The 57671-nt window shown below is 68.4% G+C and carries 46 protein-coding genes and 1 tRNA gene (2 of these 47 cut by a window edge); 23 read left to right on the forward strand and 24 right to left on the reverse strand.

Annotated features, from left to right (window positions below; genetic code table 11):
- The 6 genes in view from ACXIZN_RS32105 to ACXIZN_RS32130 are tightly spaced (at most 34 nt apart) and all read left to right on the forward strand, a layout consistent with a single transcriptional unit that may run on beyond the window.
- On the forward strand, window positions 1-491 hold the 3' portion of the coding sequence (locus tag ACXIZN_RS32105) for an ESX secretion-associated protein EspG (RefSeq protein ID WP_457958791.1). It extends 361 nt beyond the left edge of the window; only the last 491 of its 852 coding nucleotides appear in the window; its start codon lies beyond the left edge, outside the window; it ends in the stop codon at window positions 489-491.
- Window positions 492-520: 29 nt separating this feature from the next.
- Window positions 521-931 (forward strand): hypothetical protein, encoded by a 411-nt coding sequence (locus ACXIZN_RS32110; protein ID WP_457958792.1) that lies wholly within the window; start codon window positions 521-523, stop codon window positions 929-931.
- A 12-nt stretch (window positions 932-943) separates the two neighbouring features.
- Window positions 944-2926: a WXG100 family type VII secretion target gene (locus ACXIZN_RS32115; protein ID WP_457958793.1), complete on the forward strand. Its 1983-nt coding sequence runs from the start codon at window positions 944-946 to the stop codon at window positions 2924-2926.
- Window positions 2923-3252: a type VII secretion target gene (locus tag ACXIZN_RS32120; protein WP_034309855.1), complete on the forward strand. Its 330-nt coding sequence runs from the start codon at window positions 2923-2925 to the stop codon at window positions 3250-3252. The genes ACXIZN_RS32115 and ACXIZN_RS32120 overlap by 4 nt, the downstream gene beginning before the upstream one ends.
- Window positions 3249-3761, forward strand: a complete 513-nt coding sequence (locus ACXIZN_RS32125) for a YbaB/EbfC family nucleoid-associated protein (protein ID WP_457958794.1) — start codon at window positions 3249-3251, stop codon at window positions 3759-3761. The genes ACXIZN_RS32120 and ACXIZN_RS32125 overlap by 4 nt, the downstream gene beginning before the upstream one ends.
- Before the next feature lie 34 nt (window positions 3762-3795).
- Window positions 3796-8751 (forward strand): RHS repeat-associated core domain-containing protein, encoded by a 4956-nt coding sequence (locus ACXIZN_RS32130; protein ID WP_457958795.1) that lies wholly within the window; start codon window positions 3796-3798, stop codon window positions 8749-8751.
- A 410-nt stretch (window positions 8752-9161) separates the two neighbouring features.
- Here the strand turns inward: ACXIZN_RS32130 and ACXIZN_RS32135 are convergent, their stop codons facing one another.
- The 3 genes from ACXIZN_RS32135 to ACXIZN_RS32145 all read right to left on the reverse strand — a co-directional run bounded on the left by ACXIZN_RS32135 (window position 9162) and on the right by ACXIZN_RS32145 (window position 12642).
- Complete coding sequence (locus tag ACXIZN_RS32135; protein ID WP_457958796.1) at window positions 9162-10337, reverse strand: diguanylate cyclase; 1176 nt, start codon at window positions 10335-10337, stop codon at window positions 9162-9164.
- A gap of 253 nt (window positions 10338-10590) precedes the next feature.
- On the reverse strand, window positions 10591-11853 hold the full coding sequence (locus ACXIZN_RS32140) for an MFS transporter (protein WP_457958797.1): 1263 nt from the start codon (window positions 11851-11853) through the stop codon (window positions 10591-10593).
- Between the two features lie 72 nt (window positions 11854-11925).
- The gene (locus ACXIZN_RS32145) at window positions 11926-12642 is read right to left on the reverse strand and encodes a CTP synthase C-terminal region-related (seleno)protein (RefSeq protein ID WP_457958798.1); all 717 of its coding nucleotides are present in this window, start codon (window positions 12640-12642) and stop codon (window positions 11926-11928) included.
- A 76-nt stretch (window positions 12643-12718) separates the two neighbouring features.
- Here ACXIZN_RS32145 and ACXIZN_RS32150 point away from each other — a divergent pair, with 76 nt between their 5' ends.
- The gene (locus ACXIZN_RS32150; protein ID WP_457958799.1) at window positions 12719-13567 is read left to right on the forward strand and encodes a LysR family transcriptional regulator; all 849 of its coding nucleotides are present in this window, start codon (window positions 12719-12721) and stop codon (window positions 13565-13567) included.
- On the opposite strand, the gene ACXIZN_RS32155 is transcribed toward ACXIZN_RS32150, so the two are convergent.
- Entirely contained in the window at window positions 13555-14223 is a 669-nt protein-coding gene (locus ACXIZN_RS32155; protein ID WP_457958800.1) for a hypothetical protein, read from the reverse strand. The two genes, ACXIZN_RS32150 and ACXIZN_RS32155, sit on opposite strands and share 13 nt — an antisense overlap.
- Before the next feature lie 96 nt (window positions 14224-14319).
- On the reverse strand, window positions 14320-15144 hold the full coding sequence (locus tag ACXIZN_RS32160; protein WP_192747531.1) for an SDR family NAD(P)-dependent oxidoreductase: 825 nt from the start codon (window positions 15142-15144) through the stop codon (window positions 14320-14322).
- Window positions 15145-15289: 145 nt separating this feature from the next.
- Here ACXIZN_RS32160 and ACXIZN_RS32165 point away from each other — a divergent pair, with 145 nt between their 5' ends.
- Together ACXIZN_RS32165 and ACXIZN_RS32170 are read left to right on the forward strand one after the other, a co-directional pair.
- The gene (locus tag ACXIZN_RS32165) at window positions 15290-16027 is read left to right on the forward strand and encodes a trypsin-like serine peptidase (protein WP_457958801.1); all 738 of its coding nucleotides are present in this window, start codon (window positions 15290-15292) and stop codon (window positions 16025-16027) included.
- A 7-nt stretch (window positions 16028-16034) separates the two neighbouring features.
- Window positions 16035-16253, forward strand: coding sequence for an RNA-binding S4 domain-containing protein (locus ACXIZN_RS32170; RefSeq protein ID WP_016330720.1), 219 nt, complete (start codon window positions 16035-16037; stop codon window positions 16251-16253).
- Between the two features lie 63 nt (window positions 16254-16316).
- Here ACXIZN_RS32170 and ACXIZN_RS32175 read toward each other — a convergent pair whose 3' ends face one another.
- A complete protein-coding gene (locus ACXIZN_RS32175) occupies window positions 16317-17261 on the reverse strand; it encodes an Ldh family oxidoreductase (protein ID WP_457958802.1) in 945 nt (314 codons plus the stop codon).
- A 113-nt stretch (window positions 17262-17374) separates the two neighbouring features.
- Here ACXIZN_RS32175 and ACXIZN_RS32180 point away from each other — a divergent pair, with 113 nt between their 5' ends.
- The 3 genes from ACXIZN_RS32180 (at window position 17375) to ACXIZN_RS32190 (ending at window position 18164) form a co-directional block, all read left to right on the forward strand.
- Window positions 17375-17662, forward strand: a complete 288-nt coding sequence (locus ACXIZN_RS32180; protein ID WP_034309927.1) for a DUF2277 domain-containing protein — start codon at window positions 17375-17377, stop codon at window positions 17660-17662.
- Between the two features lie 24 nt (window positions 17663-17686).
- Window positions 17687-18031, forward strand: a complete 345-nt coding sequence (locus ACXIZN_RS32185; RefSeq protein WP_457958803.1) for a DUF4190 domain-containing protein — start codon at window positions 17687-17689, stop codon at window positions 18029-18031.
- Between the two features lie 44 nt (window positions 18032-18075).
- A tRNA-Ser gene (locus ACXIZN_RS32190) sits at window positions 18076-18164 on the forward strand.
- 51 nt (window positions 18165-18215) lie between these two features.
- Here ACXIZN_RS32190 and ACXIZN_RS32195 read toward each other — a convergent pair.
- A complete protein-coding gene (locus ACXIZN_RS32195) occupies window positions 18216-19991 on the reverse strand; it encodes an RICIN domain-containing protein (RefSeq protein WP_457958804.1) in 1776 nt (591 codons plus the stop codon).
- A gap of 102 nt (window positions 19992-20093) precedes the next feature.
- Here ACXIZN_RS32195 and ACXIZN_RS32200 point away from each other — a divergent pair, with 102 nt between their 5' ends.
- Entirely contained in the window at window positions 20094-20501 is a 408-nt protein-coding gene (locus tag ACXIZN_RS32200) for a YciI family protein (RefSeq protein ID WP_457958805.1), read from the forward strand.
- Window positions 20502-20509: 8 nt separating this feature from the next.
- Window positions 20510-21652, forward strand: coding sequence for an RNA polymerase sigma factor (locus ACXIZN_RS32205; RefSeq protein WP_457960650.1), 1143 nt, complete (start codon window positions 20510-20512; stop codon window positions 21650-21652).
- On the opposite strand, the gene ACXIZN_RS32210 is transcribed toward ACXIZN_RS32205, so the two are convergent.
- On the reverse strand, window positions 21642-22145 hold the full coding sequence (locus tag ACXIZN_RS32210) for a MarR family winged helix-turn-helix transcriptional regulator (RefSeq protein WP_457958806.1): 504 nt from the start codon (window positions 22143-22145) through the stop codon (window positions 21642-21644). The two genes, ACXIZN_RS32205 and ACXIZN_RS32210, sit on opposite strands and share 11 nt — an antisense overlap.
- Window positions 22146-22683: 538 nt before the next feature.
- On the opposite strand from ACXIZN_RS32210, the gene ypfJ reads away from it, so the two are divergent.
- The gene (gene ypfJ / locus ACXIZN_RS32215; protein WP_457958807.1) at window positions 22684-23601 is read left to right on the forward strand and encodes a KPN_02809 family neutral zinc metallopeptidase; all 918 of its coding nucleotides are present in this window, start codon (window positions 22684-22686) and stop codon (window positions 23599-23601) included.
- Window positions 23602-23605: 4 nt separating this feature from the next.
- Here the strand turns inward: ypfJ and ACXIZN_RS32220 are convergent, their stop codons facing one another.
- From ACXIZN_RS32220 to ACXIZN_RS32230, 3 genes are all read right to left on the reverse strand, one after another.
- Window positions 23606-24187, reverse strand: coding sequence for a dihydrofolate reductase family protein (locus tag ACXIZN_RS32220; protein ID WP_457958808.1), 582 nt, complete (start codon window positions 24185-24187; stop codon window positions 23606-23608).
- A gap of 64 nt (window positions 24188-24251) precedes the next feature.
- Window positions 24252-25073: a helix-turn-helix domain-containing protein gene (locus ACXIZN_RS32225; RefSeq protein ID WP_457960651.1), complete on the reverse strand. Its 822-nt coding sequence runs from the start codon at window positions 25071-25073 to the stop codon at window positions 24252-24254.
- An 86-nt stretch (window positions 25074-25159) separates the two neighbouring features.
- A complete protein-coding gene (locus tag ACXIZN_RS32230) occupies window positions 25160-26701 on the reverse strand; it encodes a M28 family peptidase (protein WP_457958809.1) in 1542 nt (513 codons plus the stop codon).
- 80 nt (window positions 26702-26781) lie between these two features.
- Between ACXIZN_RS32230 and ACXIZN_RS32235 the strand changes: the two genes are divergently transcribed.
- On the forward strand, window positions 26782-27759 hold the full coding sequence (locus ACXIZN_RS32235) for an NAD(P)H-quinone oxidoreductase (RefSeq protein WP_257483725.1): 978 nt from the start codon (window positions 26782-26784) through the stop codon (window positions 27757-27759).
- Here ACXIZN_RS32235 and ACXIZN_RS32240 read toward each other — a convergent pair.
- Complete coding sequence (locus ACXIZN_RS32240; protein WP_457958810.1) at window positions 27756-28955, reverse strand: cysteine desulfurase-like protein; 1200 nt, start codon at window positions 28953-28955, stop codon at window positions 27756-27758. The genes ACXIZN_RS32235 and ACXIZN_RS32240 overlap by 4 nt on opposite strands.
- Window positions 28956-29089: 134 nt before the next feature.
- Here ACXIZN_RS32240 and ACXIZN_RS32245 point away from each other — a divergent pair, with 134 nt between their 5' ends.
- Window positions 29090-29698 carry a bacterial proteasome activator family protein gene (locus tag ACXIZN_RS32245; protein ID WP_257483724.1) on the forward strand — a complete coding sequence of 203 codons (609 nt, stop codon included), beginning with the start codon at window positions 29090-29092 and terminating at the stop codon, window positions 29696-29698.
- Here ACXIZN_RS32245 and ACXIZN_RS32250 read toward each other — a convergent pair.
- On the reverse strand, window positions 29695-30855 hold the full coding sequence (locus ACXIZN_RS32250; RefSeq protein WP_457958811.1) for an epoxide hydrolase family protein: 1161 nt from the start codon (window positions 30853-30855) through the stop codon (window positions 29695-29697). The two genes, ACXIZN_RS32245 and ACXIZN_RS32250, sit on opposite strands and share 4 nt — an antisense overlap.
- A 58-nt stretch (window positions 30856-30913) precedes the next feature.
- Window positions 30914-32155, reverse strand: coding sequence for a polysaccharide pyruvyl transferase family protein (locus ACXIZN_RS32255; protein ID WP_457958812.1), 1242 nt, complete (start codon window positions 32153-32155; stop codon window positions 30914-30916).
- Window positions 32156-32259: 104 nt separating this feature from the next.
- Here ACXIZN_RS32255 and wzm point away from each other — a divergent pair, with 104 nt between their 5' ends.
- The 4 genes from wzm (at window position 32260) to ACXIZN_RS32275 (ending at window position 36837) form a co-directional block, all read left to right on the forward strand.
- The gene (gene wzm, locus ACXIZN_RS32260; RefSeq protein ID WP_457960653.1) at window positions 32260-33213 is read left to right on the forward strand and encodes a galactan export ABC transporter permease subunit Wzm/RfbD; all 954 of its coding nucleotides are present in this window, start codon (window positions 32260-32262) and stop codon (window positions 33211-33213) included.
- A gap of 3 nt (window positions 33214-33216) precedes the next feature.
- Complete coding sequence (wzt, locus tag ACXIZN_RS32265) at window positions 33217-34041, forward strand: galactan export ABC transporter ATP-binding subunit Wzt/RfbE (protein ID WP_457958813.1); 825 nt, start codon at window positions 33217-33219, stop codon at window positions 34039-34041.
- Window positions 34038-34946 carry a galactofuranosyltransferase GlfT1 gene (gene glfT1, locus ACXIZN_RS32270; protein ID WP_457958814.1) on the forward strand — a complete coding sequence of 303 codons (909 nt, stop codon included), beginning with the start codon at window positions 34038-34040 and terminating at the stop codon, window positions 34944-34946. The genes wzt and glfT1 overlap by 4 nt, the downstream gene beginning before the upstream one ends.
- Before the next feature lie 307 nt (window positions 34947-35253).
- Window positions 35254-36837, forward strand: a complete 1584-nt coding sequence (locus ACXIZN_RS32275) for an arabinofuranosyltransferase (protein WP_457958815.1) — start codon at window positions 35254-35256, stop codon at window positions 36835-36837.
- 234 nt (window positions 36838-37071) lie between these two features.
- Here the strand turns inward: ACXIZN_RS32275 and ACXIZN_RS32280 are convergent, their stop codons facing one another.
- The 7 genes from ACXIZN_RS32280 to ACXIZN_RS32310 all read right to left on the reverse strand — a co-directional run bounded on the left by ACXIZN_RS32280 (window position 37072) and on the right by ACXIZN_RS32310 (window position 53093).
- Window positions 37072-39024, reverse strand: coding sequence for a tachylectin-related carbohydrate-binding protein (locus ACXIZN_RS32280; RefSeq protein WP_457958816.1), 1953 nt, complete (start codon window positions 39022-39024; stop codon window positions 37072-37074).
- On the reverse strand, window positions 39024-39545 hold the full coding sequence (locus tag ACXIZN_RS32285) for a hypothetical protein (protein WP_457958817.1): 522 nt from the start codon (window positions 39543-39545) through the stop codon (window positions 39024-39026). Before ACXIZN_RS32285 ends, ACXIZN_RS32280 begins: the two co-directional genes overlap by 1 nt.
- Window positions 39546-39557: 12 nt before the next feature.
- Window positions 39558-49238: a polymorphic toxin-type HINT domain-containing protein gene (locus tag ACXIZN_RS32290; RefSeq protein WP_457958818.1), complete on the reverse strand. Its 9681-nt coding sequence runs from the start codon at window positions 49236-49238 to the stop codon at window positions 39558-39560.
- Window positions 49239-49675: 437 nt separating this feature from the next.
- Complete coding sequence (locus ACXIZN_RS32295) at window positions 49676-51139, reverse strand: hypothetical protein (RefSeq protein WP_457958819.1); 1464 nt, start codon at window positions 51137-51139, stop codon at window positions 49676-49678.
- 12 nt (window positions 51140-51151) lie between these two features.
- Window positions 51152-51700 carry a DUF3558 family protein gene (locus ACXIZN_RS32300; RefSeq protein WP_457958820.1) on the reverse strand — a complete coding sequence of 183 codons (549 nt, stop codon included), beginning with the start codon at window positions 51698-51700 and terminating at the stop codon, window positions 51152-51154.
- Between the two features lie 6 nt (window positions 51701-51706).
- Entirely contained in the window at window positions 51707-52183 is a 477-nt protein-coding gene (locus ACXIZN_RS32305; RefSeq protein ID WP_457958821.1) for a hypothetical protein, read from the reverse strand.
- A gap of 145 nt (window positions 52184-52328) precedes the next feature.
- The gene (locus ACXIZN_RS32310; protein WP_457958822.1) at window positions 52329-53093 is read right to left on the reverse strand and encodes an ESX secretion-associated protein EspG; all 765 of its coding nucleotides are present in this window, start codon (window positions 53091-53093) and stop codon (window positions 52329-52331) included.
- A gap of 114 nt (window positions 53094-53207) precedes the next feature.
- Between ACXIZN_RS32310 and ACXIZN_RS32315 the strand changes: the two genes are divergently transcribed.
- Window positions 53208-53450, forward strand: a complete 243-nt coding sequence (locus tag ACXIZN_RS32315; protein WP_126732425.1) for a hypothetical protein — start codon at window positions 53208-53210, stop codon at window positions 53448-53450.
- Window positions 53451-53782: 332 nt separating this feature from the next.
- On the opposite strand, the gene ACXIZN_RS32320 is transcribed toward ACXIZN_RS32315, so the two are convergent.
- The 3 genes from ACXIZN_RS32320 to ACXIZN_RS32330 all read right to left on the reverse strand — a co-directional run bounded on the left by ACXIZN_RS32320 (window position 53783) and on the right by ACXIZN_RS32330 (window position 57387).
- Window positions 53783-54796 carry an acyl-CoA dehydrogenase family protein gene (locus ACXIZN_RS32320; protein WP_457958823.1) on the reverse strand — a complete coding sequence of 338 codons (1014 nt, stop codon included), beginning with the start codon at window positions 54794-54796 and terminating at the stop codon, window positions 53783-53785.
- Window positions 54797-54972: 176 nt separating this feature from the next.
- Window positions 54973-56898 carry a glycosyltransferase gene (locus tag ACXIZN_RS32325; protein ID WP_457958824.1) on the reverse strand — a complete coding sequence of 642 codons (1926 nt, stop codon included), beginning with the start codon at window positions 56896-56898 and terminating at the stop codon, window positions 54973-54975.
- A gap of 6 nt (window positions 56899-56904) precedes the next feature.
- Window positions 56905-57387, reverse strand: a complete 483-nt coding sequence (locus tag ACXIZN_RS32330; protein WP_192747497.1) for a GtrA family protein — start codon at window positions 57385-57387, stop codon at window positions 56905-56907.
- A 101-nt stretch (window positions 57388-57488) separates the two neighbouring features.
- On the opposite strand from ACXIZN_RS32330, the gene ACXIZN_RS32335 reads away from it, so the two are divergent.
- On the forward strand, window positions 57489-57671 hold the 5' end (the start) of the coding sequence (locus ACXIZN_RS32335) for an FAD-binding protein (RefSeq protein ID WP_457958825.1). Its footprint extends 1188 nt past the window's final position; only the first 183 of its 1371 coding nucleotides appear in the window; it begins with the start codon at window positions 57489-57491; its stop codon lies off the right edge, out of view.

Genomic DNA, 57671 nt, shown 5'->3' on the forward strand with positions numbered 1-57671 from the left:
TCTTCTCCGACGAAGAGCTGGTCGAGGTCCTCTCCGGGGTGCTGCCGCGGATGCGCCCCGCGTCGACCGGCCGCCGCACGATCGTGCAGAAGGAGGAGCGCGCCGTCTCCGCGATGGCCGCGCGCCGTCAGGCCGAAGCCGAGTTCGACGAGGAGGAGACCGACGCGTTCGGCAACCTCCAGTTCACCGGCGTCGTCCGCGCCCGGCCGGAGGCCCCGGCCCGGCGGTCCGACGAGAGTGACGTCGAGGTCTTGGAGAAGGTGCTGTCCGGCCCCCGTCTCGGCGGCGGGTACATCATCGTGAGCGGGATCGGCCGCCGCGGCGAACGGCTCCGGTCGACGCCGCTGAGCTGGCTCGACACCGAAGACGGCCGGTACCTGGTCCGGACCGAGACCGACGAAGCCTCCGGCGCCGTGATCGGTCACTACGACCCGGCGAGCCAGTCGGGCGTGGCGAACGCGATCCGGGACGCCATCGCTGACATCTACTGACCCTCTGAACCGGGCGAGAGGATCCTCCGTTGACCGAGGAAGCACAAGCACTGGAGCCGGTGATGGCGGCGCGCAAGGTCGCCTTCGCGAGTGCGCGGCTGAAGGAGATGGCCAAGCAGGGCAGCTTCGCCGTCGACGAGAGCACCGGTCAGGAGATGATCCGTTCACTCCAGGGAGTGATCGACAGTCTCGAAGAGCGCTGGAGCGCGCTCACCAAGCTGCAGAAGACGCCGCCGATGAGCTCCACCGCGACCGCGCGCTGGGTGTCCCAGCACATGCACGGCACCGCGACGGACGCACAGGGCCTGCTCACGCAGCTCGAAGCCGCGCGCGCCGAATTCCCGACCTACGTCGAGGCGATCGAACTCGCCAAGCGGAACTACCGGGAACGCGACGAAGAGAACCAGCGCACCTTGAAGCGGATCGACACCGAGATCTAAGAGGAGAGACCCGTGACGGAATCCGCGGAGAAGACCGCGAAGGTCTCCGATCCCGCTTCCGAGGACTACAACCCGGACGACCCGTTCTACGACGTCACGGCCGATTCGTCGTCGGCCTATTACGTCGGGCCGCTGGCGGACGAGGCCGCGTCCGGCGACGAGATCCGGGCCGGGGCCTCGGCCGGGACGGACCTCCTGTTCAACATCCTCGGCTGGGGCGACACCGCCCTCAACGGCTTCAAGGACATCTTCACGCAGAAGATGTACGAGGGGCAGCTGGAGAAGGCGCGCGAAGGTCTCGACAAGAACCTGGAGATCCGCCAGCCCGGCGAGCCGCCGTCCACGGTCTGGGCCAACGCCACCCACGAGCAGATGCAGGCCGCGATCGCGGACAACGCGGATCCGGCCGCGGTCGCCGAGACCTCCGAAGAGTGGGTCCGGGCGGGCAACGACCTGGCCACGCACCAGCGCAACCTGGCGAAGGCGATCAACGCGAGCACGGCCAACTGGGAGGGTGAGGGCGGCGACGCGGCCCGCGAACACCTCGCCGGTGTCGGCAAATGGCTCGGCGCGACCGCGAACGGCGCGACGCTGGCCGGACGGCAGCAGCAGATCCACTCGCAGACCCTCAACGAGACGCAGAAGCTGATGGCGGCGAATCCGCCGGTGGCGTTCAGCGTGCAGGAGGCCAACGCCAACCTGCAGAAGATCACCGACCCGCACGTGTACATGGCGCAGCTCGGGAAGGATCTCTCGACCTTCAAGAAGCAGCAGGACGCGCGGGACCAGGCCGCGAAGGTGATGACCGACTTCGACAGCACGGTCGGCTCGGCGATCGCCACCCCGGCGTTCCCCGCCCCGCCGAAGCTGCCGACGATGCAGGCGACCAGGCAGTTGCAGGGCACGCCCATCGGCGGTGGCGCGGGTTCGCCCGCCGGCACGCTTCGCGACCGGATGGCGGCCGAAGGTACCGAGGTCACCCCCTTCGACGCGGCCACGGAACGTACGCGCCCGGACGGCCTCGTCGCTTCGATGGACGGCACGCCGGTGGGTGGGGCCGGTGGCCCCGGCGGCGTGTCGCCGTTCAACTCGCCGACCGGCGGACCGGGCGGCGGACCCGGCGGACCCGGCGGCGGTCCTGGCGGCTTCCCCGGTGGTGGCGGCCCGGGTAGTGGTGGTCCCGGCTCCAGCCCGGTCATGCCCAACATCGGCGTCCCGAACGGGCCGGCGGGCGGCGAGACCTACAAACCCGCGGCGTCGACGAGCCCCCATCTCCCGAACATGCCCAAGATCGACGACAGCACGCGCACCACGGGCTACACCCCGCCGTCCGTGACGCCGCCGTCGTTCACCCCGCCGAACATCCCCATCCCGGAGAGCGGCGGCCCCCGGCCCGGTGGCGGTCTTCCGTTCACCCCGCCCAACATCCCCATTCCGAACGGCCCCAACAGCGGCGGGCCGAGGCCGGTCATGCCGAACATCCCGCCGATACCGCGTCCCGGCGGGATCGGCGAGCGGCTCACCGGTCCCTCGTTCCCGGACGGCAACTCCTACAAGGGCACGCCGTACAACGCGCCGAAGCTCGGCATGCCGAACCTGCCGAACATCCCCGGCGGTGGTGGCACCGGCGGTACCAGCGGCTTCGGCGGTGGTGGCGGCGGCGGTACCGGCGCCGGTGGCGCGGGTGCCGGCGGTGTCGGCGGCGCCGGCCGGGCGACGGGCTCGCTCGGTATGGGCGGTGCCTTCGGCGCGGGCGCGATGGACGCCGACGGGGCCGCGGCCCGTGCGGCGGGCTCCGGCGGCAAGCCGGGTACACCCGGCGGCATGGCCCCGATGGGCGGCATGGCCCCCGCCGCGGGCAAGGGACAGGGCCAGGAGGACAAGGAGCACAAGGTCGCCGACTACGTCGAGTCCGACGACCCGTCCTTCTTCGCCCCCGACGAGGTCGTGGCACCGCCGGTGATCGGCGACTGGAAGAACAAGGACTGGAAGTGACAGCTTCGTTCGAGGTCGATCCGGACGACCTGACCGCGCACGCGAGCCATCTCGAAGGGCTCGTCGACCGGCTGAACACCGCGCACGGCGCGACCGGTTCGGCGATGTCTTCGGACGCGTACGGCCTGCTGTGCGCGTTCCTGCCGCCGATCGTCAACCCGGCGGGCGAACGCGCGGCGGAGACGATCAAGGCCGCCGCGGAAGGCATCCAGTCCACGGCGGACAACGTCCGCACCGCGGCCAAGTCCTATGTAGACGGTGACAAGACCAACGCGGAACCGTTCAAGGCGGACTTCAAGGCCCTGGACATCGGAGGAAAGCAGTGACCGGCGGGAACGAGCTCGGCGAGCTCATGCTGGACCCCGACGAGGCCCAGCGCAAAATGGACCGATGGGCCGCGGGGCTGGAAGAGAAGGCCCAGCGTTACGCGGCCGCGCAGGAGCGGACGGAGCAGCTGCGGCTGACCGCGACCAGCTCCGACGGCGCCGTCAAGATCACCGTCGGGGCCGACGGCGGCGTGACGGACATCGAGTTCGGGAACAAGGCCAGGACGTATCCGCTGGAGGAACTGTCGCGGCAGATCCTCCAGACCATGCACCAGGCCCAGTCCGGGATCGCGAACCAGGTCGCCGAGGTCATGCAGGAATCGCTCGGCGACGAGGACCAGGAGACCAGGGCGCTGATGATCGGCACCCTGCGCAGCCGCTTCCCCGAGATGGAAGAGGAAGAGTCCCCGGACCCGCCCGCTCCCCCCGCGCCGTCCGCCGACACGCCGCCCGCGCCTCGCGACAAGCGTCACGAAGCGCCGGACGACGAGGAAAATTCGCCCTGGTGAGTTCCTCGTCCCTTGAAACACCGGAAAGGTCGTCGTGGGTAACCCGCTTGTCGCCGAGGTAAAGGACTCGACGAAGGCGTACACCGGCTCGTCACTGCTCGAGTCGGCGTTCGAACTGAAATCGGCCATCGAAAGCGGCGACTGGGCCTCGGTGGCGCTGGGCGCGGTCGGGACCGCGCTCGACGCGCTGTCGATGGCGATGGATCCCTTCGGCGCGATCCTCGCGAACGGTGTCGGCTGGCTGATGGAGCACGTCGGCCCGCTCAAGGAGGCGCTCGACGCGCTCACCGGCAACGCCGACGAGATCGCCGCGAACGCCGAGACCTGGATGAACATCGCGACCGAACTCGGCGACGTCGGCGCGGATCTGGCCGGGATGGTCTCCGCCGATCTGCAGAGCTGGACGGGGGTTTCGGCCGACGCTTACCGCGCGCAGGCCAAAGACACGGTCACGCTGCTGGAGTCGGCGAAGGCCGGTTGCGAGGGCGCCTCCAGCGGAGTGAAGACGGCGGGCGAGGTCGTCGCGGCCATCCGCGCGCTGGTGCGCGACATCATCGCCGAGCTGATCGGACATCTGATCAGCTGGGCGCTCCAGGTGCTGTTCACCCTCGGGATCGGGCTGACCTGGGTGGTCCCGCAGGTGGTCAACGCCGTGGCGAAGACCGCGAGCAAGATCGCGAACCTGACGAAGAAGACCGTCAAGGCGCTCCAGGCGCTGATGCCACTGCTGAAGCGTGCGGACGACTTGTTCGACAGCGCGGCGAAGGCACTGAAGAAGCTCCAGCCGGGCAAGGGCGCGCCCGCGCCGAAGCCGAACAAGCTGGACGAGGGCACGACGCCCAAGAGCAGCCCCGACGGCGGGGGTACTTCACCGTCCGGCGCGGGGCCAGGCAAGAGCGATCCGCCGCCGGTGAAATCGGATCCGCCGCCTCCGCCAAAGAACGAGACGACGGACGGGCCGACCACGCCGTCCGGCTCTCCGCCTCCGCCGCCGAAGGACCGCGGCGCCCCGAAACCCGAGACGAACAACCGGATCAAGGACAACGAAACCACCCCGGGGGACCGCGTCCCGCCCAAGGACCGCGGTGGCTGCGGCGACCCGATCGACGTCGCCACCGGCTCGATGATGCTGACGCAGGACGACGTCGTGTTCGCCGGCGTCCTCCCGCTGACCGTTTCGCGGACGCATCTCTCGTCGTACCGCCTCGGCCGGTTCTTCGGCGCGTCGTGGGCGTCCACTGTGGACCAGCGGATCGAGATCGAAGACGACGGCCTGCATCTCGCACTCGCCGACGGAACACTTCTTTCGTACCCTGTCCCGGTTTCCGGCCCTGTCCTCCCGGAATTCGGGCAGCGGCTCCCCTTGTCCAAAGTGGACGACGGCTACGCGGTGACCACTCCGGACGGGATGCTGCTCTTCTCCGGCCCCGGGGACACCCTTCCCCTGCGCGCGATCGTGGACGGCGACGGCCACCGGATCTCCGTGCATTACGACGACAACGGCGTCCCCCGGGAGCTGGAGCATTCCGCGGGCTACCGTCTGCTCGTCGAGTCGAAGGGCGGGCTCATCACCGCCCTTCGGCTTCCTGGAGCGGAAACCGCGCTGCGGAACTACCGGTACGACGAGCGTCGCCGCCTGGTCGAAATCACCGACGTCGCCGGGCAGCCCCTGCGGTTCACCTATGACGCCGAAGGCCGGATCGTGCGCTGGGAGGACGTCAACGGGCGCTGGTACGGATACGGCTTCGACTCCGAAGGCCGCGTCGTGCGGGCGCAGGGCACCGGCGGCTTCCTCGACGTCGACATCGAGTACGACCGGGAGAACCTGGTCACCTCGGTCACGAACTCGCTCGGGCACGTCACCCGGTATCAGCTCGACGAACTGCACAGGATCGTCGCGGAGACCGACCCGCTGGGCAACACCACGCGGTACGAGATCGACCGCTTCGGCAAGCTGCTCAGCCGCACCGACGCACTGGGCCGCACCACGCGGTGGGAAATGGACGACGACGGGAACGTCGTCACCGTGCTACAGCCCGACGGCGGCCGCGCGCTCGCCGAGTACGCCGCGCCCGGCCGCTGGACCAGCCGGACCGGGCCGGACGGCGCGGTCTGGCGGCGCGAGTACGACGAGCGGGGAAAGCTCGTGCGTGCCACGGATCCGACCGGCGCCGTCACCACCTACGGCTACGACAGCGCGGGCAACGTCGCGGTCGTGACCGACGCGCTCGGCGGCGTCACCCTGATCGAGTCGAACGCGGCGGGCCTGCCGGTCGCCGTCACCGACCCGCTCGGCGCGGTCACGCGGTACACCTACGACGAGTTCGGGCAGACCACCTCGGTCACCGATCCGCTCGGCGGTGTCACCCGGACGAAGTGGGACGGTTTCGGTGAGATCGCCGAGCAGATCGACCCAGACGGCTCGGTGTGGCGCTGGAATCGCACCACGGCGGGTTCGGCCGACGAAGCCGTGGACGCCCGCGGGCTCGCGGTGCGCACCGAATACTCGCAATTCGACCTGCCCACCGCCGAAATCGGCCCGGACGGCGATCGACTGTCCTATGTGTACGACACCGAGCTGCGGCTGGTGTCGGTCACCAACGAACACGGTCTCGTCTGGCGCTACGACTACGACCCGGCCGGAAACCTGGTGGGCGAGACCGATTTCAACGGCCGCACCACCCGCTACGGCTACGACGCCGCGGGACAACTGGTGTCGCGCACCAACAGTCTCGGCCAGACGGTCGTCATCGAACGCGACGCGCTCGGCCGTGTCGTCGGCCGCCGGGCGGGCGACGACGTCGCGACGTTCACCTACGACGGCGCCGACCGGATGACCTCGGCGCGCAACGCGCATTCCGAAGTCACCATCGCCTACGACGCGCTGGGCCGGATCGTTTCGGAAGCGCTCAACGGCCGTGCCGTCCTGTCGGAATACGACGCCATCGGCCGTCGCGTCGCGCGGCGCACACCGTCGGGCGCCGAGTCGTTCTTCGCCTACGACGCGGCGAGCCGCCCCGTCGCGCTGCGGACGGCCGGGCGCACCCTGCGTTTCGAGTACGACCCGGCAGGCCGGGAATTGTCGCGCCGGCTCGAAGGCACGCCGATCGAGCTGCGCCAGAGCTGGGACGCCGCCGACCGGCTGACCTCCCAGACCGTGTCCACCGGCCGGGGTGTCGTGCAGCACCGCGAGTACGGCTACCTGCGGGACGGACTCGTCTCGTCGATCTCGGATGCGCTGTCCGGACCGCGGTCGCTGCGGGTCGACCGGGCGGGCCGTGTGGTCGACGTCCAGGGGCAGGGCTGGCGGGAAGGCTACGGCTACAACCTCGCGGGCGCGATCACGCAGGCGGGCTGGCCGGGCGCGGATCCGGCCGTCGGACCGCGGCGCTACCAGGGCACCCTGATGACCGGCGCCGGATCGACGTCGTACCTGCACGACACCGAAGGCCGCACGATCGCGCGCCGCGAACCCGGCCGTGCCTGGACCTACCAGTGGAACTCCGACGACCGGCTGACCGGCGTCGTCACCCCCGACGGTGAGCGCTGGCTTTACCACTACGACGCGCTCGGACGGCGGATCGCCAAGCAGCACCTCGACGTCCACGGCCGGATCCTCGAACAGATCGACTTCACCTGGGACGGCACGAACCTCGCCGAGGAGATCCGCGGCGGGACCGCCGTCGTCTGGGACCTGGAGCCGGGCACGGAACGGCCGATCACGCAGATCGAACGGGTTCCCGGACAGAACGCCCGGTTCCACGCCATCGTCACCGACCTCGTCGGATCGCCGAGCGAACTGCTCGACGAGTCGGGCGACGTCGCCTGGCATCTGCACACGTCGTTGTGGGGCAAGGTGCTTTCGCCGCCGGGGCGGGCGTACACGCCGCTGCGCTTCCCCGGCCAGTACCACGACCCGGAAACCGGGCTGCACTACAACTTCAAGCGCTACTACGACCCGGGCACCGGGCGGTACCTCTCGCACGACCCGCTCGGCCTCGAACCGGCGTCGGACTCGCTGGCCTACGTCGGCAACCCGACGGACATGATCGACCCGCTCGGCCTGGCGCCGACGAGGCCGAAGACGGGCGCCTGCGGCAAGGGCTCCCGCGGGGGTGGCGGCAAGACGAAGTCGCCGGGCAACCGGGTCACCAAGCCGAAGCCGGCGCCAGGGCCGAAGAAGCCGCGGCGCCCACCGCAGAGTTACCTCGACGGCACGCACGGCGCGAAGAACCGTGAGCAGAACCGGCTCACGGCGAAGTACGACAACGAACTCAAGGCCGACGGGCGGGAGAAGGTCTCCGGGCAGTCCCACGAGTCCGAGCACCCGATCCCCTACGAGGCGATCGGCCGCGGCAGTGGCGGCGCGCGGGGTTCGAGCCACGACCAGAAGGACCTGGAAAACCACGCCTGGGCGTATCAGGAGGCCAAACCCGCGCACAAGTCGCATATCGGTACCGGCAACAAGGGCGACCAGGACCTGACGGAAGGTTCGGCGAACCCGAGCGGCTTCAAGAACAGCCAGGAGTACCGCGACTCCGAGCGCAACGCGCTGGAAGGCGGCGACCCGAACACCGCGATCCAGCTCAACCAGCTCGACTACGCGTTCCGGGACGGGTTCAAGAACACCGACGGCACCCTCGACGGCAAGATCGCGGACGACTCGTACCACAAGATGATCGACGACGCGCACGCCAGCGGCAAGGGCCTCACCTACTCGACCGGCCCCGGTACGACCGCGACCACGCCGCCGCTGTCCAGCCACGACGTCAAGGAACTGCACATGACCCGGGACACCATCCGGGACGGGGACTGGCCCGAGGAGATGAAGCGGCAGAACCGCGAGACCTACGAGCAGGAAGTCGACCGGATCCACGACAGCTACCCGGAGCCGAGCGCGGCCGACCGGGCGAAGTACCAGACCGGCGAGGGCGGCTGGGGCGACCTGGATTACGGCAAGAAGGACCCGGACGCGATGGACGTCGACTGACGCGTTCAGTCCTCTGGATACGGTATTAGGAGGGGTAAGCCGGATGTTGCGTCTTGCCTGCCGGGGAGCGGCCAGTCGAGCTGATCGTGTCCGCACTGTCCACAAGGGACACCAGGGGCGTACCCGATGCCCGATTTGGGCGCTTCGTGCGAGGTCACCGCACCCTGCCGGTCCGTGAAGGCCTTCCGCCTGTCGAACACGTCGCGAAAGCCACTTTCGGGACATCAGGCGTCCCGAAAGTGGCTTTCGCGACACGGGCGCCTGCGGTGAGGTGGTCGGCGCGAGTGAGTGGCCGGGGTGAAGGCTCCCTTCACCCCACCACCGACCCCGCCCCGGATCACGACACCTTTGACTCACCTCTCAATAGTTGCCCTCGCAACTACCGCATCCAGAGAACGAAACGCGGGTCGTCAGGCGGCGGCGAGGGCGACGACTCGGTTCCGCCCGCTGTTCTTCGCCTGGTAGAGCGCGGAGTCGGCGACGTGCAGCAGCCGTTCCAGCACGGTCCCGCCGGACGGGTAGACCGCGGCGCCGATCGACACCGAAAGCCCCCGCACGACGCCCGGCCCCGAAGCGGTCGCGACCTCGACTTCGAGCGCCATCACCGCCCGCCGCACGCGCTCGGCCACGGGGAGCACGTCGGTCTCCGTCGCACCGGGAAGCAGCACGACGAACTCCTCCCCACCGAAGCGGCCGACGGAGTCGTAGTCGCGTACGTGCTCGGAGATCGTCTTCGCGACGGCCTTGAGCACGACATCGCCGGCGAGATGCCCGTAGACGTCGTTGACCTGCTTGAAATGGTCGAGATCGAGCATCAGCACACCGAGTTTGCGGTTCGCCCTGGCCGCCGACGTGAGCTCCCGCTCGCTCAGCGCGTGCCACGCGTGCGCGTTCAGGACGCCGGTCTTGCCGTCGATGTTCGCCGCGATCTCCAACTGCCGCACCAGCACGCTGCGGTGCAGCACCAGCACCGGCAGCAGGACGAACGGCACGAGCGCGGGCGCGTGCACGATGCCCAGCGCGGTCGAGGTCCCGAGTACCAGCGTGGTGATCTCGAGCAGGTTGTCGTCACCGGTGCCGAACAGCGCGCGCAGCGCCCTGGCCCCGGTGTGCAGATACACCGAGAGCGCCACGACGAACGCGTTGACCACGGTGAACACGGCCGCCGCCTCGACGATCTTCAGCGAGCCGGCGAACCCGACGGGCAGCCCGTTCCACCCGGAGACGATCGCTCCCGAAGCCAGGCAGGAGATCACGATCGCCGCCGCGCAGTACACCACGCGATACGCCGGGCGGTGGCTCATCCCCCGCCACACCCGGAGCCAAAGATGCAGGTAGATGAGCAGTCCGAGGGCCAATGCGAGCCCCTGCGGCAGGACGAGCACCCCCGCGAACGTCCACACCGAAGTCATGTTGATATGCGGCCGGTCACAAAGCGTGCGCCGTAACCGTTCCACCGAACGCGAAAGCTCGGCCTGCAGGACCGCCAAGCCGAGCAGTGATCCAAATCGGACGAATTCCGTGGTCTCGTAGTCCGACCGGAGCAGGGCGACTACCGCGACTGCCGCCGCAAGTCCTTCCACCACAAGGAAAACCGCGGGAACACCGCGTGGTCCGGACCATAACTCCCAGCGCCGGACCCAAGCTCTCAGACGTGCACCGGTCCCTTCTCCGGCGAGTTCCGTATCCCCCATAATCATCGTCACCGGCCCCCTTCCGTGCACATTTCAATGTATCCGAGGTAGTACTGAGGGTGGCTCGAGTCAATTCCGGAACACACAGATGGAGCAGTGGGAGGGAGGACCATCATGAACGGTCGCGAGGACTGATCCAGTCGATTCAGCCGGTCCGGCTCCCGGCCGGGAGCCACACATCGGGGCCGGTGGCGATGGCGCGTTTCCAGGCCATCGCCATCGGTCCCGCCGAGGCCACGGCCACCGTCGCGGCCACCCCGACGGCCACGAACGGGCCGGTCAGCTGGGCGAGACCGCCCGCGAGCATGATCCCGATTCCTTGTACGGTCACCAAACTCGTCGAGGTCAGGCCCATCACCTGTGCCCGGACGCCGTCGGGGACCGCGCGGGCCATCAACGCGACGGCCTGCAGGTGGTACGGCGCCGCGAAGGCCCCGCTGAGCCCGATCAGCACCAGGCAGACCGGCAGTGGCGGGCGAAAGAAGAGAAAGACCAAAGGAACGACGGATGCGATGGCGAGAATGCCGACCATTCGCGTTTTCCGTCGCGCCGGAACCCATTTCGTGAAGATCCACGATCCGATTACCGCACCCACCGGATCCGCCGCGAGAATAAGCCCGACCGCGAAAGTCCCCGCCCCGAGACCGACGGCGAGCGGCGCCGCGAGCCCTTCGGGCGCGATGGCGAACCCGGCGAGCATCTTCAGCCCGAAGAGCACCCGGATTCCCTTGCCCTGCCACAGTTCTCGGGCGCCTTCGCCGCTGAAAGCCCGTGCCACCCGGCTTTTCACCGAAGATTCCGCGGCGACGGGCCTCCGGCGGCGAACCCCTGTGGACACCAGCAGCGCCGAGACCACAAAGGTCACCGCGTCGATCACCAGTCCCCAGTAGGGCGTCACGAACCCGATCACCAGCCCGCCACCGCCGAATCCGGCGAGCTGTGCCGTTTGGATGGTGATCGTGCGGACCGCCAGCCCGGCGATGTACCGGTCCCCTTCGAGGACGTCCGGGAGCAACGCGAGCTGCGCCGCCCGGAAGGGGCCGCCCGCCATCGTCAGGATCACCAACAGCCCTGCCAGCACCACGAGCGGCATTCCCGGTACGGCCATCAGCGCCGCGATCGCCGCGCGCAGCAGGTCGCAGACGATCATCACCGTCCGGCGCGGATACCGGTCCGCCAATCCGGCGAACAGGGTGCCCCCGATCAGCGTCGGCAGGTACGTCAGGCCGTAGGTGAGCCCGGTCAGCCCAGCCGACGCCGTTCTTTCCCAGACCAGCACCGACAACGCGACCCTCGCCAGCTGGTCACCGGCCTGCGAAAGCGCCTCGGCCGCCCACAACGCACGGAACTCCCCGACCGCGAAAGCGGCCTTGAACGCGGTGCCCCGAGCGGAATCCCCCTTCTCCATGAGCCCCTCCCCTTGGCTCACGGTAGTCGATCACTTCCGCAGTGTCAGCGCCCATCCGGACCACGACGTCCGTCAGTGTCCACTGTGGACGGACATTTTCGCGTGCTCCACGGCGGCGCGGGCGAAGGCCTCGACGAGCGGATGCGGCCGGGTTCCGTCACCGGCGAGTTCCGGCTGGAACAGCGACGCCACGAAGAACGGATGCTCCGGCAGTTCCGCGATCCGTGCGTCGCCATCGTCGTCGAATCCACTGAAGACCACCCCGTTCGCCGCCAAGGTGTCCAGGTGACGGGCGTCGAGGCCGTACGAACAGTGGTAGCGCTCGACCGAGCGGTCCGTCCCGAGGATCCGTGCCGCGCGGGTGCCGGGCGTGACGTGGACGGCGCCCTCGTGCCCGACGAGCGAACAAGCCAGCGGGACGATCAGCCGCTCGGGCGATTCCGGCGCGTTCTCCGCGTGCCCGATCCCGTCGAGGCCGCAGACGTTCCGCGCGTATTCCAGCAGCGCGTGCTGGAAACCGGCGCAGGTGCCGAGGAACGGGACGCCGTTCTCGCGGACGGCGCGGACGGTCTCCACCGCGCCCGCTTCGGACCGGTAGGGGCTGCCGGGCACCAGCCAGACGCCGTCGAAACCGGTGATGTCGCCGACGGCGTCCGTCGGGAGCCAGTAGGCGTCGAGTTCGAGACCGTCACGTTCGGCGAGACGGGCGAAGAGCGTCGGGATCCGGACGTGGGAGCGGACGCCGTCCGAACGATCGCCGACCAGGGCGATCCGGGCTTTCTCTGTCATGCGGCCATCCTGACCCGCGAACCGAGTTCAGCGCCAACGATGATCCGTGCTGGATCGATAAGCGATACTGATGGCCATGGAGACCCATCTGCTCCGCACCTTCGTGGCCGTGGCGCGCGGCGGCTCGTTCTCGCGGGCCGCCCGCGACCTCGGCTACACGCAGTCCGCGATCTCCCAGCACATCGCCACGCTCGAACAGGATCTCGGCACCACGCTGCTGACCCGGCGGCCCGTCGCGCCGACCCGGGCCGGGGAACGGCTGCTCGAACACGCCGGCCCGCTGCTGACCCGGCTCGACGCCGCCCGCGCGGATCTCGCCAGGCTCACCGCGGCGCCCACCGGCCGGGTCGTCCTCGGGCTGACCCCGCTGTCGCTCACCGCCGGCGTCGCCGCCACCGTGCGGCGCGGCACCGAAGTACGCGTCCTCGGCCGGGAAGACGTCCTGACGGAGCTCGCGGCGGGTGCGCTCGACCTCGGTCTCGTCGACGGGATGACCGCGCCGAGCGATCCGCTCCCGCTGCCGGACACCGGCCCGCTCACCACCACCGTCGTCGGCGAACGCCCGCTCGCGGTCGCGGTCCCCGCGGACCATCCGATGGCGGGCCGGGCCGTCCGGCTGGCCGAACTCGCCGACGCGGGCTGGATCGACGCGCCGGACACCGCGATTCCCTTGGAGCGGCTGAGGAAATCCGCCTCGACCGACGGGTTCCGCGGCAGGCTGCGGTACACCGGGACCGACGTCCACGGCCTGCTCGGCCTGGTCGCCGCCGGTCAGGGACTGGCGCTGCTCCCGGCGGACGTCCTCACCGGCGTGAGCACGCTTTCCCTGTCCTCGCCGCGCGTGGTGCACCGCACCGAACTGGTGCACGGCGACCCCGGCGAGGGCGCCGCGCTGGCCGCCGCGCTGACGGGTCAGCGGCCGTAACTCATCATGCCCTGCGCCATCTCCATCGCCAGCGAACTCGCCACGACGGGATCCATCATGCTCCGGAGGCTCTCCGCCGCCTTGTCCCGCGATCCGAGGTCGGAACGCGGCTGCTCCGGCGGTTTCGTCTCGGCGGGCGGCAGGGCGACGACCTGTTCCTTGGCGGGCTTCTTCTTCGTCGTGGGCGCCTGCTGTTTCACGGTGACCGGGACGTAGACGGTCACCGGGGCGGCCTGCGGCGCGGGCTGCACGGGCTGCACGGCGGGCGGCGCCTGCTGGGTCGCCACGGCGGGCAGCGGCTGCTCGGGCAAGGCGGTGTCACCGGCCGGCTCGAAGGTGAAGGTGCCGGCGAACCAGCCGATCGCGAGCAGTGCCACCCCCGCCCCGCCGGCCAGCCACGACCGGGCACGGCGATGGATGACGACGGCCTTGGGCCGCAGATCCTTGTCCACGACCGGTTCGCACACCGGGGGCCGCACCGGCATCGGCTCGGGCTCGATCTCGTTCTCCGGGCTGCGCCGCCGCTTCGGCAGGCTGGCAGCGATGATCCCCGTCCGGTCCAGGAGCTCGACGGTCTCGACGGGCGCGGAGAAAGCGTCGGTCGACGGACGGCGCTGGGCGGCGCGCGGCATGGGGACCTCCGGAAGCGGAATCACGAACTTGAGCATTGTGGTGCATTTCCGACGCCGCCGTAAGTAACGCACCCCGATCGAGTTATCCCGAGCCGTCCGGAGCACGGAGCGTTACTCCGTTCAGAGCCGTTTCATTCCCATGCGCCCCAACAGGGCGAGCGGCCGCTGGTAAAAGGAGCCGAGCACGCGGGGAATCGCGTCGATGGCGTACGCGTCCGGGCCGATCAGGATGCGCGCCGTCCCCCGTTCGATACCGCGCACGATGGTCTGCGCGGCCTTCTCCGGCGTCGTCCTCGCGATCTTTTCGAATCCCTCGGCGGCTTTGTCGATGTCCCGCTCGACGCCGCCCCGCGCGTCACGCGCGATATTCGTCTTGATGCCACCGGGATGCACGCAGCTGACCTTGACCGGATGCCGGGCGATGAGCATTTCCTGCCGCAGCGCCTCGGTGAACCCCCGCACCGCGAATTTCGCCGCGTTGTAGGCGCTCTGCGTGGGCACGCCGATGAAGCCGAACACACTCGAAAGGTTGACGACATGCCCGTCGCCCGAAGCGATCACCTGCGGCAGAAAGGCTTTCGTGCCGTTGACCACGCCGCCGAGATTGATCCCCATCAGCCAGTCGTAGTCGTCCCAGGTCATTTCCTCGACCGTGGCCCCGAGCGCGACCCCGGCGTTGTTCACCACGATGTTGGCGCCGCCGAAATCCACGGCGACCTCCTCGGCGTGCGCGAGAACGGCGTCACGGTCGGCCACGTCGAGTGCGTACGCCTTCGCGGTCGCGCCCGCCTTCTCGCACTCCGCCACGGTGCCCGCCGCACGGACGGCGTCGACATCGGAAAGCGCCAGCCGGGCGCCCCGCCCCGCCAGTTCGATCGCGAGCGCCTTGCCGATCCCCGAGCCCGCGCCCGTGATCACCACGACCTTGTCCGTGAACGACTTCATACCCGCTCCAACTCGCTCGACTGTTACCGGAGGTAACACATACTACGGCTGTGAGCTCGCTGTGCGTTGATCGATTCCGGCCGTGTTCGCGAACCACTTATGGTGACCTGGAACCCGACTGCCGTGGACGAGCGAAAGGAAGGCGATGCGCCGCGCCCTGTTGCTCGTGCTCTGTGCCGTTCTGTCCGGTTGCTCCGCCGTGCCGGATCCGGGCGCGACGGTGACGCCCGGCCCCGAGGCGGCACGGACCACTCCGGCGATCGGCGCGCTCTTCCTCGACGGAACGCATTTCTGCACGGCCAGCGTCGTTCATAGCGCCCCCGGCGACCTCCTGCTCACGGCGGCGCATTGCCTCCACGACGGCGAAGGCGGCGATTACGCGACGGGGATCTCGTTCGCGCCCGGCTATCACGACGGTGTCGCGCCGTACGGCTATTGGGACGTCTCGGATCCGCGGGTTCCGGACGGATGGGCCGAGTCCTCCGACCCGGACCTCGACGTCGGATTCGCGACCGCCCATCAGGCCGGGAGCACGAAGACCCTCGAAAGCGTCACCGGCGCCAACACGCTGCTGACCGGCGGCGGGTTCACCCATGCGATCACCCTGACCGGTTATCCCGACGAACGGGAGGCACCGGTCGTCTGCCACGGCTCCAGCGCGCAGGCCGACACCTACCAGATGCGCGTCGCGTGCCCCGGTTTCACGACCGGCACCAGCGGCGGCCCGTGGGTGGTCGGCGCCGACGCCGGCACCGGACTCGGCACCGTCGTCGGCGTGATCGGCGGCTACCTGTACGGCGGGGACGATCCGGACACGTCCTACAGCAGCTACTTCGACACCGACGTCGCCACCCTGTACCGCAAGATGGACGCACGGGGATGATCTCCCCATGAGCATCCACGACGTCCCGATCACCGGAGAGCCGATCCGCCTCGGCCAGTTCCTCAAACTGGCGAACCTCGCCGAAGACGGTTCGCACGCCAAAGACCTCCTCGACGCCGAAGAGGTCACGGTCAACGGCGAGGTGGAGGTCCGGCGCGGCCGTCAGCTGACGAACGGCGACGTCGTGGAGGTCGGCGGCGAAGGCGGCCGCGTCGTCCTGGGCTAGCGGCCCGTACCTCTCGCGTGATTGAACGGACGACTCGCGTGATCAGACGGACGACACGCGAAACTAGCGGCCCTGCAACGGCGCCAAGCGCAACGCCCTCGCGAGGTCTTCGAGCTCCCGGTGCACCGGCTCGTTCAGCGGGACCCCCAGCGCCTGGCACTGTTCGAGGTACTGCGCCTCGCGCCAGCCCGGATAGCGGACCGGGGTGCCGCCCTCCCAGCCGAGCAGGCTGCCGAACAACGCGCTGGCGGCCTTGTAGAACCCATCCGCGCTGCGGAGCGTCGTCGGCGCGATCGCCATGACCATCAGGCCCGTGTCGTGATCGTGGTCGCCGACGCCCGACAGCACCCCGGCGAAGATCTCCACCAGCAGCGCGAAGCCGGCGACGGCGGCACTATCGACATCCGCGAGGGTGTCCAAGTCGAGGACGAATTCGGGATACGCGCCGGCCGGAGCGGCCATGCCGAGCGGATTCGCGGCCTTCCCGAGCTCACCGCCCGCCGCCATCACGAGCCCGATCATGGTGTGCGGCAACGCCCTCGCCGCATGGTGCCCGGCACGGCCGAACGGGCCGACGCCGCGGACCGACATGAGCCCGACGCCGTACCGGCCGGCCCGGGACACCGCCCGGTCCATCGCGTCGCCGACGGCCCACAGGCCGGGCGCGCGGCGGTAGTCGATCAGTGCCGCGGCGCCGCGGTCGGCGATCATCAGCGGTTCGGCCCTCGGCCGCACCGTCCCGTCGGCCAGCATCGGCAGATGCAGCCTGGTCAGCTCGGCGACACCGGACTCCGGTGTTCCGGTGAGATCGCCGTGGCACAACGCCTCGGCGGCCATCCTGGCGCGCGACCACGGCAGATCGTGTGCGGTGAAGACCTCGGTGACCAGGTCGATCAGGGCGTCGATCGGGACGCGCTGCCAGACCTGTTCCGGAATCGGGGAGGGTTCGGCCGGTTCGGGGATCGGCTCGACGGGCGCGCGGCGAAGAGAGCGGGGTCTGAGGGGCACTCCGCCGAGGGTGCCCAACCGCGTTTTTCGGCGTCAACGAACCAAGGCAGCTTTTAACCGACTGTGTGATCTGCTCACTCGGAAACGTCGGTGGACGGACGTACCATCGGATCATGTGCCGGAACATCACGACGCTTCGAGGGCTTGAGCCGGCGGCGACGCCGGACGAGATCGAGGCCGCCGCCCGCCAGTACGTCCGCAAGGTGTCCGGGGTGCAGAGCCTGTCCGACGCCACCCGCGAGCCCTTCGAGGCCGCCGTCGCCGAGATCACCGAGATCACCCGGCGGCTGCTGACCGAACTGCCCGCACGCCGTCAGCCGCCGGCGACGGTGCCACCGTTGCGCCGCCCCGAAGTCCAGGCGCGAATCGCGGCGAAGGCCGCGAAGAGCCAGGCTTCCTGAACCCCCGGCGGTTACGGTGAGCGGGTGACATACCCGCAAGACCCCTACGGTCACCAGCAGCCCTACGGTCAGCCGTACCAGCAACCGGGCTATGGATACGGCCCGCCGCAACCGCCGCAGGAACAAGGCCTGGCGATCGCGGCGCTCGTCGTGTCGATCGCCAGCCTCGTCGCGTGCAGCGGGCTGCCGTCGATCGCGGGCGTCATCATGGGGCATATCGCGCATTCCAAGGCCAAACGCGGGGAGGCCGGCGGTCAGGGGATGGCGCTCGCGGCGATCATCATCGGCTACATCGGCGTCGCCATCGTCGTGTTGCTCCTGGCGGGCTTCATCTTCGTGGGCATCCTGACCGACTGGGACTTCGACTAGATCCGAAGCGTTTCGTCAAAGCCCCGTCGGATACCCTCGACAGCGGTAGCGTGTCCGAGCGGCCGAAGGAACATGTCTTGAAAACATGCGAGGGCTCTGTCCTCCGTGGGTTCGAATCCCACCGCTACCGCCAGTCTTGAAACCGAAGCTCCCCCAGACCCGCGGGCCTGGGGGAGCTTCGCGTTCACGCGGGCACGAGAGCCCAGACGGTCTCATCGCCGCGGCCGCCGTGGAAGGGCCGCTGCTCCAGGATCGAGGCCGTCCCGTTGTTGACCTGCCGCACCGCCAGCAGGCTTGCCCGGTTCACCAGCCCGTAGCGCATGTCGGCGCTCCGGAGCAGCTTCCATTGCTGGTTGGTGGCCGAACCGCAGTGCGTCTGTTCCAGGAGCGCGCCCTCCGCGGTACTGCCGGAGACCGGCCGCAGGCACTGACCGCTGCGCTCGTTGGAGATCTTCCAGTACCCGCCGCCCGCGTCGGTGAGCCGCCACTTCTGGCCGTTGTCGTTCCGCCGCGCGACGTGGGTGATCTTCGCGCCCGCCGACGACGAACCGTCGACGACCGCCGCGCTGTTGCCGTTGGTGGCGACCGTCAGGTAGTACTTCGTGCCCGCCTTCGGGCCGGGGTCGGCGACGGGGTTCAGCGTCCACTGCTGGTTGGCCGCCCCGGTGTAGGGCTGCTGGACCAACGGGGCCGGATACGCGCCGCCGTCGGTGATCGCGTAGCCGGTCAGGTAGTTGAAGATCGCCACCTTGCCGTTGCCGAGCGGCTGGAACGCCCACCGCATGCCGTTCTGGCCGTTGCAGTTGTACTGGAGGATCTGCGTACCCGGCGCAGTCCCGCTCTGCGCGCTGTCCGCGCACAGCTGGCTGTTGGCGTTGACGAGCTGTAATCCCGTGTTGTACCCGAGGATCCACTTCTGGCTCATGGCGTCGTCGCGCGGCCGGTGGCTGAGGTTGGCGAGGCCGCCGGTCGACGAACCCACGACGTCGATGGCGTCACCGTTCGCGCCGGTGATGACGTAGGTCTTGCCGCCCCGCGCGTGGCCGTCGTCGTTGTCGGGAGTGTCCTTCTTGATCAGGAAGGCGCTGTTGGCGACGTTCCAATGGGTGGCGAGCCAGCCGCCGGGGGTCGGGTTCGTGCTGAAGTAGTCGTCGTTGCCGCAGTCCAGCAGCCGATCGAAATCGCGTTCCGTGCAGTCGAAGGACTGGGTGTCGCCGTAACACATCAGGTCCCATTCCTGGGAGCAGTGGCCGCCGCCCTGGTAGTGCGGGGCGCCCGGCAGGACGGCGCCGAGCATGTGCCCCAGCTCGTGAGCGGCGGCGTTGACACCCCAGCAGGGGACGGCGATCTCCGTGTAGTGCCTGCCGTTGTTGAAGGCGTTGGCGGGACCGGGCTGGTCGTCGCTGTCGCCCCACGTGCCGGCACAGGTGTGCGGGTTGTCGGAGAACAGCATGTAGTCGCGGTCGGCGTTGAAGAAACCGGCCTGGATGGCGCGATCGCGGATGGCGCCGGACAGATACGTGCCGTCGGGCACCACGAGATTCGCGACGGCGACCTGGCAGCCCGCGCCCGCGGTCGTCACGTACCGGAGGTGCCTGCTGGCGCCTGTCGCCGCGGCGCTGTCGTTGAACGCGTCGTCGATCCCGGACGCGTAGGCGCGCAGGGACGGCACGACGGTCGCGTACCGGTCGGGCTGGCCGGCCTCACGGACATAGACCAGCTCGACGCGTTTGCCGGATACCCCGTCGCCCTCGCAGACCACCGGATTGGCGGCGACCTGCGCCTGAGCGACGGCGGGAGCGAGCGGCGCCACGGGGGCGGCGCCGGGTGGAAGTGGATGGCTGTGGTCCTTGGCGACGGAAACCGCGAATGCAGCAAATTCATCGGAGGCCGCGGCCTCCCCGACGAGCAAACCACCAAGGAGACCGACTATGACCAGCAGCCGTTTCGCCTGGAACAAGGGCTTTTCCTTTCGCGAGAGAGGAACGCGATAAGAACGCTAGAGGTCGGAGGTATAGACCACCAGGCAGAAGGACCGGCAGACTGCCGCTACCCTTCCGGCATGCCCAAGTACCTGCTGCTCAAGCACTACCGCGGCGCTCCGGCGGCGGTCAACGACGTGCCGATGGAGCACTGGGCCCCGGACGAGATCACGGCGCACATGAACTACATGAAGGACTTCGCCGCCCGGCTCGTGGAGACCGGCGAGTTCGTCCAGGAGCAGGCTCTCGCCCCCGAAGGCACCTTCGTCCGGTACGACGGCGAGGGCAAGCCGCCGGTCACCGACGGCCCCTTCGCCGAGACCAAGGACCTCATCGCCGGCTTCATGGTGATCGACGTCGACAGCCACGAGCGGGCGCTCGAACTGGCGGCCGAGCTGTCGGCCGCGCCGGGAGCGGGCGGGAAGCCGATCCACGAGTGGCTCGAACTGCGCCCGGTCCTGAGCGAGCAGCTCGTCATCACGGAGTGAGCGCCGAGCTGGACGAGGCCCTGCTCCGGACCCTCACGCCGAACGTCCTCGGAATCCTTTGCCGCCGCGGCGCCGACTTCGCGGCGGCCGAGGACGCCGTGCAGGAAGCGCTGATCGAAGCCGTCCGCGTCTGGCCCGTCGACCGGCCGAAGGACCCGAAAGGCTGGCTCGTCACCGTCGCGTGGCGCAAATTCCTCGACATGGCCCGGTCGGACGCCGCCCGCCGCCGTCGCGAAGACCTCGTCGACGAGGAGCCCGCCCCCGGGCCCGTCCCCGAGGCGGACGACACGCTGCAGCTCTACTTCCTGTGCGCCCACCCGTCGCTGACGCCGTCTTCGGCGGTCGCGCTCACCCTTCGCGCCGTCGGCGGGCTCACCACCCGCCAGATCGCCGAGGCGTACCTGGTCCCCGAAGCGACCATGGCGCAGCGCATCAGCCGCGCCAAGCGCACCGTCTCCGGCGTGCGTTTCGACCAGGCGGGTGACGTCGCCACCGTGCTCCGCGTGCTCTACCTGGTGTTCAACGAGGGTTACTCCGGCGACGTCGACCTCGCCGCCGAAGCCATCCGGCTCACCCGCCGCCTCTCGGCCTCGATCGACCATCCCGAGGTCGCGGGCCTGCTCGCCCTCATGCTGCTCCACCACGCCCGCCGCGCCGCGCGGACGGCGCCCGGCGGCGAGCTGATCCCGCTCGCCGAGCAGGACCGCGGCAAGTGGGACACCCGCCTGATCGCCGAGGGCGTCGAAATCCTTCAGGCGGCGCTGGCCCGTGACCGGCTGGGCGAGTTCCAGGCGCAGGCCGCCATCGCGGCGCTCCACGCCGACGCGCCCACCGCCGAAGAGACCGACTGGGTGCAGATCGTCGAGTGGTACGACGAACTCGCGCGGCTGACCGGCAGCCCGGTCGTCCGGCTCAACCGCGCGGTGGCCGTCGGCGAGGCGGACGGACCGCGCGCGGGGCTGGCCGCGCTCGCGGAACTGGACGACTCGCTGCCGCGATACGCGGCGGTGGCGGCATACCTGCACGAACGCGACGGCGACTTGGCGACGGCGGCGCGGCTGTACGGCGAGGCCGCCGGCAAGGCGGCCAACCTGGCCGAGCGCGCGCATCTGACCCGTCAGGCCGCGCGGGTCAACGCCCTCAAGAAGTGATCGGCGGCAGGCGCGGAAGGCCGTCGATCTCCGACAGGTGATCCAGCACCCGGCCGAAAGCCTGCCCCAGCACCCGCTGCTCTTCGGGGCTCAGCAGGTCGATCAGATGCTCCCGGACCCCCTCGACATGCGTCGGCGCGGCGCCCTCCAGCAGCTCCGCGCCGCTTTCCGTCATCTCCGCCACGACACCGCGTTTGTCCGCCGGGTCGCGCGTGCGGCGGATGAGCCCGTCGGCCTCCAGCCGGACCATCTGGTGCGAAAGCCTGCTCTTGGTCGAGCCGAGCATGCTCGCCAGCTCCGTCATCCGCATCCGCCGGTCGGGCTGGAGCGAAAGGCAGACGAGGACCTCGTAGTCGGCGAGGGTGACGTCGTGGCGCTCGGAGAGTTCGCGATGCAGGCGCTGCCGCAGCCGCATGGTGGCGACGATGTACGAGCGCCAGGCGACCATCTCGGACTCGGACAGCCAGCGCACTTCCTTCTGCTCCACCGCCATCCACGCAGAGTAGAGCGTTGATCGCACAAGGCGCATACCCACCGGTCACTTTTCGGCCCGTGAAAAACCCGGCGGGACATTCGCCCGAAGGAGGGTTACGAAAAGGTTGAGACTCGGCGCGAAAAGGCGCATTCTGCTTGTCAGCGGATGGTCGGGCAAGTACGGGCGATCTCCTCGAAGGGTCGCCGACCTGCTCCCCAGCCGGGAAGGGTCAGGTGGTGGTATGGCGGGTGATTCTCGCGGTTGACCGCCTGCTGTGTCCCCGCGACCGGAACGGAAAGGACCGGGTCGGTCGCGACTGCGAACAGCGATGAGCGCGGGCATCTCAAGATGCGCTCGACAATTCTCGCGCATTCGGCGTCACTCCGGCCTGTTTCGGGTTCGCGGCCTCTTCGACCGCCTCGGCAGTGCCCGGCGCCGGCCCGGTGATCGCGGCCAACCGGCGATCGGAACAAGACAACCTCGGTAGTTCTGGGTGCGGCGCCCGCGGGTGGCCGCACCCAGGCATATCCGGGGCCTTCCGGTTACGCTTTCCCCCGTGCGATTCGACGAAGGCGCGGGCCTGGACACCTCCGAGGTCGAGGACCTGCGCGGCGGTGGTGGTGGCGGCGGTATCGGCGGCCGGGTGGCACTCGGCGGCGGCGGGCTCAGCGTGGTCGGCCTCGTCATCTACTTCCTGTTCTCCCAGTTCGGCGGCGTGAGCCTGAACCCGTCTTCGGGCAGCCTCGGCGGTGTGGGCACCGGACAGCAGATGGACAACACGTCGCTGTCGCAGGAGTGCAAGACCGGCGCGGACGCGAACCGGAACCACGACTGCGCGATCGTCGGCTTCATCAACTCGATCCAGGACTACTGGGGGCAGGAGTTCCAGCGGTCCGGGTCGACCTACCGCAAGGCCGTCACCAACTTCTTCAACGGCGGCGTGAACACGGCCTGCGGCAGCGCGACTTCGGACGTCGGGCCGTTCTACTGCCCTGGCGACTCCGAGGTCTACATCGACCTCGCCTTCTTCAACGAACTCCGCACCCGGTTCGGCGCGCAGGGCGGTCCGTTCGCCGAGGCGTACGTGCTGGCCCACGAATACGGGCACCACGTGCAGAATCTCACCGGAGTGTCCAAAAAGGGCACCGGGAGCGGGCCGACGTCCGGCTCGGTGCGGCTCGAACTGCAGGCCGACTGCTACGCCGGTGTCTGGGCGAACCACGCCACGACCACCCCGACCGAATCCGGGCGGCCGCTGATCACCGACGTCACCCAGGCGGACATCGACTCCGCGCTGGACACGGCTTCGCGGATCGGTGACGACTACATCCAGTCGAAGCTCGGCGGTGGCCGGGTCGACGAGTCGAAGTTCAGCCACGGCACGTCGGCGCAGCGGAAGAAGTGGTTCACCACCGGCTTCGAGACCGGCGAGCCCGCGCGGTGCGACACCTTCGCGGCCAGGAGCCTGGGCTGAGCCTTCACCGGCGCACCCGATAGCGCAGGTGAAGTACCCGGTCGCCCTGGAGCACCACGTCGGGATCCTCCAGCAGGTGCTGTGCCTTGACCGACCCGAAGTAGCGTTTGCCGGACCCGAGCACCACGGGTGCGACGTCCATCCGCACCTCGTCGACCAGGCCCGCGGCGAGCGCCTGGCCGCCGACGTCGCCGGCGGCGACCTCGACCACGCGGTCACCCGCGAGCTCCTGCGCCCTGGCGACGGCCGCCTCTACGCCGTCGACGAAGTGGAACGGCGCCTCGGGGTCCCAGCCCTCGGGCGCCGGGCGGTGCGTCACGACGACCACGTGGTCGATCCCGCTCGGCGGCTTCCCGTCCCAGCCGTCGGTCAGGTCGAAGACGTGACGGCCGGCGATCGTCACCCCGATCTCGTCCCAGTACGGCCGGGTGTAGTCGTAGGACGCCTGTGACACCTTGAGCGCACCGCTCTCGTCCAACGGGACGTCACCGCCGGTCAGCCAGTCGAACAGCGGTCCGGGCTGGTCGCTCTCGTCCGCGATGAACCCGTCCACCGACACCGAGCCGTACATGACCACCTTGCCCACGGGTTCTCCTCTGCTTGGGGTGCCCCGAAACTAGCGGGCCGGGCGCCGCCGCTCTTGTAAGAAATCAATCGGCGGGCAGCGGCCAGCCGTCCAGCGCGTGGCCGGGATGTTCGCGCAGGAACCGCCGCCGGACTTCGAGATACCGGGTCGGCGTGAGCCCGGTGAACTCCCGGAACTCGTGGCCGAAGTGAGCCTGGTCGAAATAGCCGGCCCCGCTGGCGAGGGCGCCCCAATCGACCGGCCCGGCGGGATCGATCGCGAACACGGTGGCGGTGAGGCGGTAGGCGCGGGCCAGCCGCTTCGGCGTGACGCCGACGAGCTCTTTGTACCGCTTCGCCAGGTGCGTACCGCTGACCCCGGCCGCGACGTTCAGGTCGCCGATCGCCACCGCGCCGCCGGTCGCCGCGATAACGCCGCTCGTATGGCGGACCAGTCCCAGGCCGGCGGTCTCGCGCAGCCGTCGCATCAGCTCCTCTTCGAGCAGCGTCAGCATCTCGTGCGGTCCGTCCGCCGTGGCCAGCCGGTCTCGCAGCTCGGCGACGGCGGGCCTGCCCCAAACCTGTTCCAGGGTCACCGGCCGGTCGCACAGTTCGGCGGCGGGCATCGGCAGGAACGACGACGGCCCCCACGGCTTGAAGTGCACGCCGACGGACCGGGTCCCGGGCGGGTAGCCGAAGTCCAGCGCGCGGGTGGGCGTGGTGACCACGCAGCCGTCGGCGTACTCGGCCGCCTCGATTTCGGCACCGGCGCGGATACGGAACGGCGGCCCGAGGTTGACGATGAGGAACGCCCCGGGCATCGGCGGCAGCGTCAGCCTGGCGTACGGCGGGGCGCCCGCCAGGTGATAGAGGTCGTCGATCAGCCCGTCCAGCGGCGGCCGCGGCACTCTGGACACGTACTCCACGCCCCCAGCATCGCCGAAGCCCCCTTCCGCACGCCAGACGCGAGGAAGGGGGCTTCGAGTACTTCGGATCAGGAAGCGACGTGGTGGTCGTCAGCGTGGACGGAAGCCGTCAGGCTCCGCTGCTGCGACCGCTCGGCCGCGCGAAGCTCCTGCGCCTTCGCGGCCTTGGCACCCGAAACACCGTTGATGTTCTCGGTGCTGATCGCGTACACGCCCAGCGCCCAGGCGACGGCGTCGGAGTTGCGGTCGAGTGCGACGCGGTCGACGTTGCCGAGGTTGTCGCAGGCCTGGTGGTAGCACTTGTCGTAAGGAACATTGGCGCTACCGCCCCACTTGGCGGCCTGAGCGGCGGTCTTCACGCCTTCGGCACCGGTGAACAGGCCACCGGCCGGGATGCCGGCGCGGATGAAGCCCTGGTAGTCCGAGCGGCCGGTGAAGTCCGTGCCCTCGACCGGAACGCCCTTGCCGAGCTGCAGGTAGTCGACCAGGGTCTTCTCCAGCTGGGCCGAGCCGTACGGGCCCGCACCCTCGCCGACACCGTCGGAGTTGTCACCGTCGTAGGCGAAGTACGCCGCGTTCGGCGAACCGATCATGTCGTAGTTGTAGTAGAGCGCGATGTCGAGCTGCTGCTCGAAGCTCAGCGAGTTGACGTAGTGCGTCGAGCCGACGAGCCCGAACTCCTCGGCGCTCCACCAGCCGAAGCGGACGGCGTTGTTGGCCTTGGGCTTGCTGCCCAGCTGCAGCGCGGTCTCCAGCAGCGCGGCGGAACCGGTGCCGTTGTCGTTGATGCCGGGGCCCTCGGTGACGCTGTCGAGGTGGGCGCCGAGCATCACGACGTTGTCCTTGCGGCCGGTCTTGGTCTCGGCGAGGACGTTGTAGCTGGTCCGCGCCTCCTGGAAGGCACGCAGGTCGAGGGTGACCGAGGCGCCTGCCTTGGCGGCGAGCGCCTGGCCGTCGGCCTGGGTGATGCCACCGGTCGGGATCTTGCCCGCGGCCGGGTCGCCCAGGGTGCCGTTGACCGGGCCCGGGACGTTGTTGTAGACGATCGCGCCGATGGCACCGGCCTCGGCGGCCGTCGCCTGCTTCTGCGCGAAGGAACAGCCGCCGCGCTGGATCAGCGCGATCTTTCCGGCGACCCCGCCGGCGTAGTCGGCCGCTTCACAACCGCTGGTGTCGTCGACCGGGACCACCGCGAGCGGCGCGGTGATTCCGCCCGCGGGCGTCGACGGGCTGTAGGACATGATGATGACCGGGACGTCGGCGCCCGCGACCGTCAGCTTCTCCGCGAGGGTTTCCGCGTAGGTGAAGGGGAACTCCTGCCGCGTGACCGCGAAGCCCGCCTGCTCCAGCTTCGTGGCGATGTACTCCGCGGATCGCTTGTGGCCCTCGGTGCTGGCGGCGCGACGGCCACCGGTCGCGTCCGAGATCCGCTGGAACGCGATCAGGTGCCGGTTGACGTTGTTCACGTTCACCTTGTTGACGAGCTGCTTCGCCAGGGCGGGACCGTCGATCCCCGTGGTGGCCGTCGCAGCCGGTGCCATTCCGACCGTGAGCGCGGCGGTCGCCGCTATCACGATCGAGGGAACAATGCTTCTTCGCGAATATGACATGGGCGACACCCTTGTGTGGTTCACGCCACAGGTCAACCGACGTTCGGCGGACTTTACGACACCGGGATAAGGTCGTTTGTATGTACGCGATCACCATCCGTGAGCCCGGCGATCCCGATGTTCTCGAATGGACGGAGGTCCCTGATCCCGTCGCCGGTGAAGGCGAAGTCGTCATCGAAGTCGCCGCGAGCGCCGTCAACCGTGCTGACCTGCTGCAACGCCAGGGAAATTACCCGCCTCCGCCGGGTGCGAGCGAAATCATCGGACTCGAATGTTCGGGCACGATCGCCGAAATCGGCGAAGGCGTCGAAGGGTGGCGAATCGGCGACGAAGTTTGTGCTTTGCTCGCCGGTGGCGGCTATGGGGAAAAGGTCGCTGTCCCGGCAGGACAACTGCTTCCGCTTCCCGCCGAAGTCGAATTGCTCGCGGCCGCCGGACTGCCCGAAGTCGCGTGCACCGTCTGGGCGAACGTGGTGATGCACGCCGGCCTGTCCGAGGGTGAGGTCTTGCTCGTCCACGGCGGCGCGGGCGGCATCGGCACGCACGCGATCCAGGTCGCGAAGGCGCTCGGCGCGACGGTCGCGGTGACGGCGGGTTCGGAAGAGCGGCTGGAGAGCTGCCGCCAGCTCGGCGCCGACATCGCGATCAACTACAAGGAGCAGGACTTCGTCGAGGTCCTGCGCGCCGAGACCGGCGGCGCGGACGTCATCCTCGACAACATGGGCGCCAAGTACCTCGACCGCAACATCGACGCCCTGAAAGCCGACGGCAGGCTGGTGATCATCGGCATGCAGGGCGGGGTCAAGGGCGAGCTGAACATCGGCAAGCTGCTGGGCAAACGCGTGAGCGTGTACGCCGCCGGGCTGCGGTCGCGGCCGCTGGAGCAGAAGGCGGCGATCGTCGCCGACGTCCGCGAGCGGCTGTGGCCGTTGGTGGAGCAGGGTTCGGTGAAGCCGATCGTCGGCCAGGTCGTCCCGATGGCCGAAGCCGCTTCGGCGCATCGCGCACTCGAAGAAGGCACGGTTTTCGGCAAGGTCCTGCTGGCGGCGAAGAGCTAGCGGATCTCTTCCAGCACCCGGACGAGCTGATTGACCTCGAAGACGTTCGAGTAGTGCGCGAGCCCGATGCGGACGGCGCCGCCGACTTCGGCGGCGCCGAGCGACCCGAAGACACCGCTCGTACCGTCGTCGGCGAAGGCGCAGAGCCCTTGGGACGCCAGGTATTCGGCGACCTCGGGCGCCTTCTTGCCCGCGACGGCGAACGCGAGCGCGGGGATCCGGCGCATGGCGTCGCCGATGACCATGACGTGCCGCAGCGAACGCAGATCCGTGGACAGCTGCGCCAGAAGGCCCGCGTGGTACGACTTCGCCGAACCCAGCGACGTCACCAGCTTCTCGCGCCGCGAGCCCATCGCGGCGTCGTCCAGCCCGGCCAGATAGTCGATCGACGCGACCAGACCGGCCAGCAACGGATACGCGTGCGGCCCCAGCTCCATCCGGGCCGGACCACGCGCGGCCGGATCGAGCGACACCGACGGCAGGCGTTCGAGCAGCTCGGGATCGCGGAAGACCAGCGCGCCCACCGACGGCCCGCCCCATGCCTGCGCCGAAACCACCATCACGTCGGCGCCGAGCGCGTTGAGGTCAAGCGGGACGAACGGCGCCGCGTAAGTCGCGTCGACGACCACCAGCGCGCCGACCCGTTTGGCGAACTCGATCACCGTCGGGACGTCGGGCCGGGTGCCGACCGAACCGGACGCCATCGTCACCGCGACGGCCTTGGTGCGCGCGGAGACGAGGTTCTCGTACTGCCAGGCGGGCAGCTCGCAGGTCTCGATGTCGATCTCGCCCCAGCGCACGACCGCGCCGACGCGTTTCGCCGCACGGCGCCACGGCGCGAGGTTGGCCTCCTCGTCGAGCCGGGAGACGACGACCTCGTCGCCGATCGTCCAGCGGTCGGCCATCGCGTCGACGAGACGGCGGATGAGATCGGGCGCGTTGGGGCCGAGCACGACCCCGGCCGGGTCGGCGCCGACCAGGTCGGCGACCGCCCGGCGAGCGGCCGTGACGATGCTTTCCGCACGCTGAGAGGCCGGAAACGCTCCGCCCGGCCCGGACACCGGAGCGCGCATGGCCGTGGATACGGCCGAAGCGACCTGTTCAGGTACGAGCATTCCGGCGGCGCCGTCGAAGTGAATCCAGCCGTCACCCAGCGCGGGAAACAGCCCACGGATACGAGCGACGTCGAACGCCATGGGGACACCGTACGGACGTGCGGTTTGGCGCTTTACCCGGGGTTGGCTGCCCGGACACGGGGTGCGACGATTCCCGCTACGCTCGGAGACGGCGGCGAAAACCACACTGCGCTCGGCGCCCGACGTAGGCCAGGATGGAGCACATGACCGACCCAGTTTCCCGCGAATCGACCACCCCCGGTGACGGCGGCGGAGACTCCCCACACCATGTGGTGGTCGTCGGTCCCGACGGCGTCCCGGTCGGTACCGCACGCGTCGCCTCCCCCGGATCCGACTCCGGCGAGGAGGGGCAGGAGGAGTCCCTCGGCGACCTCGTCGAGGAACCCGCCAAGGTGATGCGCATCGGCACGATGATCAAACAGCTGCTGGAGGAGGTCCGCGCCGCACCGCTGGACGACGCCAGCCGCACCCGTGTGCGCGAGATCCACCAGACCTCCATCCGCGAGCTGGAGCAGGCGCTCGCGCCCGAGCTGCAGGACGAGCTGGAGCGGCTCGTGCGGCCGTTCACCGAGAACTCGACGCCGTCCGATGCCGAACTGCGGATCGCGCAGGCGCAGCTGGTCGGCTGGCTGGAAGGGCTGTTCAGCGGCATCCAGACCGCGCTGTTCGCGCAGCAGATGGCCGCGCGGGTACAGCTGGAGCAGATGCGCCGCGGGCTCCCGGCCGGTCCTTCCGCGGGCGGCGCCGCTTTGGGCGGGCACGGGGCCGGCGGCGAGTCGCACGGCCCCGGCCAGTACCTCTAGCGCAGCGGACGGAAGAACGTCCGCAGGTCGTCGATGAGCAGGTCCGGCACCTCCAGCCCGGGGAAGTGACCCCCGCGGTCCTGAGTGGACCAGTGCACGACGTTGTCGGTGCGCTCGGCGAGGTGCCGGATCGGCAGGCCGGTGTCCTTCGGGAACACGGCCACGCCGGTGGGCACCGTGGACTTCGCAGGCCCCTCACCCCAAGCCGGGCCCAGCGCTGCGTAGATCCGCGAAGACGAGTTCGCCGTGCCGGTGAGCCAGTAGAGCATCACGCTGGTGAGCAGGTCGTCGCGATCGATCGCGTCCTCCGGCACGTCCCGCGAGTCCGAATAGGACTTGAACTTCTCCACCAGCCAGCCGAGCTGCCCGGCCGGTGAGTCGGTGAGCCCGTAGGCAAGCGTTTGCGGTTTGGTCGCCTGGATCATCGCGTAGCCGAGCTCGCCGGTCTGGAACTCCCGCCCACGAGCCAGCGCCGCCTCCCCGCGCGCGAGTTCCTCACCGGTGAGCCCTTCGAGATCGGCCTCGGATTCCGGCACCGCGTGCGGCAGCATCGTCAGATGCGCGCCGATCACCCGCTCCGGGCACCGGACGCCCACGTCGCGCGACACGATGGCGCCCCAGTCGCCGCCGTGCAGCCCGAACCGCTCGTACCCGAGCCGCGACATCAGCACCGTCCAGGCGTCGGCGATCCGGCCCGTGCTCCAGTCCGCGTCGGTCGTCGGCCCCGAGAAGCCGAACCCCGGCAGCGACGGCACGACGACGTGGAACGCGTCCGCGGGGTCTCCGCCGTACGCGCGCGGGTCGGACAGCGGGCCGACGACGTCGAGGAATTCCACAATGGACCCCGGCCAGCCGTGCGTGAGCACCAGCGGGATCGCGTCCGGCTCCGGCGACCGCGCGTGCAGGAAGTGGACGTTCGCGCCGTCGATGTTCGTCAGGAAACCCGGGAACCCGTTGAGCCGCTCCTCGTGGGCGCGCCAGTCGTAGCGGAGCCGCCAGTACTCGGCGAGCTCCTGGAGGTATCCGAGCGGCGTCCCGAGCCCCCAGCCGACGCCGTCGATCTCGTCCGGCCAGCGGGTGTTCGCCAGGCGGGCGGCGAGGTCGTCGAGGTCGCGTTGCGGGACGTCGATCGTGAACGGCGTGATCTTTTCGGTCATGGGGCCGACAGTAGGGAGAATCGAGGACAGGTGCGGTCCTCGATTCCGACCCGAGTCGTCAACTGCGGATGAGCCGAGCCCACCGCCTCCGCCGCGGGGGCACGTGAGCTTCCACAGGGGCCTCCGGCTCCGGTTCGGGCCGGAGCACTGGCGCGTAGATGGTCTTCGCCAGGTCGTGCTTCGCCTTCCTGAAACCGGCCAAGGTCTCGGGTGGATAGCCACCCGCCTCCGGCCGATCCGGAACCTCGCTCAAGTCCTCGAGAACGGTCCAGTTCGAACCGAGCGCCGCCAAGGAGCGGTGCTTCGTCGCGTAATAGTCGGCGTGGATCGAGACCGCGACGCCCGAAGCGCCTCCCGCCGCGGCCAGCATGTGCAGGTGGAACCTGGTGGAGATCCAGGTCTGCTGGGGCGAAACCGGGAGCCCGTGCGTCCAGATATGCGAAAACGGGTAGAACCGGGCACCGGGTAATTCCCGCTCGAGGAGCGCGAACACCTCCCTGTCGACGCGCGGAACCCCTTCGACCACGCCGATCTTTTCGGGCGGGATCTTCCAGGCCCGCAGCATCGACAGCACCGCGCCCGCCAGCTTCCCGACCCCTACCTCCACCAGGTCGGACTGGAGGCAGAGCATGACCTCGGGGAGATCCTCGGACTCCTCGTAGAGATGCGGGCCGATGCCGATGAACGCGTCGTCGAGCCCCACCGGCACGTCCAGCAACTCGGCCGAAGCCTCATCGCGGACTTCCACGATCTCGAACCGGTCGGCCAGCGCGCGCAACAACGGCGCGACGCCGTCACAAGCGGGCACCAGCCCCTGCCCCGTCATGGCAGCCCGGCCACCCGAGCGCTCGGCGGCCGCAGCCGCGCCGGCCAGGAGGCCGATCTGCTTGGGCCACAGCTTGTTGATGTAGCCGCCACCGACGACGTGGATCACGTCGGCCGTCGCGAGCAGTTCGATCCCGTGATGCAGCCTGGGCATCATCCCGGGGTTGTGGATGACTTCGCGGACCCATGCCGCGGCCTGCCACGGGTCCTCGGAGGCGGCCTCCCAGCAGAGGCGCCACAAGGTGTCCGTGAACTTCGCTCGCGGGTGCAGGTCATCGAGAAGTACGGCGGCGGGACCAGGTGAATGGGTGTCCACCCACACATCCGCGTCCGGTGCCACTTCGGCCAGATGCCGGAGCCAACTCGCGGCAATGAGTTCGTCACCGTAGTTCGGGTGACCGACCGGCGCGACCAGGTAATACAGGGCGCGCCGGGCAGGCTTCGGTTCCGAAGCCGTACTGTCGGGGACCGGCATTCGTGCATCGTAACGCCGCACACACGGTTACCGGACCGGGAGCGCGAAAGCTGCTCGGGCGGGGCGGCCCAAGCATCACCGGCCCCATCGGTACCCTCGTTCCCGTGCATGCCACCAGCACGGTTCACGCCGCCGACGGTGCTGCGCCGACCTCGGTTCCGCCGATTTCGGACAGCAAGACCTTTTCGCGCGCGTTCGCCGACATCAAGACCGGTTTCGCCGCCAGAGAGCTATGGGGACACCTCGGCTGGCAGGACATCAAGCAGCGCTATCGCCGCTCGGTGATCGGCCCGTTCTGGATCACCATCAGCCAGGGTGTCATCGCGCTGGGCCTCGGGCTCCTGTACTCGCAGCTGTTCGGCATGTCGATTGCGACGTTCCTGCCCTACATCAGCACCGGCTTCATCATCTGGGGCTTCATCAGCGGCTGTCTGTCCGAGGGTATGGAGGCCTTCATCTCCAACGAGGGGCTGATCAAACAGCTCCCGGCGCCGCTCTCGGTCTACGTGCTGCGGACGGTCTGGCGGCAGACCCTGATGCTCGCGCACAACCTGATCGTCTACGTGATCGTCATCGCGATCTTCTTCACCTCGCTCAACCACGAGTACACCTTGAGCAACGGCGGCTGCAGTCCGGGTTCCTCCGGCATCTGCCACCCCGGCATCGGCTGGTATTCGCTCAGCGCGATCCCCGGCTTCTTCATGCTGGCGTTGAACGCCGGCTGGGTCACGCTGCTGCTGGGCATCATCTCGACCCGCTACCGCGACATCCCGCAGGTGATCAACTCGCTCATCCAGCTGCTCTTCTACATGACGCCGATCGTCTGGCCGATCGACCAGCTGATGTCGGGGGGCGCGCGGGTCTCCACCTCCTGGGCCCTGCCGTTCGTGCACGGCAATCCGCTGTTCCACTTCATCCAGATCGTGCGCGCGCCACTGATCGGACAGGAAGTCAGCATCAACAGCTGGTACGTGGTGGCAGGCATCACCGTCGTCGGCTGGGGTCTCGCGCTGGTCGCGATGCGCAATTACCGTTCCCGCGTCTCTTATTGGGTGTGACAGATGGTCAGCATTGATGTGCACAACGCCTACGTCGACTTCCCCATTTTCGACGCGAAGACCCGCTCCATGAAGAAGAAGGTGCTGGGCAAGGTCGGCGGCAAGATCGGCACCGAGACCAAGGTGCCGATCATCGAAGCCCTCCACGACGTGACGCTCTCGCTGAAACAAGGCGACCGCGTCGGCTTGGTCGGCCACAACGGCGCCGGGAAGTCGACGCTGCTGCGGCTGCTGTCCGGCATCTACGAGCCCACTCGCGGTTCGGCGAAGATCACCGGCAAGATCGCGCCGGTCTTCGACCTCGGCATCGGCATGGACCCGGAGATCTCCGGGCTGGAGAACATCATCGTCCGCGGTCTGTTCCTCGGGATGACCGCGAAGCAGATGGAAGCCCGCGTCGATGACATCGCGGAGTTCACCGAACTCGGCGACTACCTGCAGATGCCACTGCGGACGTATTCGACGGGTATGCGGGTGCGCCTGGCGCTGGGCGTGGTCACCTCGATCGACCCGGAGATCCTCATCCTCGACGAGGGCATCGGCGCGGTCGACGCGGCGTTCCTCGACAAGGCGAAGGACCGGCTCAAAGACCTCGTGAAGCGCTCCGGCATCCTGGTGTTCGCCAGCCACTCGGACGAGTTCCTCTTCGAACTGTGCGACACCGCCATCTGGATGGACGAGGGACACGTCAAGCAGCGCGGTTCGCTGCGCGACGTGCTCACCGGTTACAAGGGGCGCGACCCGTTCGAGAACATGAGCAAGGAAACGCTGGAGCGGTTCGGGCTCGAGCCCGAGCCGGCGGCGGCGACGAACGGCGGGCAGGGATGACCAGCGAGACCCGGCAGTTGCCCGAAGGCGCCGTCGTCGGCGTCGTCGTCACGCGCCATCGGCGGGAACTGCTCGCGGACTCGCTCAAGGTGATCGCCGCCCAGACGCGCCCGGTCGACCATCTCGTCGTGGTCGACAACGGGCCGGACAAGTCGGCGCGGGACGTCGTCGAGAACTACCCGCTCCCGTTCACGTACCTGCCCTCGCACCGCAACCTCGGCGGCGCGGGCGGGTTCGCGCTGGGCATGCTGCACGCGCTCTCGCTGGGCGCGGACTGGGTCTGGCTGGCCGACGACGACGGCCGCCCCGCCGACGAGAACGTCCTGGCGATCCTGCTGGACGAGGCCGAGAAGCGGGACCTGGCCGAGATCTCGCCGGTGGTGTCCAACATCGACGCGCCGGACAAGCTCGCGTTCCCGTTGCGGCGTGGGCTGACCTGGAAGCGTTCGTCCTCGGAGCTGGGCGTCGACTTCCTGCCCGGCATCGCCTCGCTGATGAACGGCGCGTTGTTCCGCGCGTCCACTTTGGACGTCGTCGGCGTGCCGGACCTGCGGCTGTTCTTCCGCGGCGACGAGGTCGAACTGCACCGGCGCCTGGTGCGATCCGGACTGCCGTTCGGCACCTCGCTCAAGACCGCATACCTGCACCCGGACGGCTCGGACGAGTTCAAGCCGATGCTGGGCGGCCGGTTCCACGCGCAGGACCCGGAGAACGAGGTCAAGCGCTACTACACCTACCGCAACCGCGGGTACCTGCTGTCCCAGCCGGGCATGCGCAAGATCGGCGCGCTCGAGGTGGTGCGGTTCGGCCTCTACTTCATCGGCGTGAAACGGGACCCGAAGGCTTTCCTGCAGTGGCTCAAGCTCGTGCGCCAGGGCCGCCACGAAAAGTTCTACCGCTACTGAGCTACACGCGAAAAGGCGTTGGTGGCCGCCAACGCTTAGGAGACATACGGAGGCAGGTTGCCTGCCCACCGGACATCCGGTGGGCAGGCAACCTGCCTCCGGCTTCAGTCGTGAACACAGAGCACCAGCACAGCAGTTGGCACAAGACCCGGACTTAAGGGGTTAGATCGTGAACGCACCCGCACTCGCTTCGGAAGCTCCCGAGGTGAGCCCCAGATCCAGACCTAGACCTGGGTTCGACTGGAATTTCGTCACCATCGGGCTGGTCGTAGGCCTCTTCGCGGTGATCGCGTGGAACCGAAGATGGGTGTGCGACGACGGCCTCATCGTCCTGCGGACGGTGCAGAACCTTCTTGACGGCAACGGTCCGGTGTTCAACGCAGGTGAACGCGTCGAGGCGAACACCAGCACGCTGTGGACGTACATCCTCGCACTTGCCGGCCTCTTCGGCGTACGGCTCGAATGGGCGTCCGTCATCCTCGGTCTGCTCTTCGCGGTCGCCGGGATGGCGCTCGGCCTCGACGGTGCCCGGCGCCTGCATCCCTCGAAACTGATCCTCCCGGCCGGAGCACTTGTGCTTCTCGGCCTCTCCCCGTTCTGGGACTTCGCGACATCCGGTCTCGAAACCGGTCTCGTCACCTGCTGGCTCGCCGGCGTGTGGTGGCTCTTGGTCCGCCACGCCACCCGTCCTGACACACGTCCCTGGGCGACGGTCTTCATCCTCGGCCTCGGCCCGCTGGTCCGCCCCGAATTCGCGCTGGTGACGGCGCTCGGGGGCGTCGCCTTGCTCCTCGTCGCCAAGCCGGGCTGGAAACGCGCCCTGCTCTGGATTCTCGTCGCCGGCGTCCTGCCGGTCGGCTACCAGATCTTCCGGATGGGCTACTACGGCCTGATCACGCCGAACACAGCGCTGGCGAAGGAAGCCTCCAAGGCCCGTTGGGACCGGGGCTTCTTCTACATCGCCGACCTGCTCGACCCGTACCTGCTGGTGATCCCGCTGCTCACGCTGGTGGTCATCGCGGCGTTGGTGTTCCGGAAGCTGACACGTGCGACCACCATCGTGGTCCTGATGCCCGTCGTCGCCGCGCTGGGCCTGCTCTTCTACGTCACGCGCGTCGGCGGTGACTACATGCACGGCCGCATGCTGCTTCCGTCGCTCTTGCTGCTTCTTCTCCCTGTGCTCGCCGTACCGCTCAGCAAGTGGACCGCGGTGCCGCTGCTGGTGCTCGGCGTCTGGGCCGTGGTGAGCGCTGGCTGGTTGCGAGCGCCTTCGGCGATCACGCACACGATCGGCGCCAACGCCATCACCGATTCCCGCGTCTTCTGGGTCGACACCACGGCCAAGTTCCATCCGATCCTGGCCGAGGACGCCGCTCAGGTCCCCGGCTACCTGCCGGAGCTGGCCAAAGCCATGGAGGGCAAGCAGGGACCTGTCGTAGCGGTGTCCGTCGGCGGCAAGTGGCTCGTCGTACCGGCGCAAGAGCGGACCGTGGTCTCCTCGCCCGGCGCGCTCGGCTTCCCCGGCATGCTCCTGGCCTACGACTACAAAGTGGTCGACGACCTCGGCTTGGCCAGCCCGCTGGCATCGCACTCGATCTCGGTTCCAGGATGGCCGATGGGACACGACAAGCTGCTCTCGGTCGCCTGGACTATCGCGGACGCCGGCCAGGGCACTCCGGAGGAGCTGTCCGCGGCGACTGGAGGAGTGGTGAAGGCGGAGGAGATCGCGTCCGCGAGGCGTTCCCTCGCGCGTCCCGAGATCCAGGAGATGCTGGCTTCCGTGCGGGCACCCCTGACCGGAGACCGGTTCTGGAACAACCTGGTGCACTCGGTCGGCCGGTCCAGTCTGCGTTACGACCGCAACCCGTACATCGCACAGCACGGGCGCTGACCCGCCACATCGCCGCCGTCTACCGTCAATCATCTTGCGCGCAATGAAACCGCATCTGGGCGGAGGCCGCGACATAACTGCCAGGTAAGCAACCGAACGAGTGATGTCCACGCAGCCAAGGCCGCAATGGAGGTGCGCCCTTGGCCTGACTCAACGACGCTCGCATTGAGCATGCTGCCCTGAAGGCAAGAACCTGCGCGACCGTGATTTCGGCCGCGCAGGTTCTCGACAATGTCAGGAGTGTGCTTTACCGCCGGTGTATACCGGCGCCGCCGGCTTGGCCGCGGCGCTACGCTGCGTCGGCTCCGCGCCGTAGATCCCACGGTAGGTGTAGATCTCGCCCTGCGGGCCCCGCCAGCTCACCGCCCAGCTGTCGTCTGGCAGCATCACCGCAGTCGGATCGGTACCGGCTTCATGCAGGTCACGCACCTCCCAATCGCGGAAGACACCACCGGCATTGGTCTGCCCAGTGCTGTAGATCAGGCTGTCGCTGCTGAGGACTGTGATCTCCACGGTCCCCCGGCTGGTGACGACCGCGGCCGGGGAACCCTTGGCCGTGATGCCGTCGATCGGTTGCCAGGTGCCAGGGAAGCCCGCGGAGGTCTCACGCTGGGTGTAGATCTTCCCGTCCGCGCGCCGCACGACGACCTGAAGCTTTCCGTCGCTGTGCGCCACAGTCGCGGGAACGCCTGTGACGTCCGTGCCACCCAGGTTGCGCCACGCACCGAGCGTGTCGCCGACGAAGCGCGCGACCCGGACCGAGCCGTCGCCGTGCCTCCCGACGACCTCGAACCCATCACCGTTGCGCACCACGCTCAGGTCAGCGGTGAGTCCGGCGCCGCCCAACGAACGCCAGGCACCATAGCCACCTTGGACCGGCGCACCCCAAAGCACCAACTGTTTGCGATACCAGAGATTGCCGTCGACGTCGGTGGCGAATGCGGTCATCAGATTGTCCGAGCCCTTGACCAGGCTGGGGCTGGACAGCATTCGACCCGAGTGAGCCTTCACCCCGGCCTGCCAGGTGCTGTTCTTCGCCGTTTGCAACTTGCCGCGCACATCGGCGTCGTCGTAGCTGTGCGCCAGAACCTCAAGTTTGCCATCGGGATGGGTGGCCGCCGTCGGCTGCCCGGTGTACTTGAAGTAGTCGGGGAACGTCTGGTGGTCGATCAGGTTCCATTCCGACGTCCTGCGTTGCTTGGCATGGGTGAGGCCACCAGCGTTGTTGACGTAGAAGTAGTTCATCAGGCCGTCGTCACCCTGCACCGCGGTGTTGCGCGCGGTGAAATTCGCGGGGACCGCAGGCCTCGTGGGCACAGCCTGGCCGACCAGCTTACAGGCGTCGGAATCACCTTCGGCCAACCAGTCAGCGCGCCATCCCGCACCGACCTGGGTTCCGGAACCCGTAGCCCAGGCACCGTTTCCGAGGTAGCGATGCCACCTGAGTGCCTCATTGTTGACCACTGCGTAAAAGACACCACCACCGACGCCCGCGACATCGGTGACATTCTGCCAGCCGTCGCCGAGAACCCGCCCGTACTCAAGCCACCGGTCGCTCTCCGCGTGGTATCGATAGCCGTGCAACTGGCCAGCCGGGGTACGGGCGAACAACTGACCTTCACCCGAGGCGAAAATCATGTTGTACTTATCGCCCCAGCCGACATCGATCACGCGCTCGGTCCACGTCTTAGCGGTCTGATCGTAGCGCCACCAGTGCAGCGCCTTATCCGAAGGAAAGCCGAAGAAGTCACCTTTGGCGTCGATGGTCATGCGATTCCGGGCAGACGCGCTACCCCAGCCCGCCCACCCCGTGGCGATCAAGGTCGGGGTGCCACCGTTCTCCCAGCCTGAGGATGTCCAGCGCCGCTGATAGACCTCTCCTGCCTCGGTGAGGTGGTACACCAGGCCATCGGGACCACCGAGCATGATCCCAGCCCAGTTGAACCCGATACCCCGTTCTGTTCCCCAGTTTCCGGATGGCAGTTCGGGCTCATTGTTGATGTGCATGTTGAGCCCGGTATCCGGACGGCGGGTGTAGATGTTGGCCGCGGTGTCGCACTGGAGGGTCTCGGCGGCGACCGCCGGACCGGCGAGCGGAACCGGAGCGGTCACCGCGACGGTGGTGGCCAGGATGGCGATCCCGGCCGAACGTCTGAATCTTGTCACCACGATATCTCTTTCTGCCATCAGGGTATGAAATCGGTGGAGAAGCTTGGGTTCTCACTCGGAAAATCGAACGGGAAAACGTCGGTACGCAGAACTCCGGTCAGCAAATCGAGCAGAACACCGGTGGAACTCCGCGGCGACACCGTGAAACCCAACTGACCGGACTCTATGATGAGAGTCGGCCAACCAACCGGATCGCCGACAGGTATCCACATGAGAGAGTCCGCGTTATCAGTCCCTCCCCATTGGATCAGCTCACTGGCATCGACACCATACAAGCGTAGGACTTCGCGGATTCCATCGGCAGTATTTCGTCGAAGAATCTTTCTCATCCCATGGGTGCGTGAATGAATATCAAGGTGCTTATTCTCGACCCCCGCCCCGTATATCCACAGGAATTCATCGAAGCACCCCGTTCCGTAAGCATTCAACAAGTCGAGATGACTGGCCGGAATCGCCGGCCCGACGCCCCGGCCAAGAACCGCCCGATCGACTACCGCAGGAGGAGGGCAAAGTGAGACAAGCCGCTCCAGGTCACTCATGTCCCTACCTCTCTACATGTTGGTCAGCCGACGCCTGAACGACCAGCCAAAGTCGTCAACGGCCTCGATGACAACATGACTCGGCACAACTCCGCCGCCACCATATTCCGGCGTGACACTCATGATGATCGTATTACCACTGAGTTTGACGTGCTCGGCAATGAGGTCCTCCGCGTCACTAATCGGGCCGCTGTTCTGGATTTCCGATTGCGTCACAAGGTTCCTCAAATCGCGACCGTCGCCACCGAACTGCTTTCCGATCAGGTGACCGCGCGAGTGACGAGCCGTGTCACCAAGGAACCCAGCAGGGCTGTAACGCTTTCCACGCCCGGCTGCAGAGCCGATGAGTCCCTGAGCCGCATCAGCCAGTACTTGAGGGGAAACCTCGGCATAGGCCGGACCGGCTCTCCCGTTGTCCAGTTCGCTGTAGAGGGGCCCACAGTTGTGGACAAGGACATCCGCGGCGGTGGTCTGACCACTGCCCGCCCCCACGTAGTAGGTGTGGATGCCGTCGACCGTCAGGTTGTAGACCTGCCGGACGTCGGAGAACGACCGCGTGCCGGTGACCGTCGCCGGCCGGTTGTCGGCGGTCAGGAACCGATAGCCGGCCTTCAGGTCCTCGGCACCGAGCCAGCGGCCCAGGCTCTCCACCCAGAACGGGTGTTCGTCGGTCGCGGTGATCTTGCCCTTGCCACCGGCCGAATCGACGGAGATCTCGTACAGCTTCCCGTCGGCCCGGTGCGCCCGGACGTCGGTGACCTCCTTGACCGCGGTCTTGCCCGTGGTCGGATCCGTCGCGATCACCTTGTCGCCGACCTTGACGTCCTGGATCGGCTTACGCGATCCGTCCGCCATCAGCACGGTGGTCGCGCCGTCGAAACTGTTCCGGTCCAGCTTGCAGGTGACCTGACCACGCGCGCTGCGGCCCGCGTCCTTGGCTTCTTCGGAGCCGCGTTTCCGATGGCCGCCCATCAGGCTGAGGGCGTCGCCGAGCCCCGGCACCTGGGTGTTCGCGAAATCCGAGACCGCCTGTTCGGCGACGGACTGGATCACGCTCGTGCCCGGCTTGATGATCGTCGCCTTGACGGTCTCCCAGACCTTGTTCACGTCCTGGACGTTCTCCGCCGTGGCCGCGGCGAACCGCGCCGGGACATTCGGGGACGACGAGACCAGGTCCTTCGCGGCGAGCCTCGGCTTCAGAACCGCCTGCTGAACCGGAAGCGGGTTACGTTTCGCCGCCGAAGCGATGGCCGCCTTGGCCCGCGCGGTCACCGCCAGCTGTGCCCGGCGCAGCGCGGCCGCCGCGGCTGCCGCGGCCGCTCGACGTGCGGCGGCAGCGGCGGCCGCCTTCGCCGCCGATCGGCCGGCCCAGGCCGCGGCATGCCCGCCGACCCTGCGCACACCGCCCGCCACATCATCGGCGTACCGGCGCACACCGCCGGCGACGTCGTCGGCGTAGCGACGAACGCCACCTACGACATCGTCGCCATAGCGACGTCCTGCCGAAGCCACCTGGCCGCCGACCCGCCGGCCCGCGCCGATCAGGTCGCCACCGAACTTGGCGCCGAGCTTGATGGCCCCCTTCGCGATCTTGCCGCCGGGTACGAAGTTCGACGCGGCCCAGAGGAAGTTGCCGATACTGGGTTCCTTGATGAACTTGGCGACGTCGTTGTAGCCCGAGACCTCCTTGACGCCTTCCCAGATACCTCTGCCGATCGCGCCCCAGTTCGGCCAGTGACCGTCGGGGTCGATCAGGTCGAGCGGCCGGCCCGCACCGTAGGTGTAGCGGTTGAACAGGGTCGACGGGCCCGACGCCGCGGACACTGTGTCGCGCGAAGCGAAAGCGCCCGTGCCGGGCTGATACCAGCGGGCACCCATGTTGACCTGCTGGGTGTCGGGATCCGTCCAGTCACCCTGGTAACCGACCGCTCGCTTGCTTCCCGAAGACGCGGTGACCGTCCCGAAAGGATCGAAGGCGGTCGAGTCCGCCAGGCCCGAGTCCGGTTCGGACGGATCGAATCCCCCGACGACGTCTCCGTGCTTGTCCGCCAGGGTGAACCGCTTGTCGGCGCCCTGGCCGATCGAAAGCAACTCCCCGGACGGACCACGTCCATAGGTCGCCGTGCCATCCGAAACCGGGTCCAGATCGGCACCGGCATAAGCGAACTTGGTGCTACCGCGGGAGAGCACCCGGTCCATGTCGTCGTAGGTGTACTGAGACTTGCCTACGCTGATCAGCCGATCGAAGGAGTCGAAGGAGAATTTCTCCTCCATACCCGAACTGGTGCGCGAGGCCATACCACCGCGTGCGGTGTACGAGTACGTGTAGTCCCCGTCGGCCAGCACCCGGTTCCGCTCGTCGAACGTCGCGGTCTTCTCGCCGTTGCGTATCCGGTTACCCGACGCGTCCCAGCCGTACTCGGTGGTCTTGCCACCGGTGGTCCAGCTGGCGAGCCGGTTCGCGAAGTCGTAGGTGTAGCCGTTGTCGCCGGCTCCGGCCGTGCCCGCGGTGACCTTCCGGGTCAGGCGGTCGTTCAGGTCGTATTCATAGGAGACCGAAGACGCCGTGACGCCGGTGGACGCCTTGAGCACGTCCGAAGACTGCCGGCCCAGCACGTCGTAACCGAACTCGCGAGTCCGGCCCTGCCCGTAATCGACCTTGTCGAGCCTGCCGACGGCGTCGTAACCGAACGCCTGAGCCGCACCGGTGACCCCATCGGACACGGTCGACAACCGTCCCTTGAGGTAGCTGAACCGCGACGTGCCCGAAGCGTCCGATCGGGTGGTCGGCCGCCCGTCCGCGTCGTACTCGAACGCCGACTCGCCGGAAATGCCGGTGGCGGTCAGCATCGCACCACGATCGTTGTAGGTGTAGGCGTTCTTGCCCATCCCGGATTCGGTGCCGGTCAGCCTGCCGACGTCGTCGTAGCTCTTGAGCCGCTCACCGTTCACCCCGGCCCCGGTGCCGGTCTCCTTGACCAGCCGGTTGAGGGCGTCGTATTCCCGGGTCCTGCTCACATTGCCCGGCGACACGATCTTGGTGGCGTTACCGGCCGCGTCGTAGACGGAGGTCCAGGTGCGGTCCGCTTCCGCCGGATGCGCCGTGGTCGCCGGTTCCCGCACCGTTTCGGGCAACGACAACGCGTTGAACGTGTAGAACGTCGAGTTCCCGCGGCCGTCGGTGTAGCGGGTCCGGTTTCCCTGCGCGTCATAACCGAACGACGTGGTGATCGAGTTCGTGTCGGACACCGGTTCGACCTGCTTGACCAGCCTGCCGAGCGGGTCGTAGTCGAACTTCGTCGTCTTGCCCAGTGCGTCGGTCGCCGAAACCACCTGGCCTGCCGCGTCATGGGCAAAGGACGTGCGCCGTTGAATACGGTTGCCGCCATCGAGGTTGACCATCGCGGTCTTGCGGCCGGCCGGGTCGTACTGCGCGAAGCTGGTCAGCCCCTTGGCGTCCCGCTGCCACACCTGACGACCGATCCCGTCATAACCGAGCTGTGTGGTCACCCCCGCCGGGTCCGTGACGGACGTCCGCTGCCCCAACGCGTCGTAGGCGCTGGTGGTCACGTCGCCAGAGGGCGAAGTGACCTTGGTCAGGTCGCCGGCGTCGTTGTAGTCGAACTTGGTGGTGTGCGCGCCCGCGACAGGTTTGCGTTCCAACGCCGTCTGAGTGATCTTGCGGCCTAGGAAGTCATAGGTCGCCTCCTGCCGCGAGCCGGTCGGGTCGGTGACCGACAACCGTTCCCCGGTGAGCGTGTAGTCGTACTTCCACACGCCGCCGACCTCGCCCGGGGCGTCCGCCTTCGGCTGCTGTTGCTCGACTTGACGGCCGAGCTGGTCGTACCGGAACCGGCTGATCGCACCACGCGGGCCGACCGATTCGATGACGTTGCCCACCGCGTCGTAGACCACGGAGGTGGCGGCGACGACCGGATCGGCCGAGCCCGGCGCGCGATAGGCGGGAGCTTCGACCCGCACCGGCCGTCCGACGGCGTCGTAGGACCGCTTGGTGACGTTGCCGTTCGCGTCCTTGGTCGCGGTCTCCTCGCCGAAGACGTTGAAGCCGACCACGGTTTCCGGCCTGCCGACCACGGATTTCCCGTCACCGGACTCCAAGGCCGCCGCGGGCAGCTTGGCGCCGACCTGCTGCTCCGCCTCGTCGTAGCGGTACTCGGTGGTGAAGGCGGCAGGATCCGCGCCCGCGACGTTGCCGCGAGGCTCGGTCTCCGCCACCAGCAGCCCGCGCTGGTCGTATCGGCGCTTGGTGAGCAAAGCCGACTGCCCGTGGCGGACGCTTTCCGAGGTCTGGTTCCCTGCCGCGTCGTAGGTGAAGTCGATGACTTCCGCCGGGCCGCTTCCGAACGGCCCGGTGTTCGAGTTCTTGCCGACCTTGGCGACCTGGGTGACGTTGCCGTTCGGGTCGTAGGCGTACTCGGTCCGGCGGGCGAGCCCGCCGGGGTCGTCGATGGTCGCCCGGGTCCGGCCGACAGCGTCGATTTCATGGGCGGTCAGCCTGCCGCCAGGGCCGAGACGGCGGACAAGGTTGCCGGCACCGTCGTAGGCGTTCTGTTCCAGGAGGACCTTCTCGGTCGTTCCGTCGGCCTTCTTGGCCTTTTCCGCATGGACGCGGAAGACCAGATCGTTGTGCGTGTACTCGTACGTCGTAGCCCGGCCCATCGCGTCGACGTGGCGGATGAGCCTGCCCGCGAGGTCGTAGGTATTGGCCTCCAGCACGAGCAGCTTGGCTTCGACGTCCTCGGCACTGTCTGAGTTCTTGCCGCCGCTGACGGGTTTTCCGTGCCAGCCACGAAGACGGACTTCGGCGAGTTTGTTGCGCGCGGTGTAGGCGTACTCGATCCGGGTGCCGAGCGCGTCGACCGTCCACATGCGATTGCCGAAGACGTCGAAGCCGAACGACGTCGTGGCTCCGGTCGCGTCGGTGACGGAATTCTGCCTGCCGTGCTCGTCGTAGGTGTAGCCGGTGACCCTGGTCTGATCACCTCCGGTGAGATCGGCGACCTCCACCTTCTCCGGCTCGCCGTCGGCCGTGTACGTCGTCGTGGTGGCCCGGGTGTGCTTGACCCCGGTCACCGCGTCGGTCACCGGTGGTTCGGTCACCTTGGCGAGGAGATTGCGTTCGTCATAGGTAAACGTGGTGGTGAGGCCTTGCGGGTGGGCGTCGGACACCTCGGTTTCGGTGACCTTGCGGCCGAGCGCGTCATAGGTGTACCGAGTGACCATCCCCTGGCTTTCACCGTCTCGCCGAGGGCCTTCGGTTTCGGCGAGATCACCGTTCGCGTAATAGCGGTTCCGGGTTTCGGCGCCACGGGCGTCCGAGGTCCGCTGCAGGAGTCCGGCGGGCTCGAGCCCGCCGCCGACAGCGGCGCTCTCACCGTCGGTGTAGAAGTGCTTCACCGTCGAGCCGTCGGGCGTGACCTGGCTGTCCAGATCACCACGCGGCGTGTAGGCGAACGTCGTGCGATAGGTGTTGTCGGTCGCGCTCGTGGACCGGCCGTCGCGCGATTCGAGCTGCTTGTCGATCCGCGGGTCGGTGTCGTTCGCCTTGCCGGGCGCGGGCTTGTAGTAGGTGAAGTACTCCGTGTCGCACACGCCGGGCTCACGACAGGTGCGGCGCGAGACGACGTTGCCCCGCTCGTCGTTCTGGAGCACGACCTGATGGCCGTTCTCGTCGGTGATGGTCTGCTGGAAACCGCTTTCGTCGTAGTCGTAGCTACGCACGCCGATACCCTGCACCGGACCACCGACCCAGTCCGGCGTGTTGTGGCCCTTTCCGCCGCAGTAGACGGGACTGCCGTCCGGATTCGGTGGCGGTGTCCCGGTACACGCCGGCGCCGAGGTCGGTGGTGACGAAGGCACCACCGACGGGTCGGGCCGGTCTTCGTCACGGGTGCCCAGCCCGAGCGGGCTCGACGTGCGGATGACCCGCCCGCGGATCGGGTCGTAGTCGTAGAACCTCGACCGGTTCGCGGGATCCGTGACCTCGATCGACCGGACGAGATTGCGGACCGGACGCTTTTGCTCGTCGAGCTTCTCGGTTCCGCTCACCTGCGGGATGCCGAGGGTCCATTTGCCGCCGTCGTCGTCGGTGTAGGTCCGGATCCGGTCGTTGACCGTGTCGTAAGTGAGCTGCGCGGCCACCCGGCCTCCCGGCATGGTGACCTTGGTGAGCTGATCGGCGGCGGCGCGGGCGGCGAAGTGCGCTTTCGCCGCCGACTCGCCCAGCGGATGCTGGTAGAGCGCGACCTCGTCGATCTCGCCCGCGAAATGCTTGACCGCCTGTCCCGGCCACCATCCCGCGGCTTCCCAGTTGGCCGGGCCGACGACGTGCGAAGCACCGATCTGCCCGTAAGTGAGCAGGCTGTCGTCGATCTCGCCGTCGGTGGTGCCCACCTTCACGCCGTCGAGGAACATCGTCTGGGTCGCCAGCGAGCCGGACAGCACGACGTGATGCCACTGCCCGTCGTTCACCGCGCCGGTGGTGGTGATCGGCGCGACGCGGCCATGCCAGAACTGACCGCGAAGTTTCCCGTCGCGGTCGACGTAGAGCGCCGGGACCGCGCCGCCGGGCGCCCGGTCGAACGGCTGATGCTGGAAACCGACCAGTGGCCCGCCGCTGGTGGTCTTGAACCACATCTCGATGGAGAGGTCACGGCTCTTCTTGATCGCGCCGTCGGGGAGCTTGACGTACGAGTTGGTGCCGTTGAAAGTCGCGGCGGTGTCGGGGCTGCCCGTCGCCATGCCCGGACTCCCGAGCTGGACGGTGCGGTAGGCGCCGCCGTCCTTGCCGAGATTCGTGGCGACCTGGCTTTTCGCGACGTCGCCTTCCGTTTCGCCGAGGCGCCAGTAGGAATCCGGCTTGGCGTCGATGACCGCACTGCGGTAGTGCGACCCGGTGTCGTATTCGTATGACGTGCAACCGTTCTTCGGGTCGCACACCCGGGTCAGCCGGTCGCCGTCGTACTCGTACTTCCAGCTGATGGCCGCGCCGTTGACCGGATCGGTCTTGACCTCGGTGACATGCGCGCCGGTCCAGGTGAAATACAACGTCCTGCCGCTGGTCCGGCTGATCGCACGCTTGAGCTGTCCCGTGGATCCGTAGTCGAACTCGACCCACCGGCCCGCGTTGTCGTGGACGGTGATGAGCTTCCCGTCGAACGGACGGAACGTGTAGGTGGTGTTGGACTTGTCGACCAGCACGTAGTTCTGCGCCGGCGTCACGACATCCTGGTAGAACGTCGCGAACCTGCCGGGCGGCGGCGCGAAACTGCCGTTCTCGGCGTTGTGCCCGAACCGGACCTGCTGGCCGTCCGGGTAGGTGACGACGACGTTGCCGGAACCGTCGAGATCCGGGACGACCCGCATGTCGTATCGCGTCGACCAGCCCGCGCCGAACGCGAGATCCTTGCGCGGGTCCAGGCTGTTGTACGTACGGGCGACGTTCAGGTCAGGTCCGGTGACCCCGACCGCCGCGTCGATGGCGCCCGTCGTGTAGTTGCCGATCTGCGGATCGAAGTCCAGGTCACCGGCGCTGTACGGCGCGCCTCCCAGGTGCGAGGTGATGTCCGGCTGCGGAACAGCCGTCAGCAAGGCGCTGAACGGGAGCTGTTCGCTGCGGGTTCCGCTCGGGTCGACCGCGAACGCGCGCCAGTGGTAGGTCTCGCTCCACCGCAACCGTCCTTTGGGGACGGTCCAGGTCTTCGCCTTGGTACGCGGGGAAAGCGTGCAGCCGAAATCGATGGCGCCGGTGGCCTCGTTGCGCTGGCAGATTTCGAACTCGTAGTCGATCGTCGTGTTCGGAGGCGCGTCGATGTCCACCGCGTCGGCCCACAGCTGCGGGGTCAACGTCGGCGCGGTGTGCCCGGCGGGCGGGTACTGCGCCTTGACCACGGGCGGCAGTTCGAACACCGTCATCGAAAGCCGGGCAGGCGGGATCTGCTCGTCGGTGAAGAAGGTGTTGTTGTGCACCATGCTGAAGTCGAGCAGGTAGTCGCCCGGCTCCATCCCGAACACCGTGGCGTCGAGTGTCACCGTGTCGCCCGGCGGCACGTCGCGCGGCAGCTTCGCCGACTCACGCGCGTCCTTCGGCCGTCCGTCCGCGGTGAACGCGCGGTACGACAAGCGGTATTCGGCGGGAGTCCAGGTCCGCGAGCCGCGGTTGGTCACCGCGATCCGCACCTTCGCCTTGTCACCGCTGTCGCGGTGGACGGGCGGTTCCGGAACCCCGCGTTCGATGCGATACCCGGCGTCGTAGGGAGTGTGTGTCACGAACAGGCGCGGTTTGTTCGCCGTCTGGTGCCCGGTGAACTTCTTCCAGCCTCGGACGGCCTTCACCGCGAGACCGTGGTTCGGCTGGCCCTTGACCCAGCCCTGCACCAGGTCGCGACCTCCGTCACCGAGGTCGATCGCGTGCGCGGCGGTGGGGCACGGCGAATACGACTGCCCCAGGCCGACGTAGCCGTGTGCGAAGCTCGCACCACCGAGCACGCCACCGGTCGGCGGGGTCCCGGACGTCCCCCACGGCGCGGTCACCGGATGGACGGTGATCGGCTCCGGACGGCAGGACGGCGCGTCGAAGTTGGTCAGGTACAGCTGGGCGCTGAAGATCTTGTGCCCGGACAGCGCGCCCGACACCCCGCCGAAGTCGAAGTATCCGACCGAGCCGTTGCCCACCAGCAGCTCGCTCGCGCCGCCCCGCCGCTGACCACCGGAGACGTACATGCTGTTGCCTGCCACGCCTTGGTGCACGCTGGGATCCACCAGCACCGGATAGTGCCGGGCCGGGTCACGCAGCCATGCCTGGTCGAGGTCGACCTTCAGTGCCTGGCCACCCCCGTGCGGTACGAGCGAGTAGGTGACGTCGTAGGACGTGGCGGGGTTCTCGGCGGTCGAATCCGTCATGAATCCCGCGGGGATGTGCGCCTGCTCGGTACCCGACCCGTCGAGCAGCGCGACCCGGCCATCGACCAGTTTCGGAGTCAAGCCACCGAGACGCAACGGGAAGAGCCAGCTGGTGGCGGCCCGGGGCGAACCGAGAACCAGGGTTTCCTTGATCCCGCCGGGCAGGACGTCGATCCGCAGATCGGCGCCGCCCGCCACCCCCGGATAGGTGATCGAGCTGCCCTCGACACGGGCGGGGACGGACTGCGCGCCCGCGAGACCGAAGGCGAACTCCTGGGCGCCCGGCAGTCGCATCGACACGAACGGCTCGGCAGACGCCGTACCGGCGAACCGGGTGTCGACCTGGTCCGCCGCGTTCCGCCAGCCCCCTCCGTCGGGAACGACGGCCGGGTCGATGGGCTGCCAGCCGCCGTCAGGGCGGCGGAAGTTCAGTGGCCCTTCGGAGAACTCCGTGGTCTCCGTCCCGTCGGGATTCGCGAAGGTCCGTTCCCTCGGCCCGCGACGGTCCGGCAGTTCTCGGCTGGTCCGCTCGTCGAAGCCGGTGACCTTGGCGGACACCGCCTGTTCGGCCACCGGGTTCGGCTTGGGTTTGTCCGAGTGGAAGACCGGCTGGGGATACTTCGCGAGCTCGGATTTCGGCTCGGCACGGTTTCCCGTCGCGGACTCGACCTCGTGCTGCTGTCCCTCCGCGGTACCCCACTCCTGCCGGGGAGCGAGATCGCTCGGGTTCACCGAGTCCACGTTTCCTGGATAGAAGGTGTCGGCGCTCACCGTTCCCAGTAGAAGCACGATCACCAATCCAAGGGCACCTAGCGCGCCACCGAATCGGGATCCGGAAAAAGGCATGCGTCTACCCTGAATTCGGCCGGCGGCCATCAGCGATCCCCCCTGCTCACCAGGCGGTCATCCGTCGCCGCCCTAGGCAAAACCTCAGTTAACCTAGCGGCCGCCGATCATCGAAACAATAGTTGTCCAGACAACTTTCCTATCACCTCGAAGTTCACGGAAAGTGAAGATCGGGAACGTTACCTATTTCGACGGAGATCACACTTCACAAAGGGCGCCCGCACCCATTCAGACCATTCTTTTACGGAACAGGGCCGACTCAGGCGTTTATTACCGCCAAGGAAAGCGTCGAATCGGTCGCTTATTCCCGAAACACGAATGGCCCCCTTGCCCGTGAGCAAGGAGGCCATTCGCCGGAAGAGCTACTCGCCGATGACCGGCGGAGCGGTGCGCATGTCGGTCCCGAAGACCTCGTCCGGGTCGCCCTCGACGAGGTACGTCGGACGCTGGTGCTCGGTGTCCTCGTCCCCGTCCGCGTGCTGACCGCGGCCGCCCATGCCGCCGCCCATACCCGGCCCGCCGCGACCGGCGGCGCCACCGCCGAGGCCGCCCATACCGCGACCTGCCGCCGCTTCGGCGGCACCGATGCCGCCCGGGCGGGCCGCGCCGGACGCGGAGCCCGAGCCGGGCGTGGAGCCCCCGGCTCCACCACCGGGACCGAACCCGCTTCCGCCGCCACCGCGGGCGGTGCGGCTGTTGTGCTCCGCGTCGCCGAGGCCGCCGCCCATCATGGGCGGCGCCATCGGCATGGGGCTGATCGGCATCGAGGTGTTGTTGTTGGGGCCGGGACCGGTGATCGGCGCCGGCGTGTTCTGGAAGCCGGACGGCGTCGTCCCCGACGGGAGGCTGCCGGAGCCCGTGCTGCTGCCGGGGCCCGGGAGGTTGGGCGCTCCGTAGCCGCCGCCACCGCCGCCTCCTCCACCGCCGCCGTTACCCCTGCTGCCGGGCGGGATGTAGGTGTTGCCGGGGTTGTTGGAGCCGGGCGTGTTCGAGCCGGGCGGAATCTGGTAGATACCGGGCCTACCGGTGTCATCGCCGCCGCCACCCGTACCGAACTTCGGCGGCTCGGCGAAGGCCGGCTGCTTCGACGCGGCGTCGTACAACGCCTTGTCGTAGCTGTGCATGGCGGAGGCCGCCTCGGTGTGCGCCTCCTGGCTGTCCTTCTGCTTCTGGATGGACTTGTCGATGTTCTCGCCGAGGTTGAACGGGTTCGACGTCATCCACCCCCCGACCTCGTCCTTCCAGCTGAAGGGGATCGGTTTGGGCATCGTGTTCTTCACGGTGGAGGCCGCGGTGCCCTGGTCGTAGATCGTCTCGGAAGCGAGCTTCGCGTTCTGGGAGTTCGCCTCGGACCACTTGCTGAGGCTCTTGAAGTAGCCCTGCGCGTTGCCCGCCGCGTCGCCTTCCCAGGTGCCCTGGGACGAGGTGACGGCCTGGTCCATCGTCTTCGCGAACGTGTCGAAGGCCTTGGACAGGTCGTGGTACGCCGTGGAGACCTGGGTGACCTGCTCGACGTTCAGGTCCGTGTTGACGAACTGTTCGAGCCGCTCGTGGTCGTAGCCCTGGTAGTCCGCGTTCGACGGCTCAAGGCCCTCGACGTACTGGACGTCGCCGTTCTTGGTCAGCTGGTCGACGTTCTTGTCGCCGACCTCCTGCGACTGCTGATGGGCCTTCCCGGAGGCGATGAACCGGTTGACCGCGCCGAACAGCCAGCCGTCACTGGGGTCGACGCCTTCCTGCGCCTTCTGCTGGAAGTACGCGTCGCGAGCCGCCGGCGAGAGGTCGGAGACCTGCTGCTCGGTCAGGTTCGGTGTCTTGGTGGTCATCCTGGTTCCCCCTTAGCCCTTCGGAAGCTTCGGTTCGACGATGTCGGCGACCTTCTCGGCGATCCCGCAGGCCTTCTGGGCGTCGTCGGCCGCGACGAGGAGATCGACCCGCGCGGACGGGCCGAGTTCGAGCGCCATCAGGCACCCTCCCGGAGGCCTGGGCGCGAGGACCGCCTTGCGTCCGTTGACGTTGCCGGTGGTCTTGCCGTTGCCGGAGTCGCTCACCGAGTCGAGGCCCTGCGCGTCACGGACGCCGACACCGATCGAGAGGGTCTCCGAGGCCGTCGCCGCCTCCTTGTTCAGCGTGCAGAGCCGGGCTCCGCCCGCGCTCTCGTTCGTCGGCGGCTTGAAAGTCCCGTAGGACGCCAAATCCGCCGCGCTGACGAGCGAACACGGGTCGATCGACGCGGTGTCCCCGCCGGAGGTGGGCGCGGCGCTGGAAGCGCTCGACTGCGCCGGAGGAGCCGATGGCGCGGGACTGGCGCTGCCCGGCTTTTCGCTGGAGCACGCGGCCAGTACCAGGGCGGCCGCGGCGAGCGGCAGCACGCAGAGTTTCTTCATCGTCCCTCAGGCCTGAATCTTCTTGGTGGCGTCGATCGCGCGGTCTTCGACGTCCTTGTACAGTCCGGCGGCCCTGGCCAGCGCCTCGTCGGCGTCCTTGACCACCTGCTCGAACTGCCCGATGATCGCGCTCGCGGAGTTGGCGGACTGGGCGGCGCCCTTGTGGTCGTGCGCGGCGACCGCCTTGCCGTACGGGTGACCGCCCAGCTGCGGGGCTTCGTTCAGCGCCATGGTCTTGACCTTGAGCGCACTGAGCTCTTCCGACATGTTCGCGAGTGCCTCACGCAGCGGCTTGACGCCTTCGGCGGTGATCTTGAAGCCGCCGCTCTTGGCGGCCGAGACCAGCTTCTGGGTCTCGGCGCTCACCTTGGCGATCGCGGCCTGGTTCAGGCCGCCCGCCTCCACGTACTTGGCCGCCGCCCCCATGGCGGAGCCGATCGAGAAGTCCGGTGCCGCCTGTCCGCCGTCCGCTTCGAAAGCCATCGCCCGCCCCACTGCATCGTCTGCTCGCCCGTGCGTTCCGCCCGGAAGTCTACTAGCCGGGCACTCAGCGCAACGGTGATTCCCGGATCACCGGAGATCTCACCGGAACTGTGACGAAACGGGCGTCACGCCGGTTCCCGAAGGTTCAGAACTGGCCTTCGAGCTGGGCATACAGCTGCTGGGCGATCCTCGCGTTGTCGGCGGGCGCGTAGGTCAGCCAGCTTTGCCCGTCGGCCGCCTGGCGCGAAGTCATCATGAACCGGCCCGCCTCGGTGTCGAACCACGCCAGGGGCGGGAAGGCCTGGCCGCCGCGGATGAACACGCTGAACTGGCCCACGCGCTTCATCGGTTTCTCGAAGATCCGCTCCACCTGCCGCTGCTGCGGGTTCGACCCGTGGGACCGGGGCCCGCTGACCTGGGCGAAGGGGTCGTACGCGTCGTCGTTCCGGGGGCGCTTCGGCGCGCTCGCCGGCTTCGCGATGGTGACCGACTGGCCGGGGCCCGACGGGGTGAGCGGCAGGAGGTCGACGATCGACGCGACGATCGCGGTCGGCCTGGTCTCCTCGAACACGAGCAGGTTCTCGTCCTGGCGCGCGAGGACCGCGAACTGCCCGTTCGTCGCCGCCCGCGCGAACAGCTGCTTGTCGTTGTCCAGCTGCGCGACCGTCCAGACCGCGAGCTGCGGGTTGACGAACGTGGCGAGCGCGAGTTCGACGTCGGCGTCGAGCCTGCCGCCGCGCATCATGCCGCGGCCTTCGAGGTCGCGGAAGACGGCCTCGCGCACCATCGCGCGCTGATCGGTCGTCGTGCCGATGTGCGGGACCTCGAACGGGACGGGCGCCGAACCGAACCGGCCGTGTTCGAGCAGGATGTCCACCGCCGCCAGCGACAACGAGAACGAATGCGGCATCGCCATTTCCCCCCGCGGGTGTCTTGTCCGTCGGGATGAACGTAGTCCACACACCCGATACGCCCGCAGCGAACCCGCTTGCCCGGCCGTGATCAAGGCTGGTGCCATGGATTCATGGCAGACCAGAAACCCGCGCTCGTGCTCCATCTCGCCGCCGGCGGCGAGCCGCTGCTCTTCGCGCTCACGGCGGAAGAAACCGAACGGCTGACCAAGGATCTCTCGCATTTCGTCCGCACCGGTGCGGTGCAGACGGTCCGGACGCGGGACGACTCCGAGGTGGCGATCAACTTCTCCCACGTCGCCGCCGCCTACATCGACGACCTGAACCGCAAGACGAGGGTGTTCGGCCTTCACTAGGGCGTGTTTCATAAGCCTGTTCGATGGGCTTCGTGATCCAGGTGGTTCCTGGCGGTGCGGGCGGATCGGCCTCGTACCGGGTCGTACTCGGCCGCATCCGCCCGTGCCGTCAGGGACCGCCTGGGCACGAAGACCGCGAACTTGGCTTATGAAACGCGCCCTAGCCCCGGGAGAAGAGCTCCAGCAGGCCCGACTNTGGGCTTCGTGATCCAGGTGGTTCCTGGCGGTGCGGGCGGATCGGCCTCGTACCGGGTCGTACTCGGCCGCATCCGCCCGTGCCGTCAGGGACCGCCTGGGCACGAAGACCGCGAACTTGGCTTATGAAACGCGCCCTAGCCCCGGGAGAAGAGCTCCAGCAGGCCCGACTTGATCTCCGGGCGGCTGGCGGCGACCAGCAGGAAGGTGGCTTCCCGGACGAGCCGCTGGGGGTGTCGTCCGACGAGTACCGACGTGCTGCCGTTGGCCGCGACCAGCGCGCCCGCGGCCCGGAACGCGAGCTCCGCGCCCGCCGCCCTGGCCGCGGGCAGCGACGGCGGATCGGCGAGCGCCGCGTCGAGCCTGCCGCGGACGGCGTCGATCTCGGCCCGGATCCCGGCGGCGACGTCGGCCTTCCCGAGGTCTTCGATGAGCCGCGCGGCGCGGGCGGCAAGGCCGAGGGGCGCGCAGCCGTTGAGGCGCGAGGCGAAGGTGTTGCCCGCGACGAAGTCCGCATGCGGGGTCTTCGCGTAGACGCGGTCGTCGGGGAGGAAGTAGCGGGTGAACCCGAGGTGCACGGTGGACGTGCCCTGCGCCGCGACGAGGTCGAGCGGCTGGACTTCCAGCTGCTCCCCCGCGACCGGATCGATGATCGCGCCGACGACGGTGTCGCCGTCGCGAGCACTGAGCTGGAGCACGTCGATGATGCCCCAGCCGCTGACGAAGGGCGCTTCGCCGTCGAGGAGGTAGCCGCCGTCGACGCGTTCCGCCCGCAGTTTGGGCGGGGTCGGGATCACCGCGGCGAACGCGGCGCCGGCCTTGAGCTGCCCGCTGATCAGCGACGGGAGGTAACGGTCTCGGAGTTCGGCGTTGCCGGCGGCGGTCAGGGCCGCGACCAGGCCGTGGTGCTGGAGCCAGGTGAACGTCGTGGTGAGGCAGCCGCCCGCCAGTGTCTCGAGGATCTGGACGATCTCCGGCAGACCGGCCCCCGGACCGCCGGCTTCTGTGGGCGCCGCCAGGCCGTAGAGGCCTGCGGCCGCGAGAGCGTCGAAGTGACTTGAAGGGATTTCGCCCTTGAGGTCGACTTCGGTGGCTGCGGGGAAGAGGAGATCATCGGCGAGGGCGTGGGCTCGGGCGACCAGATCCGTCATGCGGGTAAGGCTACCCTTACTTGGGCCAGCGTGGGTCTAGCGCCGCTAGGAAAGCTAGCGGTACTAAAGGTCCCTTGCTCCCCTTTTCGGGACGGTGGGCGCGGCGACCGAGATGAAAGGGCCCTTCACCGCGTCGCATGCGGTGAAGGGCCCTTTCAGCTCACGTCAGGCAGTGCCTACAGCTTGTAGAGGCGCTTCCAGTTGTCCCGCGAGGTCAGCTCGGGCATGGCGCGCTTGTACTGCTCCTGGACCGCCGCGCCTTCCTTCCGGAGCCGCTGGATCACCTTCGCGCCCCGGCGCGCCAGGTCGAACATCTTCGCGCGGTCGTACGAGCGGACCCGCACGCCTTCCTGCGAAGCGTCGGTGACGACGGCGGTGTCGAAGGTCGCGACGTGCCACCAGTGGGCCTCGTCGATCGGGATCGCGCCGAGCGAGTGGCGGCTGCGGCCGAGCACCCGGTCGAGGATGCGCTTGATCAGCACCAGGCGCTGCATGCTGGGCCGCGGCGCGCTGTTGATGATCCCGATGTCGTTCGAGGCGATACCCGGGACGTCGGTGGCCTTGTGCCGTTTGGTCTCGGGGTACTCGTCGCGGATCCGGCGGATCTCCTTCATCGCGGCGACGCCGCCGTCACGCAGGACCTCCGGCCCCTCGAGGAAGTCCTCGACGGCCTTGATCAGCGTGGCGGACAGGCCGTACTGCATGCCGAGCAGGTACCGCACCAGCTGCGCGATGAGCACGCGCGAGAGCAGGTTCAGGTTGAACGGCGAGTGCAGCGCGGCGGTGATGATCGAGTTCCGCAGGTTGAAGTAGCGGTGCCACTCGTCCCAGTCCTTCCAGTGGAAGTCGGCGTGCCAGACGCCGGCGCCCGGAAGGGTGACCGTCGGGAAGCCGGCTCCCCGAGCGCGGTAGCTGTACTCCGCGTCGTCCCACTGGAAGAAGAACGGCAGCGGGTAGCCCGTGGCCTTGACGACCTCGTACGGGATCAGGCACGACCACCAGCCGTTGTACCCGGCGTCGAGGCGGCGTTCCTGGCGGTTCGGCTTGAGGGTCTCCTCGTCGACGCCGAGCAGGTCGGCGGTCGAGAGCGAGTGCGTCACCGGCTGGCCGGGCTCCAGCGTGTTCAGCCGGGCGTATTCGGCGCCGACGTGCAGCTGGTTCGGGTGCAGCAGGTTCAGCATCTGCCCGCCGACGATGACCGGGTTGACCGTGCGGTTGGAGAACGCGGTCATCCGGATCACCAGATCCGGCTCCAGCAGCACGTCGTCGTCCATGAACAGGACGTTCGCGTGCTCGGTCTCGGTGTGCCCGGCGACCTCGTAGAGACCGCGGGTGAACCCGCCGGCGCCGCCGAGGTTCGGCTGCTTGATGTAGTGCAGCTTCTCGCCGAGGTCCTTCGCGACCTGCTCGAAGCCGTCACGCGACTCGACGAGGTCGGTGCCCTGGTCCGCGACGTAGATCGCGTCGAGCGTCTCCAGCGAGGAGACGTCGGCGGCGAGCGCCTGCAGGTTCGACAGGCAGTCGTCGGCGCGGTTCATCGTGCAGATGGTCACCGCGGTCGGGCGGATCTTCTCCGGCGCTTCGACCGTCCAGCGGACCTTCTCGACGCTCAGCGACTGGCCGCCCTCGGTCTCGAGGTCGAGCCAGAGCGCGCCGCCGTCGTAGAACTTGTCGAGCTTCGCGGTGAGCGTCACCTTCTGCTGCTTCGCGCCCGTGACGATCTCGGCGGCGACCACGCGGGGGTCGCCCTCGATGTCGGAGGCACCGACGGACAGCTGGCCGTCACCGGAGACGACGGCCTCGACCTGGACCTCGGTCACGTCGGTCCAGCGCTGCCAGTAGCTGGCGGGGAAACGGCCGAAATAGGTGTTGCCGGACACCTTCGACGCCGGCTCGATGGTGATGCCCGCACGCTCGCGCACGGCGCTACCCCACTGGAGCTCGGCGTAGAGGTCTTTGCTGACGATGGGGGCCGGGCCGGCATAGAGCCCGCGCTGCGCGGTGAGACGGCCCTGCGGGGTGCGTTCCGCGAAGCGGGTGTCGTCGACAGTGCTCACCATGGCGCTCGGGGCCTCTCCGGTGACGGCGGCTTTACCGGGCATGAATCCTCAGTTCTCCTCTTTGCTGGTGGCGATGGCGCGGGGCTCACGGAAGACGACCCACTTGAGCATGACGAAATTGATCATGGTCGCGGTTGCCTGCGAAACGACCCAACCGAAAGTGGCCTTCCAGGCCGACTCCGGCAGGACGTGCAGCATCGTGCGGTTGACGCCGACGGCGACGAGGAACGTCACCGCGTACAGGAGCACGAAGCTACCGATCTGACGCGCGCCCTCCTGGCGTCCACCGGCGAAGGTGAACTTGCGGTTCAGGAAGAAGGCGGTCGTGGTGCCCACGATGAAGCTGAGCGCGCGGGCGATGTCCACCCACGGCGTCGCGTCCATTCCGAGGGCGCGAAGCCCCTGGTAGACACCGAAATCGACCAGGGCGCAGAAGCCGCCGATGAGGCCGAAGCGGATGAGCTGCCCGAGCAGCCCAGGAGAGGACGGCGCTGCTGCCGTCACGCCGGCTTTCGGGTCGGTCGCCACCACTGCTCTACCTCATAAACTGCTGGGGCTGGTGCGCAAAGTGTAGAAGCGAGCACTTCAGGGTCACGTTCCGGGCATTGTTCGGCGTGGTTACCCTGGTCCGCGTGACCCAAGCACCCAAGACACAGCGGCAGTCGCTCATGGGCTGGGCAAGGACGTCGCCGAGTATCGCGGACGTCCTGAGCACCCCCGACGTGGAAGCCATCGCCCGCGCGGTGACGCGGGCCGGGGAACGCGGGGTCATCGCGCGTGGTCTCGGCCGCTCCTACGGCGACCCGGCGCAGAAC

Source organism: Amycolatopsis sp. TRM77291 (assembly GCF_054166285.1).

Excerpts from the sequence above, each read along its gene's own strand:
- ACXIZN_RS32140 (WP_457958797.1), bottom strand. The coding sequence starts at position 11,853 with ATGGAGAAGGGGGATTCCGCTCGGGGCACCGCGTTCAAGGCCGCTTTC.
- ACXIZN_RS32145 (WP_457958798.1), bottom strand. The coding sequence starts at position 12,642 with ATGACAGAGAAAGCCCGGATCGCCCTGGTCGGCGATCGTTCGGACGGC.
- ACXIZN_RS32150 (WP_457958799.1), top strand. The coding sequence starts at position 12,719 with ATGGAGACCCATCTGCTCCGCACCTTCGTGGCCGTGGCGCGCGGCGGC.
- ACXIZN_RS32160 (WP_192747531.1), bottom strand. The coding sequence starts at position 15,144 with ATGAAGTCGTTCACGGACAAGGTCGTGGTGATCACGGGCGCGGGCTCG.
- ACXIZN_RS32165 (WP_457958801.1), top strand. The coding sequence starts at position 15,290 with ATGCGCCGCGCCCTGTTGCTCGTGCTCTGTGCCGTTCTGTCCGGTTGC.
- ACXIZN_RS32170 (WP_016330720.1), top strand. The coding sequence starts at position 16,035 with ATGAGCATCCACGACGTCCCGATCACCGGAGAGCCGATCCGCCTCGGC.
- ACXIZN_RS32180 (WP_034309927.1), top strand. The coding sequence starts at position 17,375 with ATGTGCCGGAACATCACGACGCTTCGAGGGCTTGAGCCGGCGGCGACG.
- ACXIZN_RS32200 (WP_457958805.1), top strand. The coding sequence starts at position 20,094 with ATGCCCAAGTACCTGCTGCTCAAGCACTACCGCGGCGCTCCGGCGGCG.
- ACXIZN_RS32210 (WP_457958806.1), bottom strand. The coding sequence starts at position 22,145 with ATGGCGGTGGAGCAGAAGGAAGTGCGCTGGCTGTCCGAGTCCGAGATG.
- ACXIZN_RS32230 (WP_457958809.1), bottom strand. The coding sequence starts at position 26,701 with ATGTCATATTCGCGAAGAAGCATTGTTCCCTCGATCGTGATAGCGGCG.
- ACXIZN_RS32235 (WP_257483725.1), top strand. The coding sequence starts at position 26,782 with ATGTACGCGATCACCATCCGTGAGCCCGGCGATCCCGATGTTCTCGAA.
- ACXIZN_RS32240 (WP_457958810.1), bottom strand. The coding sequence starts at position 28,955 with ATGGCGTTCGACGTCGCTCGTATCCGTGGGCTGTTTCCCGCGCTGGGT.
- ACXIZN_RS32245 (WP_257483724.1), top strand. The coding sequence starts at position 29,090 with ATGGAGCACATGACCGACCCAGTTTCCCGCGAATCGACCACCCCCGGT.
- ACXIZN_RS32250 (WP_457958811.1), bottom strand. The coding sequence starts at position 30,855 with ATGACCGAAAAGATCACGCCGTTCACGATCGACGTCCCGCAACGCGAC.
- ACXIZN_RS32255 (WP_457958812.1), bottom strand. The coding sequence starts at position 32,155 with ATGCCGGTCCCCGACAGTACGGCTTCGGAACCGAAGCCTGCCCGGCGC.
- wzt (WP_457958813.1), top strand. The coding sequence starts at position 33,217 with ATGGTCAGCATTGATGTGCACAACGCCTACGTCGACTTCCCCATTTTC.
- glfT1 (WP_457958814.1), top strand. The coding sequence starts at position 34,038 with ATGACCAGCGAGACCCGGCAGTTGCCCGAAGGCGCCGTCGTCGGCGTC.
- ACXIZN_RS32280 (WP_457958816.1), bottom strand. The coding sequence starts at position 39,024 with ATGGCAGAAAGAGATATCGTGGTGACAAGATTCAGACGTTCGGCCGGG.
- ACXIZN_RS32285 (WP_457958817.1), bottom strand. The coding sequence starts at position 39,545 with ATGAGTGACCTGGAGCGGCTTGTCTCACTTTGCCCTCCTCCTGCGGTA.
- ACXIZN_RS32295 (WP_457958819.1), bottom strand. The coding sequence starts at position 51,139 with ATGACCACCAAGACACCGAACCTGACCGAGCAGCAGGTCTCCGACCTC.
- ACXIZN_RS32300 (WP_457958820.1), bottom strand. The coding sequence starts at position 51,700 with ATGAAGAAACTCTGCGTGCTGCCGCTCGCCGCGGCCGCCCTGGTACTG.
- ACXIZN_RS32305 (WP_457958821.1), bottom strand. The coding sequence starts at position 52,183 with ATGGCTTTCGAAGCGGACGGCGGACAGGCGGCACCGGACTTCTCGATC.
- ACXIZN_RS32310 (WP_457958822.1), bottom strand. The coding sequence starts at position 53,093 with ATGCCGCATTCGTTCTCGTTGTCGCTGGCGGCGGTGGACATCCTGCTC.
- ACXIZN_RS32315 (WP_126732425.1), top strand. The coding sequence starts at position 53,208 with ATGGCAGACCAGAAACCCGCGCTCGTGCTCCATCTCGCCGCCGGCGGC.
- ACXIZN_RS32320 (WP_457958823.1), bottom strand. The coding sequence starts at position 54,796 with ATGACGGATCTGGTCGCCCGAGCCCACGCCCTCGCCGATGATCTCCTC.
- ACXIZN_RS32325 (WP_457958824.1), bottom strand. The coding sequence starts at position 56,898 with ATGCCCGGTAAAGCCGCCGTCACCGGAGAGGCCCCGAGCGCCATGGTG.